General features: G+C 67.7%; 47 protein-coding genes and 1 other RNA gene (2 of these 48 cut by a window edge). 27 read left to right on the top strand and 21 right to left on the bottom strand.

The genetic code is table 11. The features are described from left to right. From H7U32_RS04100 to H7U32_RS04065, 8 genes are all read right to left on the bottom strand, one after another. On the bottom strand, positions 1 to 2 hold a 2-nt sliver of the coding sequence (locus H7U32_RS04100) for a hypothetical protein (RefSeq protein WP_204468324.1). It extends 610 nt beyond the left edge of the window; only 2 of the gene's 612 nt are visible here; only part of the start codon is in view: it crosses the left edge, with 2 bases visible at positions 1 to 2; its stop codon lies off the left edge, out of view. Positions 3 to 60: 58 nt separating this feature from the next. Next, a complete protein-coding gene (locus H7U32_RS04095) occupies positions 61 to 264 on the bottom strand; it encodes a hypothetical protein (RefSeq protein WP_204468323.1) in 204 nt (67 codons plus the stop codon). A 66-nt stretch (positions 265 to 330) separates the two neighbouring features. Next, positions 331 to 594, bottom strand: a complete 264-nt coding sequence (locus tag H7U32_RS04090; RefSeq protein WP_204468321.1) for a hypothetical protein — start codon at positions 592 to 594, stop codon at positions 331 to 333. Positions 595 to 655: 61 nt separating this feature from the next. Then, positions 656 to 1,225 (bottom strand): hypothetical protein, encoded by a 570-nt coding sequence (locus H7U32_RS04085; protein ID WP_204468319.1) that lies wholly within the window; start codon positions 1,223 to 1,225, stop codon positions 656 to 658. Beyond that, on the bottom strand, positions 1,212 to 4,184 hold the full coding sequence (locus H7U32_RS04080; protein ID WP_204468317.1) for an FtsK/SpoIIIE domain-containing protein: 2,973 nt from the start codon (positions 4,182 to 4,184) through the stop codon (positions 1,212 to 1,214). The genes H7U32_RS04085 and H7U32_RS04080 overlap by 14 nt, the downstream gene beginning before the upstream one ends. Positions 4,185 to 4,196: 12 nt before the next feature. Next, positions 4,197 to 4,649 (bottom strand): nucleotide exchange factor GrpE, encoded by a 453-nt coding sequence (locus H7U32_RS04075; RefSeq protein WP_204468315.1) that lies wholly within the window; start codon positions 4,647 to 4,649, stop codon positions 4,197 to 4,199. Next, on the bottom strand, positions 4,646 to 5,779 hold the full coding sequence (locus H7U32_RS04070; protein WP_204468313.1) for a tetratricopeptide repeat protein: 1,134 nt from the start codon (positions 5,777 to 5,779) through the stop codon (positions 4,646 to 4,648). Before H7U32_RS04070 ends, H7U32_RS04075 begins: the two co-directional genes overlap by 4 nt. Positions 5,780 to 5,852: 73 nt before the next feature. After that, the gene (locus H7U32_RS04065; RefSeq protein ID WP_204468312.1) at positions 5,853 to 7,409 is read right to left on the bottom strand and encodes an Hsp70 family protein; all 1,557 of its coding nucleotides are present in this window, start codon (positions 7,407 to 7,409) and stop codon (positions 5,853 to 5,855) included. A gap of 133 nt (positions 7,410 to 7,542) precedes the next feature. Here H7U32_RS04065 and H7U32_RS04060 point away from each other — a divergent pair, with 133 nt between their 5' ends. The 3 genes from H7U32_RS04060 (at position 7,543) to H7U32_RS04050 (ending at position 11,598) form a co-directional block, all read left to right on the top strand. Then, positions 7,543 to 8,775, top strand: coding sequence for an ISL3 family transposase (locus H7U32_RS04060; protein ID WP_204468310.1), 1,233 nt, complete (start codon positions 7,543 to 7,545; stop codon positions 8,773 to 8,775). 119 nt (positions 8,776 to 8,894) lie between these two features. Then, entirely contained in the window at positions 8,895 to 9,377 is a 483-nt protein-coding gene (locus H7U32_RS04055; RefSeq protein ID WP_204468308.1) for a GNAT family N-acetyltransferase, read from the top strand. 94 nt (positions 9,378 to 9,471) lie between these two features. Further along, a complete protein-coding gene (locus H7U32_RS04050) occupies positions 9,472 to 11,598 on the top strand; it encodes a GmrSD restriction endonuclease domain-containing protein (protein WP_204468306.1) in 2,127 nt (708 codons plus the stop codon). A gap of 13 nt (positions 11,599 to 11,611) precedes the next feature. Here H7U32_RS04050 and H7U32_RS04045 read toward each other — a convergent pair whose 3' ends face one another. Continuing rightward, positions 11,612 to 12,547 (bottom strand): DMT family transporter, encoded by a 936-nt coding sequence (locus H7U32_RS04045; RefSeq protein WP_204468304.1) that lies wholly within the window; start codon positions 12,545 to 12,547, stop codon positions 11,612 to 11,614. 98 nt (positions 12,548 to 12,645) lie between these two features. Here H7U32_RS04045 and H7U32_RS04040 point away from each other — a divergent pair, with 98 nt between their 5' ends. Then, positions 12,646 to 13,530, top strand: a complete 885-nt coding sequence (locus H7U32_RS04040; RefSeq protein WP_204468302.1) for a Bax inhibitor-1/YccA family protein — start codon at positions 12,646 to 12,648, stop codon at positions 13,528 to 13,530. A 23-nt stretch (positions 13,531 to 13,553) separates the two neighbouring features. Here H7U32_RS04040 and H7U32_RS04035 read toward each other — a convergent pair whose 3' ends face one another. Next, positions 13,554 to 14,294: a GTP pyrophosphokinase gene (locus H7U32_RS04035; protein ID WP_204468301.1), complete on the bottom strand. Its 741-nt coding sequence runs from the start codon at positions 14,292 to 14,294 to the stop codon at positions 13,554 to 13,556. Positions 14,295 to 14,399: 105 nt separating this feature from the next. Between H7U32_RS04035 and miaB the strand changes: the two genes are divergently transcribed. After that, on the top strand, positions 14,400 to 15,851 hold the full coding sequence (gene miaB, locus H7U32_RS04030) for a tRNA (N6-isopentenyl adenosine(37)-C2)-methylthiotransferase MiaB (RefSeq protein ID WP_204468299.1): 1,452 nt from the start codon (positions 14,400 to 14,402) through the stop codon (positions 15,849 to 15,851). Further along, a complete protein-coding gene (gene miaA, locus H7U32_RS04025) occupies positions 15,838 to 16,890 on the top strand; it encodes a tRNA (adenosine(37)-N6)-dimethylallyltransferase MiaA (RefSeq protein ID WP_204468297.1) in 1,053 nt (350 codons plus the stop codon). The genes miaB and miaA overlap by 14 nt, the downstream gene beginning before the upstream one ends. Before the next feature lie 24 nt (positions 16,891 to 16,914). Here the strand turns inward: miaA and H7U32_RS04020 are convergent, their stop codons facing one another. Further along, on the bottom strand, positions 16,915 to 17,700 hold the full coding sequence (locus H7U32_RS04020) for a Fic family protein (RefSeq protein ID WP_204468295.1): 786 nt from the start codon (positions 17,698 to 17,700) through the stop codon (positions 16,915 to 16,917). 92 nt (positions 17,701 to 17,792) lie between these two features. On the opposite strand from H7U32_RS04020, the gene H7U32_RS04015 reads away from it, so the two are divergent. The 7 genes from H7U32_RS04015 to H7U32_RS03985 all read left to right on the top strand — a co-directional run bounded on the left by H7U32_RS04015 (position 17,793) and on the right by H7U32_RS03985 (position 24,948). Next, positions 17,793 to 20,657 carry an FtsK/SpoIIIE family DNA translocase gene (locus H7U32_RS04015; RefSeq protein ID WP_204468294.1) on the top strand — a complete coding sequence of 955 codons (2,865 nt, stop codon included), beginning with the start codon at positions 17,793 to 17,795 and terminating at the stop codon, positions 20,655 to 20,657. Positions 20,658 to 20,750: 93 nt separating this feature from the next. Continuing rightward, positions 20,751 to 21,416 (top strand): CDP-diacylglycerol--glycerol-3-phosphate 3-phosphatidyltransferase, encoded by a 666-nt coding sequence (gene pgsA / locus H7U32_RS04010; protein WP_204468292.1) that lies wholly within the window; start codon positions 20,751 to 20,753, stop codon positions 21,414 to 21,416. Between the two features lie 28 nt (positions 21,417 to 21,444). Then, on the top strand, positions 21,445 to 22,104 hold the full coding sequence (locus H7U32_RS04005) for a CinA family protein (protein WP_204468290.1): 660 nt from the start codon (positions 21,445 to 21,447) through the stop codon (positions 22,102 to 22,104). A gap of 67 nt (positions 22,105 to 22,171) precedes the next feature. Beyond that, a complete protein-coding gene (locus tag H7U32_RS04000; protein ID WP_204468288.1) occupies positions 22,172 to 22,684 on the top strand; it encodes a helix-turn-helix domain-containing protein in 513 nt (170 codons plus the stop codon). A gap of 25 nt (positions 22,685 to 22,709) precedes the next feature. Further along, positions 22,710 to 22,946, top strand: a complete 237-nt coding sequence (locus tag H7U32_RS03995) for a DUF3046 domain-containing protein (RefSeq protein ID WP_204468286.1) — start codon at positions 22,710 to 22,712, stop codon at positions 22,944 to 22,946. Between the two features lie 182 nt (positions 22,947 to 23,128). Then, positions 23,129 to 24,292, top strand: coding sequence for a recombinase RecA (gene recA, locus H7U32_RS03990; protein ID WP_204468284.1), 1,164 nt, complete (start codon positions 23,129 to 23,131; stop codon positions 24,290 to 24,292). Continuing rightward, complete coding sequence (locus H7U32_RS03985; protein WP_323804571.1) at positions 24,289 to 24,948, top strand: regulatory protein RecX; 660 nt, start codon at positions 24,289 to 24,291, stop codon at positions 24,946 to 24,948. The genes recA and H7U32_RS03985 overlap by 4 nt, the downstream gene beginning before the upstream one ends. A gap of 88 nt (positions 24,949 to 25,036) precedes the next feature. Here H7U32_RS03985 and rnpB read toward each other — a convergent pair. Next, positions 25,037 to 25,406, bottom strand: an RNA gene (gene rnpB / locus H7U32_RS03980) — RNase P RNA component class A. Positions 25,407 to 25,586: 180 nt separating this feature from the next. Here rnpB and hpf point away from each other — a divergent pair. The 3 genes from hpf to trpD all read left to right on the top strand — a co-directional run bounded on the left by hpf (position 25,587) and on the right by trpD (position 30,604). After that, the gene (hpf, locus tag H7U32_RS03975) at positions 25,587 to 26,255 is read left to right on the top strand and encodes a ribosome hibernation-promoting factor, HPF/YfiA family (protein WP_204468283.1); all 669 of its coding nucleotides are present in this window, start codon (positions 25,587 to 25,589) and stop codon (positions 26,253 to 26,255) included. Positions 26,256 to 26,456: 201 nt separating this feature from the next. Beyond that, positions 26,457 to 29,393: a preprotein translocase subunit SecA gene (gene secA, locus H7U32_RS03970; protein WP_204468281.1), complete on the top strand. Its 2,937-nt coding sequence runs from the start codon at positions 26,457 to 26,459 to the stop codon at positions 29,391 to 29,393. Positions 29,394 to 29,554: 161 nt separating this feature from the next. Further along, positions 29,555 to 30,604: an anthranilate phosphoribosyltransferase gene (gene trpD / locus H7U32_RS03965; RefSeq protein ID WP_204468279.1), complete on the top strand. Its 1,050-nt coding sequence runs from the start codon at positions 29,555 to 29,557 to the stop codon at positions 30,602 to 30,604. Between the two features lie 4 nt (positions 30,605 to 30,608). Here the strand turns inward: trpD and H7U32_RS03960 are convergent, their stop codons facing one another. Continuing rightward, complete coding sequence (locus H7U32_RS03960) at positions 30,609 to 31,163, bottom strand: hypothetical protein (RefSeq protein WP_204468277.1); 555 nt, start codon at positions 31,161 to 31,163, stop codon at positions 30,609 to 30,611. A gap of 72 nt (positions 31,164 to 31,235) precedes the next feature. Between H7U32_RS03960 and H7U32_RS03955 the strand changes: the two genes are divergently transcribed. Continuing rightward, positions 31,236 to 31,955 (top strand): lysophospholipid acyltransferase family protein, encoded by a 720-nt coding sequence (locus tag H7U32_RS03955; protein WP_204468276.1) that lies wholly within the window; start codon positions 31,236 to 31,238, stop codon positions 31,953 to 31,955. A 47-nt stretch (positions 31,956 to 32,002) separates the two neighbouring features. On the opposite strand, the gene H7U32_RS03950 is transcribed toward H7U32_RS03955, so the two are convergent. Then, positions 32,003 to 34,135 carry a Stk1 family PASTA domain-containing Ser/Thr kinase gene (locus H7U32_RS03950; protein WP_204468274.1) on the bottom strand — a complete coding sequence of 711 codons (2,133 nt, stop codon included), beginning with the start codon at positions 34,133 to 34,135 and terminating at the stop codon, positions 32,003 to 32,005. Between the two features lie 165 nt (positions 34,136 to 34,300). After that, on the bottom strand, positions 34,301 to 35,374 hold the full coding sequence (locus tag H7U32_RS03945; RefSeq protein ID WP_204468272.1) for a polyprenyl synthetase family protein: 1,074 nt from the start codon (positions 35,372 to 35,374) through the stop codon (positions 34,301 to 34,303). A gap of 232 nt (positions 35,375 to 35,606) precedes the next feature. Between H7U32_RS03945 and H7U32_RS03940 the strand changes: the two genes are divergently transcribed. From H7U32_RS03940 to H7U32_RS03920, 5 genes are all read left to right on the top strand, one after another. Beyond that, positions 35,607 to 36,320, top strand: coding sequence for a DUF4192 domain-containing protein (locus tag H7U32_RS03940; RefSeq protein WP_204468271.1), 714 nt, complete (start codon positions 35,607 to 35,609; stop codon positions 36,318 to 36,320). Between the two features lie 71 nt (positions 36,321 to 36,391). Then, positions 36,392 to 37,825: an RNA polymerase sigma factor gene (locus tag H7U32_RS03935; protein WP_440201430.1), complete on the top strand. Its 1,434-nt coding sequence runs from the start codon at positions 36,392 to 36,394 to the stop codon at positions 37,823 to 37,825. 62 nt (positions 37,826 to 37,887) lie between these two features. Continuing rightward, the gene (locus H7U32_RS03930) at positions 37,888 to 40,128 is read left to right on the top strand and encodes a DNA gyrase/topoisomerase IV subunit B (protein ID WP_204468269.1); all 2,241 of its coding nucleotides are present in this window, start codon (positions 37,888 to 37,890) and stop codon (positions 40,126 to 40,128) included. 128 nt (positions 40,129 to 40,256) lie between these two features. Then, positions 40,257 to 41,519: an MFS transporter gene (locus H7U32_RS03925; RefSeq protein ID WP_204468267.1), complete on the top strand. Its 1,263-nt coding sequence runs from the start codon at positions 40,257 to 40,259 to the stop codon at positions 41,517 to 41,519. A gap of 60 nt (positions 41,520 to 41,579) precedes the next feature. Further along, positions 41,580 to 46,277, top strand: coding sequence for a DEAD/DEAH box helicase (locus H7U32_RS03920; protein ID WP_204468266.1), 4,698 nt, complete (start codon positions 41,580 to 41,582; stop codon positions 46,275 to 46,277). Between the two features lie 32 nt (positions 46,278 to 46,309). Here the strand turns inward: H7U32_RS03920 and H7U32_RS03915 are convergent, their stop codons facing one another. From H7U32_RS03915 to glgB, 3 genes are read right to left on the bottom strand one after another with little or no spacing between them, the layout of a single operon-like run. After that, entirely contained in the window at positions 46,310 to 47,410 is a 1,101-nt protein-coding gene (locus H7U32_RS03915; RefSeq protein ID WP_204468264.1) for a sensor histidine kinase, read from the bottom strand. Next, entirely contained in the window at positions 47,407 to 48,156 is a 750-nt protein-coding gene (locus H7U32_RS03910) for a response regulator transcription factor (RefSeq protein ID WP_204468262.1), read from the bottom strand. The genes H7U32_RS03915 and H7U32_RS03910 overlap by 4 nt, the downstream gene beginning before the upstream one ends. 12 nt (positions 48,157 to 48,168) lie before the next feature. Further along, a complete protein-coding gene (gene glgB, locus H7U32_RS03905) occupies positions 48,169 to 50,427 on the bottom strand; it encodes a 1,4-alpha-glucan branching protein GlgB (protein WP_204468260.1) in 2,259 nt (752 codons plus the stop codon). Positions 50,428 to 50,586: 159 nt separating this feature from the next. Here glgB and H7U32_RS03900 point away from each other — a divergent pair, with 159 nt between their 5' ends. Both H7U32_RS03900 and H7U32_RS03895 read left to right on the top strand, forming a co-directional pair. Next, complete coding sequence (locus tag H7U32_RS03900) at positions 50,587 to 51,180, top strand: CarD family transcriptional regulator (protein WP_204468258.1); 594 nt, start codon at positions 50,587 to 50,589, stop codon at positions 51,178 to 51,180. Beyond that, positions 51,177 to 51,668, top strand: coding sequence for a 2-C-methyl-D-erythritol 2,4-cyclodiphosphate synthase (locus tag H7U32_RS03895; RefSeq protein ID WP_204468257.1), 492 nt, complete (start codon positions 51,177 to 51,179; stop codon positions 51,666 to 51,668). The genes H7U32_RS03900 and H7U32_RS03895 overlap by 4 nt, the downstream gene beginning before the upstream one ends. Before the next feature lie 15 nt (positions 51,669 to 51,683). Here H7U32_RS03895 and H7U32_RS03890 read toward each other — a convergent pair whose 3' ends face one another. From H7U32_RS03890 to H7U32_RS03880, 3 genes are all read right to left on the bottom strand, one after another. Beyond that, complete coding sequence (locus H7U32_RS03890) at positions 51,684 to 52,520, bottom strand: metal ABC transporter permease (protein ID WP_204468255.1); 837 nt, start codon at positions 52,518 to 52,520, stop codon at positions 51,684 to 51,686. Between the two features lies 1 nt (position 52,521). Further along, positions 52,522 to 53,406, bottom strand: coding sequence for an ABC transporter ATP-binding protein (locus H7U32_RS03885; protein WP_204468253.1), 885 nt, complete (start codon positions 53,404 to 53,406; stop codon positions 52,522 to 52,524). 69 nt (positions 53,407 to 53,475) lie between these two features. Then, on the bottom strand, positions 53,476 to 54,621 hold the full coding sequence (locus H7U32_RS03880; RefSeq protein ID WP_275051217.1) for a metal ABC transporter solute-binding protein, Zn/Mn family: 1,146 nt from the start codon (positions 54,619 to 54,621) through the stop codon (positions 53,476 to 53,478). A gap of 126 nt (positions 54,622 to 54,747) precedes the next feature. Here H7U32_RS03880 and H7U32_RS03875 point away from each other — a divergent pair, with 126 nt between their 5' ends. The 3 genes from H7U32_RS03875 to coaE all read left to right on the top strand — a co-directional run. Then, complete coding sequence (locus tag H7U32_RS03875; protein ID WP_204468251.1) at positions 54,748 to 55,629, top strand: bifunctional methylenetetrahydrofolate dehydrogenase/methenyltetrahydrofolate cyclohydrolase; 882 nt, start codon at positions 54,748 to 54,750, stop codon at positions 55,627 to 55,629. Positions 55,630 to 55,779: 150 nt separating this feature from the next. Next, a complete protein-coding gene (gene rpsA, locus H7U32_RS03870) occupies positions 55,780 to 57,252 on the top strand; it encodes a 30S ribosomal protein S1 (RefSeq protein ID WP_204468249.1) in 1,473 nt (490 codons plus the stop codon). Positions 57,253 to 57,340: 88 nt separating this feature from the next. Beyond that, positions 57,341 to 57,671, top strand: the 5' portion of a protein-coding gene (gene coaE, locus H7U32_RS03865) for a dephospho-CoA kinase (protein ID WP_204468248.1). The gene runs 296 nt beyond the window's last position; the window shows 331 of its 627 coding nt (coding positions 1-331); it begins with the start codon at positions 57,341 to 57,343; its stop codon lies beyond the right edge, outside the window.

The following is a 57,671-nucleotide window of genomic DNA, read 5'->3' as shown; positions in this document are numbered from 1 at the left end:
ATATAGAATCGCCTCCATCATGTTCGCTCCCCCTACAAATCATACAAACATGAAAGATGTCTATATCCTGATTTGCTGCAGCAAGCAAGCTGTCAATCCGAGTTCGTCAGATGCCGCTCTAAGCCTTTGCACTATCTGTATATCCTTCAATGTCGCAGTATTGCCAATGACATCAGATACGCGATTTTGCAACCCCACGATATCCTTTTGCAGTGCAATCAGCTCCGCGGCTATTCTGAGCGCCTCATTCGAACCGCTGCTCATAACAATCACTCCATCCTTTGTTGGTTGGCATTCCGTATAGGATGCCAACCAACAAAAATGCCAATATCAGGCCCTTCCAACCCACTGATCGCCGGCCTGCTTCACCTGCTTCAATGCAGCAACCGTCTGCTGCAGCGATTGGGATGCGGCTTGCAGGATATTCGCGATCTGCTTATCGGTGCCCTGCGCGGTATCGCCGATGGCCGCAATCACCTTCTGAGACTCCTGCGCAAACTTCTGAGTAAACGGCGCAAGCTGATTTCCGATCTTATCGGAATTGTTAGCCAATACCCTTACGCTCTGCTTTACCTGATCAAGCTGAGATGCCATATCGTGCTCCTTTTTTAATAGTTGTTGGTGATAAAGGACAATCGTTATTCTCTGGCTAGCTTTATATCTGCAATACGGCCGCAACCGCAATGCCGATTACTACAGCCACACCAATGGCAATACCCACAATCAATGCGATATTCGGTTTTTTCTTGGGCGTAGGCACCGGTTTGTTCATCGTTGCACGACGGCGCGCCAATGCCTCGGCTGCTGCCGCTCTCGCTCGAGCTGCGGCAACGGCCTGCGCTGCAGCTGCTTCTGCCTCGGCTTTTTGCTGGCGAACAAATGCCGACAATAGCGAGACGATTTGCCCAGAAATATTGCGCTGCTTAGCTGCCAACACCGAAATATCCGTACTCGTTTTTATGGGCCGGACCATTGGAGGAATACGCACGTTGACCGACTGATACGCATCAGATGCCAGCATGTCCGCTATCTTGCGATATTCGGATTGCGCTTCCTGACGCTGCGCCACCGCCTGTTTACGTTGTGATTGTGCATCGGCATCGATTTTTTTCAATGTCGCGTCCATTTGCCGTTCGGCATCGGTGTTGACACGCGCCGCACTGTTGAGCTTGACGTTGATGTCCTCAACCAACCGCTGGTATGAGGCGATCTTATTCGTTGCCATGGCGCATCTCCTTCACCAGCTCCTGCAACTGTTGTGGGTTAAGCGGCTGATAGGGAATAATCTTGACCGATGCAGTCATGCTTTCGACATCCTTGAATTCGGCTCGGTTATCTTCGCCGTTCCAAGAAGTCATAGGACCATCAAAGGAAGTGTCCTTGGCCAATTCGCTAGTGCCAAAAAGCAGTACTTTACCATCGAAAACACCTTGCGGAGCCAAGCCCGGCTGCATCAACGAGGTATAGCCGCTGAAGCTCGACCACCAGATGAACATGTGGATGTTCTCCATCGATCCAGCGGAGAACAACCGGAACAATTTCTCCTTTGGCGTTGCAGGGGAATCAGACGACGGCGAATTCCACGAAGTAACCGAAAGGTCCAAGGAACCCCACGCATCATTCGAATCGTCTTTGGTGCCCCAATCCTCATCTGCAGAATTGGTCGTGGAATTCCAGGCATTGCTGTCAGTTGATCCACTACTCATCGATGGAGCAGCCGCAGCCGGTACCACAGGAGCCTGATCCAAATTCCCGCATCGTTCAAGCGCAAACACCAGCACATACACCGGAGGATCGGTTTCCTGATGCAGGCTAAGCAACTGATCGGATTTATCGATCCAATCAATAGCGGCGCGCCGCTTGACCAGTTCCACATCATGGCCGAGTGCCTTCATGGTCTGCAGCCATGCATCAACATGGTTGGCTTCGCGATCCCGGTCAATCAGACAGTCGATGACCACGAATCGTGCCTTGCCGGCAGGAGTCGAAGCGGCCAGCGACAAGCCCATCGATTCAACCAAACCAATACCAAGATTGTTGTCCTGATCCTCATCCAAAGCGTTGGGCGATACGCCGCCACCGATGATTGCGATATTGCGTCCCATGCCGTCATCGATTTTGAACGAAACCGGCCGTGGGTCGACCGCAACCGGCCGCCCAAGATATGCACGTGTAACGGGGCCCTCAAGTATCCGTTTACGCTTAAGCTCAGCCAAATCACGTACAAGATTTGCCGGCCTGGTCCCGTCGAACACCATCGGCTCATTGACGGTGCTTTTGATACGCTCATACCATTGCTGCTGCAGATTCGCCAGCTGATCGTCCTTGGCCATGGCGACCATGATCGTTCGGTTGGAATCCGGTGCGCCATAATCCAAGTTGACGATGGCCTGACCACGGTAGTGCAGGCGCGATGCTGCCAGATTATTCTGGCCAAACGTGGCCTGGGCTTCAGCAGGAGAGTTCTTCAGACCGATGCGAATCGGGAACTGAGCGAACAGCCCCTGTGCCGACGTGGCAAGAGCCTGAATGCCGGAAATCGTTTGTGAAGCGAGAATGACATGAATGCCATAGGCTCGTCCGAGTCGTACATCTTCTTCCAGTTTCTTCGCCGCGTCTTGGTCAAGGATGTCGTTGCCACCGTTAAGCAGCATCTGGAATTCGTCAATGATGACCACGATGCGCGGCAACTTCTCATTCGGGCATTTTGCGCGGTACTTCGCGATGTTGTCCACATCATACTGTTTGAACAATCGCGAACGACGTTCAATCTCCTTGCGCATGTAGTCCAATACCGCGAAACCGAAGTTCTGGTCGGCCTGCAAACCCAGAATTCTCGCATGCGGCAGGAACGCGGGAGAGTTCACACTTGGCGCCATTGGTGCCAGCGTAACGCCGTCCTTGAAATCAAGTAGATACAGTTCCAGTTCATCCGGTGAATACCGAGAACACATGCTATAAATCATGACCTTGAGCAGGTTCGATTTACCCTGTCCTACGGCACCGGTGACGAGAATGTTGTGTTTCTGTGATCGTTCATCACCTATGGTGATTTCAGCATTGGCGATGCCCTCACGACCCAGCACGAAGGTAATGCCCTTCGCCGTAGACATGCCCCAATCATGCCGAGGCTGCACCTCATTGAAGTCCACAATCGGCAGTTTAAGGCTATGTGCTTTTTCAGCGATCTCAGCCACGGCCTTCAAAGCGTCGGCAGCCGACATCTTTTCTAGTTCAATGGGGAACGTATCACTGACGTTCCACGTCGGTGTATGTTTGGTGAGGTCAAAACTGGTACCTATTGACTTGATCTCATCCAAAGAGCACCATTCAGGCAGATTCCTTGGATCAAGTACACGAATAATAAAACTAATGCCGTATCGCGGCGCCTCAGATACCAGCGTCATGATTCGCCGGTAATCTTCTTCTCGTATATCCTTATTGGCAATGTCGCATAACGTCACCAGCGTGTACTGCTCAACGGGCATGCCTACCTTTTTTCGGTAGTTCACCAGCGTGCTTTCCACACCCATCATGATATTGCCGACGCGCTGTACCGTCTCCCGGCATTCATCCAAAATTCCATCGAAACTATTGCCCAGACCGTTTGATGCCTGCACGGTACGGACCATGTTCTGATCTTCTTCCGCAAGAGCGGAAAAAGGTGCCAGCGGATTCTGCAACAGAGGATCGTATGCGATGAGCTGCAGCTGATTTGGCTCGGTGTTCTGCAACGCTTTGGCGATAATCGCACGCACAAAACCGTCCGCAGAGGCATTGTTGCCGATGACTACGATATTGCCATGGCCGAGCAATGGGGCGATGAGCGGCATATTAATGTCGTCATTGATGTCGGCTTTACGACCATCAATAAGGAATCGCCCCAATTGCACATATTCGGCCACACGCAATGCGGAATTGTCTAGTTTAGGACTAATTAGGGTCTTGGCCCTAGACGAGGCATCGGCGACGGCGGCGGTTATCGCATCAGAAGCACGTATCTTTGCCACCATGAGCTGCTTCTTCGCATCCGCTTTCGCTTTGCGAATACGCGCTTCCTGAGTGAACGTCATCTGTGCATCACGAGTATCGATAGCGCCCAGATACTGGGCATGGACCTGCTTGAGCTCCTCGCACTGCCGTGCAATTCGATCACGCAGAGTAGCCAACGTTACCGCCGCCATGTCGAAACCTCTTTACTTATTTCTTGCCACAATCACTTGAGCCGGTCGTAGCACGCTGCCGGACAGCAAATATCCTGTGCGTACCACCTTGACGATGGTGTCGGGCTGTACACCATCCGTCAAAGGGTCCAATCCGACGATCTCATGGACCTTGGGATCCACGATTCCGTCTGTGTCGATCTGCTCCACGCCGTAGCGGGAGAGCACAGTAACCAGCTCATCAGCCACGGACTGGTTGAGATCCGCGCTGGGGTCATTGGACTTCAAACGGTCCACCGCGAGCAGCAGCTCCTTGATCATCGGCGCAAATACCTTATATTGATCAATGGCATCGCGTCTGGTCAGACTAGCATTCACGGACTGGACGAGTTGTTTAGTGGTTTTGTCATCTGCGAGGCGACGCAGGAACAGGTCACGCAGACCTGCCACTTCCTGCGTCAGCTCTTTAAGCTGGTCGTCGCTCATTGCAGACCAGTCTTCGTGGAAGCTTCACCGCCGAGTTCCTTATTAACCATCCAGCCATAGGGGAACATCTTGATGTAAGCGAAGTAGCCGATAACACCAGTTTCGACAAGGATGCCAAGCATTGCGACACCCTCGCTCCCGCTGAAGACCAGGCCAATAATGAAGAAGATCACAAACCACAGCACCACACGACCGGCCAGATAACCCACACCGGGCCAACGGAACTTGCGAGCGGCAGCAGCCATCACGGATGCACGTTCCTTCTCCACATTGGCCTTCAGCTCAGGATCATTGATAGCACCGAGAGAGTCAATCTCAAGCAGACGGTCCTTACCGAGCTGCACCTGCTTCGGATTCGAGTAGAAGAACACCGTGGCATCAGCGTTATTGCTCTGATTCCATGAAATATCCGTGAGCAGCAGATTGATGTGGGTTCGCTTCACATACTCATCGCCCGGGAAGGACTTGCTGGCCTGACGAATGAGGTTGAGGGAATCATCATTCTTCCGCTGGTCCATCAATGCCCAAGCGATTCGGCCCACATAGTAGCCATTCTGCGGATCAAGGTCAGCGGCCTTGCGGAAGGACTGTTCTGCATCCCCGTAGCGTTTCTCAGCATCGGCGATCTCACCCAGCAGACCATACAGCTTCGGTGCGTCGGGAGCGAACTTCAGCGCCTGATTCACCGAGAAATTAGCATCGCCATAATCGCCTGCTTCGACATCGATGTTGGCCCGCAAGTACCATGCATCCGGATCTTCACGGTGAACCTGAGTGGCTTCCTTGGCTGCATACATAGCATTACGAATATCACCATTGCGGTAATACTGGCGTGCGTCATCCAGCAAATCACCGGTAGTGGCCTGCTGAGCAGCAGCGGCCTGCTGAGCAGCAGCGGCCTGCTGAGAGAATCCCGCGTCATACTGCTGACGTGCTGCGGCATCAAGCAGGGTCTTCTCCGCTTCAGCGATTTGGGCGATCTTCTTTTCAGCCATGCTGCGCTGGTCAAGATCCGGAGAGCCCTCCAGCTGGCGGAAACGCTTTCGAGTGGTGCGGATCGCCTGTCGGATAGTTTCTTCATCGGCGGTCTGCTGGATATTCAGCAGCTCATAATAATTCACGAAAGCCACAATGGCCCCCCTCTTGTTCTATTACTCTAATAATGAATGGACAGTCTATTGACTGTTCGGATGAATAACCGCGCTATTCGACCGTCATATTGCCAATCTTGTCGGTGGCGGCGGCAACCTGCTCCTCGTTCAGGTTGGCGGCTCGATCGATTTCGAATGTACCGAGCGACTGATTGCTCACCAGATCGGTCACCTCAATCTGCACCGTCTGATCAATGTCGTAATGGTAGGTGACACGAATCGGCGAATGCTTGGGATACGGGGGAATACGCAACGTGCTTTCGCCCAAAATGACCACGAACTGCGGATCAGGATCATCACCCTGAGTGACCTGAACACGGATCTCAGTCTGGTTGTCCGATACCGTCGAGAATTCCTCTGAATACGATCCCGGAATTTTAGCATTACGCGGAATAACCACCGTGTTACGTTCGGTATCAGTCTCAGGATTGTAGGTCAACGTACCCAAGGCCTGAGACGTGACATCCTGAATAACGATGTCCTTGCCTGCAGCCGGCACCACGGGGGTGTTACTGTCGTCAACATCTACGGAACCGGAGCCATTCGCAACTTCAAGAGCCGCCTGGATGGATGCGCCCAAGGCAACTGCCTCATCCGGGTTGACATTGGTCTCCGGGGTTTTGCCTGATATTTTCTCAACCATTTCCCGCACCATAGGCATACGGGTGGAGCCACCGATCAGCAGCACATAGTCGATACCATCCCACGTCAGATTGGTCTCGTCAAGAACATCCTCAACCAATTCGCGTGTGCGATTCAGCAACGATCCGGTGGCCTTTTCGAAGTCTTTTCGACTGACAGAGACTTTGTAGTTCTTGCCTTGGAAGGTAATGAACACATTGGTTTTAGCAACATTGCTCAGCGAGCGCTTAGCCATCTCAGCTTTTTCTCGCAGATCGGCGGTCGCCTCATAATCATTGAGCAGGCCTTCGCCACCCTGCTTAGCAACGTCATCGGCGATCAGCTTCATCAACGCATTGTCGAAATCAAAGCCGCCCAGATTACGATCACCATCGGTGCCAAGCACCTCGAAGTTCAGATCCTTGACACGCAGCGCCGTCACATCAAATGTGCCGCCGCCCAGATCATAGACAAGAATGGTACCGTTTTTCTCGTCGTCCAATCCATAGGAGATAGCGGCTGCCGTGGGCTCGTTCAGCACACGCATGACATTGAAGCCGGCCATCTTACCTGCCTGCTTCGTCGCAGTACGCCGCGCATCATCGAAATAGGCAGGAACAGTGATAACGGCATCAGTAACCGGCTCGCCCAATGCAAGCTCGGCATCCTGCTTCAGTCGCTTAAGAATGATTGCGGAGACTTCCTCCGCCGTGTATGACTGACCTGATGAGGAATCAAATCGCCAGTTCGGGTCACCCATGTGCCTCTTGACGAACTGAACCACATCGTCTGGAGACGTAGCAGCCATATGCTTTGCCATAGTTCCGACTACGGGCTCGTCCTTGCCATCCGAAGTCGAGAAGAATACTACTGAAGGAGTCGTGTTCTCTCCCTCAGAATTCTGTAATACGACACCCCCCCCCGCGGCATCTAGTACTGCAACCACGGAGTAGGTAGTACCGAGGTCAATGCCGACTGCACGTCCCACGGGAACCCCTTTCATTTGTTCACTGACAGTCGAAATATTACACGCAAACTTATTACATACAAAAAGGCCTTTCGCTGTTTGGTGTGGGTGAGTGGGTCGGGGGGTGGTGGTGCTGGTCGGGTAGTTTGGGGGTATGGATACCACGTCGTTGTTCACCGCCGCCCTGCAACTGCCTGACCCGTGGAGGGTGTCGGGCGTGGAGTTCCGTGACGAGGAGGACGGCAGACGGGAACTGCATATCGCGATCGGGTTCGCGGCGGGTTCGCGGTTCCCCTGCCCGGAACCGGGGTGCGGCGAGGCCGCGTGTCCGGTGCATGACGCGAGGGAGCGCGTGTGGCGGCATCTGAACTTCTTCCAGTACAAGGCGTTCATTCACGCGGGCGTGCCGCGCGTGACGTGCCCCGCCCACGGCGTGCACGCGGTCCCGGTGCCGTGGGCGAGGCCGGGAAGCGGGTTCACGCTCCTGTTCGAGGCGATGGTCGTGGAGCTGGCCAAAAGCCAGCCGGTCGCGGACATCGCCGAGCAGGTCGGCGAACATGACACCCGCCTGTGGCGGTTCATCCGCCATTACGTGGACGAGGCGAGGCTTTACGAGGACTACACGGGCGTGGAGGCCATAGGCATCGACGAGACCAGCCGGAAGGGCCACCGGTACATCACCGTGGTCGCCGACCTGGTGGAGCGCAACGTAATCTGCGTGGTCCCGGGCAAGGACTCGACCACGATCAAACGGTTCGCGCGGGATTTCATGGACCACAACGGCGATCCCGACCGGGTGCGTCTGGTTACCTGCGACATGAGCCTGGGGTTCGCCAAGGGCATCCGCGAGCGGCTGCCCAACGCGGCGAGAATCATCGACAAGTTCCACGTGATCAAACACGCCAACGAGGCCGTCGACAAGGTCCGCAAACAGGAGGCCCGCGGCAACGCGCTGCTCAAGCGGACCAAGTACCTGTGGTCGAGGAACGAATCGAACCTGACCAGCCTGCAATTGGAAACCAAGCGCAGCCCGCAACGGCGACGATTGAAAACCGGACGCGCCTGTCAGATGCGCGAGACCCTCCAGGACATCTACGACACCAGCGCCGATCGAGCCGAGGCCGAGACGGCCCTCAAGCGTCTGTGCTCGTGGATGACGCGCCCCCGACTCGAACCCATGAAAGAGTTCGCCCGCCAGATACGCCGCCACTGGCGGGACATCCTCGCCTACTTCGACCACCCCTACACCAACGCGATCCTCGAAGGACTCAACAGCGTCATCCAGAACGTCAAGACCCGAGCCCGCGGATTCAAGAACATGGGCTACTTCAGCACCATGATCTACCTGACCTGCGGCAAACTCGACCTCAGCACCGTCACCACCTGACAGACCCACCCACACCAAACAGCGAAAGGCCATTTTTTGAATACGTTGGCGGTCCCGAGGATGGGGGTCCGCCCAAGGTCGGCAGAGGCCAACGACGCCGTTGGAAAGGAGAGACGACCATGATTATCGTTCCCATCGAACCGAGGTGGTTCGACCAGAAGGTACGCATCCACGCGCACGCCACGAAGCAAACGATTGCACACCATGGCGCGGCCACCCCCGAACTCACCCATGAGCGGGCGGTGCACATGGCCCGCCGCCAGTACGAGCAGCCCGACCGCCTGACGATGGTGGCGCTCGACGGCGACGGCGCGGACGGGCGCGTCATCGGCTACAGCGAGCTGCGCCTGAGCCCTTCCCATGACGGCGGTCCCGGCTCCGCGGAGCTCACCGACCTGGTGGTGGACGAGGACTACCGCCGCAGGGGCGTGGGCCGCGCGCTGTTCGACGCCTGCTCCGGCATGCTCGGCGACGGACGGCTCGCCACCCGCGTGCACCATGCCAACACCAGCGCCATCGCGTTCTGCCAGCGCCTGGGCTTCCGTGACAGCGGCCGCTGCCACGACGCCACTTCGCGGGAGTTCGAGATGACGCTCGCCTGACGGCGCCCGCCCGCCGAAGGCGGCGGACCCGTCGGCGCCTCCCGCGCCTGGGCCGGCTAGAATCGTCGCAGGCCCACAGACGAAGGAGACGCGCATGGCGATCACCGCGACGGAGAAACCGCTCGAGAAGATTTTCACCTCGGATTACCGCTTCGTCATCCCCTCGTTCCAGCGCGCCTACACCTGGCGCCAGGACAACATCCGCCAGCTGGTGGAGGATGTGGACGACGCCTGCGCGGCCGATCCGCACGGCGCGTATTTCCTCGGCAGCCTGATCCTGGTGCGCGGGCACGGCTCGCAGTATCAGGTGATCGACGGCCAGCAGCGTCTCGTCTCCCTGTCCATCGTCTTCGCCGCGCTGCGCGACCTCGAGGACGACCCCGAGCTGGCGGCCGGACTCAACGCCCTGCTGCTGGAGCAGGGGGACAAGCTGCGCGGCATCGTCGCCGAGCCGCGGCTCACCCTGCGCGACCGGGACGCCGCGTTCTTCCGCTCCTCGGTGCAGGAAGGCAGCCTGGAGGCGCTGTTCGACCTTCGCGAGGAGGACTTCGACTCCAACGCGCAGCGCAACATCGCACGCAACGCGCGCGAGGCGTACGACCTGCTCGCGGCCATGGACGCGGCGCACCGGCATGACTTCGCCGCCTATCTGGTGCGGCGCGTGATGGTGGTGATCGTCACCACCGACGACCTGGCCGGCGCGCACCGCATCTTCGACGTGATGAACATGCGCGGCGTGCCCCTGACCGCCTCGGACGTGTTCAAGGCGAAAACCGTGGCGGCGCTGCCCGAGCAGACGCGCGACCTCTACGCGGCGCGGTGGGACGCCATCATGGATCCGCTCGGCGACGACCCGCAGCGCCTCGAGGAGTTCTTCGAGAGCCTGCATCTGATCCTGGCGTACAAGCCGATGTGCCTGCAGGTGCTCGCCGATTTCCTCGGCGACGTGCTGGAACCCCGCCTGGCCGCGGGGCAGGCGGCGGCGTTCGTCGATGATGTGCTGGCGCCCTACGCCCGCGCATGGCAGATGATCGCGGCGCCCACGCAGACCACGCTGCCGGACGACGTGGTCGGCTGGCTGGTCGCGTTGGATGACTATCAGTCCACCGAATGGAAGCCGGTGGCCATGTGGGCGCTGGTGCATTCGATCCGCAACCTCGGTTCGCCGGAGGCGATGGTCTTCGCACGCTCCGGCTCCCACGCCGCGGGCGCGCCGGCCCAGGATTCGGCGGCTCCCGCTGCGGCGGGCGAGCCGCTGGAACTGCATGATGTGGCCAGGCTGCTCGAGCTGCTCAGGGCGCTCGAACGCGCGGTCGGCGTGGACAGCCTCAACCGACAGGGCACGCAGCCGCGCCGCCGCCGTGCCTCCCGCGAGATCCGCGGGCTCGACAAGGGCCTGACGGTCGCGCAGGCGGGCGGATTGTCGATCACCGACGAGGACCGGCGCGCCGCGCTCATGCACCTGCGCGGCGAGCTGCAGACGAACCCGGCATTGAAACGGGCGCTGCTCATCCGTGCGAACGAGCAGCGCGAAGGCGCGCGCATCATCCGGCCGCGCAGCCTCAACGCGCTGCCGCTGCTGCCGGAACGGGTGAAGGCCGGCAGCCCGTTCGCCGCCTGGCCCGAGGCGGAGCGCGACCGGTGGACCGACCGCATCGGCAACCTGGTGCTCACCCAGGCCAACGAGAGCCAGCTCGCCCAGCTCACCACCTACGCCGCGCGGCGCGACCGGCTGCTCATGTCCGCCAGCTCGCGCCGGTTCCCGCTGACCGCCCGGCTCAAGGACATCGCCGAACTCACGCCGGCCACGCTCGAGGCGCGCCAGGAGGAGACCGTGCGCCTGCTGGCCGACTTCTGGGACATCCGCTATGACGCCGACCGCGTGGACCTCGCCGCGCTGAGCGAGGAGCATCTGTCACAGCGCACCACGGCGCGGCGCCCGACCTCCGGACGCGTGACGATCGCGCAGGTGATCGCCGCCGGACTGCTCATCCCCGGGGAGACACTGGTGTGGGAACGGCCGCGCAAGGGCGAACGCTGGACGGTGACCGTGACGCCGGAGGGCAGGCTGCGCCTGGAGGACGGCAGCGAATACGGCACGCCCACGGCGGCCGCCCGCGCCGTGGGCGGCCGCAGCGCCGGCCTCGACGTGTGGAAGCGCACCAGCGACGGGCGCAGCCTGTCCGACATCTGGAAGGCGTACCGCCTCAGGCTGCGCTGACGCGCCGGAAACCTCAGGCCTGGGGCGCGCCGTGCCGGCGGCGCAAAGGCCAAGGGATCCGGTTCGGCGCCTGGGCGAGCAGCGTGCCGGCGAAGATGAGCGCGCAGCCGGCATAGCCGCGCGGCGTCATCGTCTCGCCCAGCAGCAGCGCGCCGCCCACCGCCGAGAAGAACGACTCCAACGACAGCAGCATGGCCGCGCGCGTGGGCGGCACGAAGCGCTGACCGACCGTCTGCAACGTGTAGGCGACGCCCACCGACCCCACGCCGGCGTACACCACCGCGGGCCAGGCCGCGGCCGCGCCGGACCAGTCCACCGACCCCTCCAGCAGCGTCCCCGCCCAACTCAGCGCCGCCGTGACCGCGAACTGCACGAACGACAGCCGCACCGGGTCGACGCGCGCGCCCAAGGTGTCGATGACCAGGATGTGCACGGCGAACAGCACCGACGAGGCCAGCACGGTCAGGTCGCCCCGGTCGATGGCGCCGAAGCCGTCGGTGACGCACAGCAGATAGAAGCCGGTGAGCGCGACGGCCACGCTCACCACGGTTAGCGCCCCGACGCGCCGGTGCAGGAACAATCCCAGCAGCGGCACGATCACGATGTACAGCGCGGTGATGAAACCGGCCCGCCCCGCCGAACGCCCCCACAGGATGCCCACCTGCTGCAGCGTGGCCGCAGAGAACAGCAGCACCCCGCACAGCGCGCCCACGGCGAGCGTGCGCGCCCGACCCGCGGCCGGCGCCCCGGGACGGCCATGGGCGCGCCCGGCCCGGCGCATCACGAGGAGGACCGGCACCAGCGAGACCGCGCCCAGCGTGAAGCGCAGCGCATTGAAGAACAACGGCGACACGGCGTCCATGCCCGTCACCTGCGAGACGAACGCGAAACCCCAGATCCCGGCGGTCAGCAGCAGGCACAACGAGCCGGTGAGCGCTCTTCCCTTCATGTGCCTCACGCTAGCCGGGGCCGCTGACGGCGCAATTCCTAGCGTTCCTTCAGTCTGTCCCGTACGATGGAAGGCAGGCTCCGACGAAAGGACACGCCATGACATTCGGTCAGCAACCTCGCGGCAACGGCCAGTACGAGCCCCAGGGGGCGCCCGGCCTGAACACCGGATACCCCGGGCAGGACGGTTCCCGCCAGCCGCAGTACCAATGGAACGCCGCCCCGACGCAGGGGCAGCCGTACGCCTACGCCGGCCAGGGCGGCGCGGCGGGCGCCTACGCCACGACCGCCGCCTACTCCTACGAGCAGGTCGCCCGCGCCCGCCACACCTCCGTGACCAAGGCCTATGGCGAGATGACCATCGGCCTGCTCGTCACCGCCGGCGTCGCCCTGTTCACCCAGGCCACCGGCCTGCTCTACCGCTTCATCCTCGCCACCGGCGGCCTGGGCGTGATCGGCCTGTGCGTGGCGCAGGTGGCGCTCGCCGTCGTCCTCGGCGTGCGCGTGATGAAGATGCGCCCGGCCACCGCCCGCATCATGTTCTATGTGTACGCGGCGCTCATGGGCTTCACGCTGAGCACCATCTTCATGACGTACACGATGACCAGCATCGTGGGCGTGCTCGCCATCTGCGCGGTGTTCTTCCTCGCCCTGACCATGCTTTCCCTGACCACCAAGCTTGACATGACCAAGTTCGGGCCCGTGCTCATGGTGGGCCTGGTCGTGCTCATCGTCTCCCAGGTTGTGCTCATGTTCGTCGCGCCCTCCGACACGACGCTGCGCCTCATCGCCGGCGCCGGCGTGGTGCTGTTCGCCGGCATGACGATGTACGACGCCCAGCAGACCCGGCGGATCTTCGCCGCCTACGAGCAGGCGGGCCCCGAGATGATCCAGCGCGTCTCCATCCTGTGCGCGCTCAACCTCTACCTCGACTTCGTGAACATGTTCCTCTACCTGCTCCAGCTCTTCGGAAACCGGGAGTGACCCGGGGCGGGGAGCCCCGGGCTTCAGGCCGAGGTCTTCGGCGCGTCGCCCACCTGCGGCGCGCCGTTGATGTCGCGGTGGATGTTCTGCATCTGCACCTCGATGTTCTGCAGCGAACGGGCGCAGTCGAGCAGCGTCTGCGAATGCTCGGCCAGCTTCGCGTCCGGCAGATCCGACTTGTAGCGCAGCGCATGCTCCAGCGACGCCCAGTAGTCCATCGCGATGGTGCGGAACTGCACCTCCACCGGCGTGTAGTGCGCGCCCGAGGAGAGGAACACCGGCACCGCGTAGATGACGTGCAACGAACGGTAGCCGTTCTGCTTGGGGTTCTTGATGTAATCCTTGACGCGCAGCACCTGGATGTCCGACTGGGCGGACAGGTAGTTGGCCACCGAGTACACGTCGTCCCGGTAGTTGCAGATCACGCGGATGCCCGCCACATCGAACAGGTTGTCCCTGATGGCGCGCGTGTTGAGCGGCAGGTCGCGCCTCCGCAGCTTGCCGATGATCGAATCCACCGACTTGAGCCGGCGCTCCATGTGGTGGATCGGGTCGTGGCTGAACCGCACCTGGAACTCGTCGTCCAGGATCTCCAGCTTCGTGGAGATTTCGTACATCGCCCCCTCGTACACCTGCATGAGGTCGATGAACTCGCTCACCTCGTCGAGGTCGAAGCGCGCCCCGTTGTAGTCCACGGAGCTGAGTCTGGCCTTGATGCCGGAGGCGTTCACCCGGCTGTGTCGGTCTAGTATCACGAAGCCCATGATACCCACCATCGCGCGGCCAAGCTGGGCGAACCATGGGAAACGGGGGTGCGCCGCGTGACGGCGGCGGGGCCGCATCCCGCCCCGCGGTTACCATGGGGTGCCATGAACGAAGACATGATGACCGGGGCGGAGCGCGCCTCAGCCACCGCCGCCACCCTCCCCGCGCCGGGGGAGCGCGGCAAGGGCGTGTACTACATTCATACCCTCGGCTGCCAGATGAACGTGCATGACTCCGAACGCATCGCCGGCATCCTGGAGGCCGACGGCTATGTGCCCGCCACCGGCGAGCAGGTCGAGGCCCATGACCTCGACCTCATCGTGCTCAACACCTGCGCGGTGCGCGAGAACGCCGCCGAACGCATGTACGGTACCGTGGGCCTGTGGCATCAGATGACGCGCGAACGCCCGGGCCTGCAGATCGCCGTCGGCGGGTGCATGGCCCAGCTCGATCGTGAGAAGATCGCCAGGCGCGCCCCGTGGGTGTCCGCCGTGTTCGGCACGAAGAACCTCGACGTGCTGCCCCGGCTCCTGGATCGCAACCGGGCCACCGGCGAGCCGCAGGTCGAGGTCGCCGACGACCTGCAGTGCTTCCCGAGCGACCTGCCCGCCCACCGTGCCTCCGCCGTCAGCTCGTGGGTGGCCATCTCCGTGGGCTGCAACAACACCTGCACGTTCTGCATCGTGCCGACCACGCGCGGCAAGGAACGCGACCGCCGCCCCGGCGACATCCTCGCCGAGGTGCGCGGCTGCGTCGCCGGCGGCGCCAAGGAGGTCACGCTGCTCGGTCAGAACGTCAACTCCTTCGGCTACGGCATCGGTGACCGCTACGCCTTCTCCAAGCTGCTTCGGGCCTGCGGCGAGGTCGAGGGCCTGGAGCGCGTGCGCTTCACCTCGCCCCACCCGGCTGCCTTCACCGACGACGTGATTGCCGCGATGGCCGAGACCCCGAACGTCATGCATCAGCTGCACATGCCCCTGCAGTCCGGCTCCGACCGGATCCTGAGGGCCATGCGCCGCTCCTACCGCACCAGCCGCTTCATGGATATCCTGGGCAAGGTGCGCGAGGCGATGCCCGACGCGCAGATCTCCACCGACATCATCGTCGGCTTCCCCGGCGAGACCGAGGAGGACTTCCAGGCCACGCTCGACCTGGTGGAGCGGGCCCGCTTCTCCTCCGCCTTCACGTTCATCTACTCGCCGCGCCCCGGCACGCCCGCCGCCACGATGGAGCAGGTGCCGCACGAGGTGGCCCAGGAGCGCCTTGAACGTCTCATCGCCCTGCAGGAGCGGATCACCGAGGAGAACCTGAGGTCCTTCGAAGGCCGCGACGTCGAGGTCATGGTCACCGGCGCGGCCGGTAGGAAGGACGGCGACACGCACCGCGTCACCGGCCGCGAACGCACCGGCGTGCTCGTGCACATCGGCGTGCCCGAGGGCATGCCCGCGCCCCGGGTCGGCGACTTCGTCACCGCCACCGTCACCCATGCCGGCCGGCACAACCTCATCGCCGACCCCGATCCGAAGGCGGGGCAGACCTACCATGTGCGCCACTGAGCATACGGCCGCGGCCGCGCCCTGCGCCGGCGAGCCGCAGGCGGGGGAGCGCGGCCCGCGCGTCGTCTCCATCGTCGGGCCGACCGCCTCCGGCAAAACCGGGCTCGGCATCGCCATCGCCAAGCGTCTCGCCGCGCGCGGCGAACGCGCCGAGATCGTCAACGCGGACGCCTACCAGATGTACCGCGGCATGGACATCGGCACCGCCAAGCCCACGCCCGCCGAACAGGCCGAAGTGCCCCACCATCTCATCGACATCATCGACCCCGACGAGGCGATGACCGTCGCCCGCTTCCAGCGCCTCGCCCGCGCCACCATCGCCGACCTCAGGTCGCGTGGCATCCGGCCGATCCTGGTCGGCGGGTCGGGACTCTACGCGCGCGCCGCCATCGACGACATCACCTTCCCCGGCACCGACCCCGCGGTGCGCGCGCGCCTGGAGGAGCGCGAACGCGCCGAAGGCGCCACCGCCCTGTTCGAGGAGCTCAAGGCGAAGGATCCCGAGGCCGCCTCGCGCATGGACCCGCGCAACCCCCGGCGCACCATCCGCGCCCTCGAAGTCATCGAACTGACCGGCCGGCCCTACTCGGCCAGCCTGCCGCGGTACCGCTACGTCATCCCCACCGTGCAGATCGGACTCGACCTCGACCGCGCCGAGCTCGACCGGCGCATCTGGGCGCGCACGCAGCGCATGCGCGAGGACGGTTTCCTCGACGAGGTGCGTCGCCTGCGCCCGCATCTGGGCTTCACCGCCGGCCGCGCCCTGGGCTACCAGCAGATGATTGACCTGCTGGACGGCATGTGGGACGAGGAGGACGACGCCTGGGCCGACATCGCGCAGAAAACCAGCCGCCTGGCCCGCAAGCAGATGGGCTGGTTCGGCCGCGACCCACGTATCCACTGGCTGGCCGCGCTCAACCCCCGCCTCGTGGACAACGCGATGGCCGTCATCGGCCACGCCGACGCCGGCGACTACGACGCCATCGGCGCCCAGGCCGACGCCTACGTCCAGCACCACCTGGGCGACCTCACCGCCTGAGCCGGCCCCGGCCGGGGCGGCCGGTCAGTGGGCCGGGCCCTGGTCCCAGCCGGCGATCAGGCAGATGCGCGTCGGATTCGCCGGCCGGCAGATCCGGTCGAACATCCGCTCGAAGCCGGTGGTGTCGCCGCGGTAGGCCGCGTGCTTGGCCTCCTTGTACTCGCTGCGCGTCACCGTGCCCCAGTCGAGGTCCCAGCCGGCGTCATGCGCCAGGCGGGAGACGAAGATGCGCAGCGTCATCGCGTTGCCGCCGCGGAACGGATGCAGGTAGCCCAGCTCGTCGAGGATATGCGCCAGCTCGCGCACGAACTCCACGCGGTCCATGACCGTCAGGTTGCGCTTCTCCGCCAGCTCCATCGCGATGTTATGCGCGCCGGTCTCGATGAGAACCGCAGGGAAGAACGCCTCGGGATTGCGCGCGCGCCTCGTGTCGTCCGTTTTGCCGCGCGCCACGTCCGAGCCGCGCAGCCGGCCCGCGTCGTCGAACACGCCGTCGAACAGCCCCCGGTGGATCGCCACCAGCTCCGCCAGGTCGCCGGAGGGCTCCCAGCCGCGCTGGGCGAGCAGCACGGTGCGGGCGAACACCGAATCCGCCCGGTCGCGCGCCGTCTCGTCGAGGCTGCCGTCCGCCAGCCGCTTGCGCATCGCGTCCGTGGACTGGTCGGCCGCGTCGATGAGCCCGTCCACGTCGATGTCGCCATGCTGGTACCGCGCCGCGGCGCGCATCGTCGCATCGCCCGGCTCCATCGCTTCCAACGCGCAGTTCCGCAATGCGAAGGCGACTGCGCTCGCCCGTTCCGCTGGAGTCATGCCTCGATGGTACCCCCTCGGCGCCGCCGGCCGAAACCGGCCGGCCGGGCCCGCCTTCCGAGGTACGCGCGGTTCGCTAGATTGGAACCGCTATGGTTGACACGACACGAAGCCCCAGGAAGAACGGCACGTCCAGCGCACGCGGCGGCTCGTCCGGCGCCAGATCCTCCCGCCCGGCCGCAGGAGGCGCCCGCGGCGAGGCGGGCGCGGACCTGCCCGAGCCGCTCTGGAAGCGCGCCCTTCTGGCCATCCCGCGCGCGGTCGGCTCCGGCGTGCGCGCCGTCACCGGCGTGGGGGAGTACGACCCCGCCTACCGGCGCGACGGCCTGTGCTTCCTGCTCATGGTGCTGGCCGTGTTCTTCTGCGCCTCCGAATGGTTCCGCGTCACCGGGCCGCTCGGCGTGTTCCTCCACGCCGTCGCCTCCGGCGTGTTCGGCCTGATGAGCGTCGTGCTGCCGGTGCTGCTCGCCATCGTCGCCATCCGCCTCATGCGCAACTCCGGCAAGGCCTCCGACAATCCGCGCGTCGTCACCGGCTGGGTGCTGCTGCTGTGGTCCATCTGCTCGATCATCGACGTCGTCCTCGCCTCCGACGTGCCCGGCTTCTCCCTCGCCGCCCTGCAGCAGGCGGGCGGCCTCGTCGGCTTCGTGCTCGGCTCCCCGCTGGCCTGGGGCCTGTCGAAGGCCTTCGCGATCGTCGTGTTCGTCGTCGTCGGCCTGTTCTCCCTGCTCATGATCACCCGCACCCACGTCACCGACCTGCCGCAGGACCTCCGCCGGCTGCGCGAGCGCTTCGCGGGCCGGTCCGCCGGCAAGGCTGCGGACGCCGGCGAAGACGAGGCGGACGCCTTCCCCAACGAGGTGCGCGTCGGCGACGCCACGCTGCCCCTCGCCGACGGCGTGCCCACCCACGACGACGGCGACGACGGCGACGACGGGCCCGCGGCCCGTCCCGGCCTGTTCTCCCGGCTGACCGGCCTGTTCTCCCGCCGCCGCAAGGACGGCGGCGACCCGAGCCTCGAGCGCTACGAAGGCGACGACCCCTTCGCCCGCGCCGCCAGCAGCCACGGCGCGACCGCCGAAACCCCCATCGTCGACGACGCCACGCTCGCCGTGCCCGCCGCCGGCATCGCCCCCGCCGGCGCCCGCTCCGTCGCCTCCGCGCTCGCCCGCGCCGCCGAGGCCACCGAAGCCCTCGACGCGGCCCCCGCCGTCCGCACCGTCGTCTCCTCGGCGGCCGGACCGGGCGCGGCCGACCCCTGGGCCGCGCTCGCCGACGACACGCAGGCCGGCCCGGCCGAGGTCGCCGACGCGACCGCCGCGGCCGGCACCGGCGCCTACGGGGCCGACGAAGGCGCCAACGCCGACAACCGCGGCGCCGGAACGGCCGGGGACGCCGCGGGCGGAGCCCCCGGCGCGGACGTCCCCTCGGCGGACGACGCCGAGCATCCTTACCAGCTGCCCAGCCTCGACCTGCTCGCCAAGGGCCAGCCGCATGCGGCCCGCACCCCCGCCAACGACCGGGTCATCGCCGCCCTGACCTCCACCTTCCAGCAGTTCAAGGTCGACGCACGCGTCGTCGGCTTCCTGCGCGGCCCGTCCGTCACCCAGTACGAGGTCGAGCTCGGCGCCGGCGTCAAAGTGGAGAAGGTCACCAACCTGCAGAAGAACATCGCCTACGCGGTGGCCAGTTCCGACGTGCGCATCCTCTCGCCGATCCCCGGCAAATCCGCGATCGGCATCGAGATCCCCAACGCCGACCGCGAGATCGTGCACCTGGGCGACGTGCTGCGCTCGGACAAGGCGAGGAACGACCCCAATCCGATGCTCACAGGCGTGGGCAAGGACGTCGAGGGCCATTTCGTGACCGCCGACCTCGCCAAGATGCCCCATCTGCTCGTCGCCGGCGCCACCGGAAGCGGCAAGTCGAGCTTCATCAACTCGATGCTCACCTCGATCATCATGCGTGCCACGCCCGAGCAGGTGCGCCTGATCATGGTCGACCCCAAGCGCGTGGAACTGTCCGCCTACGCCGGCATCCCGCACCTGCTCACGCCCATCATCACCGACCCGAAGAAGGCCGCCCAATCCCTGGAATGGGTGGTCAAGGAGATGGACGCCCGCTACTCCGACCTGGAGTTCTTCGGCTTCCGCCACATCAAGGACTTCAACGAGGCCGTGCGCGCCGGCAAGGTGCACGCCCCGGCCGGCTCCAACCGCAAGGTGGCGCCCTACCCGTACATCCTCGTCGTCGTCGACGAGATGGCCGACCTCATGATGGTGGCCAAGAACGACGTCGAATCCTCGATCCAGCGCATCACCCAGCTGGCCCGCGCCGCCGGCGTACACCTCGTGCTCGCCACGCAGCGGCCGAGCGTGGACGTGGTCACCGGCCTCATCAAGGCCAACATCCCCTCCCGCCTCGCCTTCGCCACCTCCTCGGCCACCGATTCGCGCGTCATCCTCGACACCACCGGCGCCGAGACGCTGATCGGCCAGGGCGACGCGCTGTTCCTGCCGATGGGCACCGCCAAGCCCATCCGCGTGCAGGGCGCGTGGGTGAGCGAATCCGAGATCCGCAAGGCCGTCGAGTTCACGCGCACCCAGCGCAAGCCCCGCTACCGCGAGGACATCGAGCAGATGGCCGCCGAGGCGGAGCACAAGGCCGTGGAACCGGACGAGGAGATCGGCGACGACATGGACCTGCTGCTGCAGGCCGCCGAACTCGTGGTCACCACGCAGTTCGGCTCCACCTCGATGCTGCAGCGCAAGCTGCGCGTCGGCTTCGCGAAGGCCGGCAGGCTCATGGACCTGCTGGAGTCGCGCGGCGTGGTCGGCCCGTCCGAGGGATCCAAGGCGCGCCAGGTGCTCGTCCAGCCGCCGGACCTGCCGCAGGTGCTCGCGTTCATCCGCGGCGAGACCGACGCGATCGTGCCCTCCGCCGCGGCCGGCCAGTGACGGCCTGAGCCCGGCGGTTCGCAGCGTTCCCTGCGCCCGCTGCCAGCTCATTGCCAGCGGCGAGGTAGGCCAGCGGGCGTACAGTGTGGAGACATGACTGACGAACGGAACAAAGCCGCACTTGCCGCAAGCGCCGCCAAGCCGTCCCTGCTGGACGGCTGGAACGCCCCGCCGAACCTGGTCACCTACGCGCGCATCGTGCTGGTCGTGGTGCTGCTCGTGCTCATGTGCCTGGCCGGCCCGTGGGGCGAGGACAACCTGCCGATGCGGTGGGCGGCCGCCGTGCTGTTCATCATCGCCGCCTCCACCGATAAGATCGACGGCTGGATGGCGCGCAAATACGATCAGGTCACCGAGATGGGCAAGCTCATGGACCCCATCGCCGACAAGCTGCTCACCTGCGGCACGATGGTCGTTGCCTCCGTGTTCGGCGAACTGGCGTGGTGGGTCACCGTGCTGTTCCTCGTGCGCGAGATCGGCATCACCGTCATGCGCTTCTTCGTGATGGAACGCCCCGGCGGCAAGGTCATCGCCGCCGCCTGGCCCGGCAAGCTCAAGACAGTGTTCCAGTGCATCGGCCTGTCCATGCTGCTGTTGCCGATGTGGTCGCTCGACCTGCGCGTGCCCACGCCCGCCTGGCTCACCGCCTACACCTGGGCCACCCAAGTGCTGATCTATGTGGCGCTGGTGCTGTGCCTGTACTCCGGCGTGGTGTACCTGGTCAACACCTTCGGCGGCAGGAAGGGCGCCGACGCCTGAGCGCGGGCCCGTGTCCCAGGAGGTTGCGATGAGCGACAGTGCGACGATGGCACGGTGGCAGCGGCGGTGCGACGCGCTCGCCGCGCCGGTGCTCGCATGGTGCGTGCGGCGCGGCCTGAAGCTCGCCTGCGCCGAATCCCTGACCGGCGGCCTGCTCGCCGACGCCTTCGTGCGCATCCCCGGCGCCTCCGACTCCTTCCTCGGCTCCGCCGTCACCTACGACATCCGCGCCAAGGCCAGCATCCTCGGCATCGACCGCGCCCTGCTGGAGCGCGAGGGCGCCGTCCACCCCGAGGTGGCGCGGCAGATGGCCGCCGCCACCGCCCGCCTCTACGACCAGCCCGGCTACCACGGGGTCGTGGGATTGTCCACGACCGGCGTCGCCGGCCCCGGCCCCGACGGGGACAAGCCCGCCGGCCTCGTGTACGTCGGCCTGTCACTGCCCGGGGCGGAGGCCGACGCCCTTGCGCAGACGCTGCCGGCCCTGGCGGCGGAACCCACCGCGCCCGGCGCGGTCCCCATCATCGGCGGCGCCGGAGCCTGGGCGGGGGAGCGGCACGACGCCGACGGCCGGCGCACCATCGCCGCCGAACTGCGGCTCGGCGGCGACCGTCCCGCGGTGCGGCGGCTCGCCGTCCTCGATATTCTGGCGATCGTAAGCGCACTGTCAGGATGTTCACAGGAATAAACGGGCATCGTGGGGGATTGACAGTACTGGAAGGCATCACATCAAACGACAACCAAGGGGGACGAGCATGGAGACGATGACGCGCACCGCAGCACAGACCGAGGTCCCGGCCATGGCGCCGGAGATCGTCCGGCCCGGCACCGCACGGACCCAGGAACTCACGCCGGCCCAGCGCCGCGCCGTGATATTCGCCCAGCAGCAGGTGATCCGCGCCCGCGCCGCGCGCAAGGCCAAGGACGAGCGCCAGGCGGCGCTGAACCGCCTGTGGCATGAGGAGGACGCCGCCGAGGCGCCCCGCCGCGAGGACCACCGGCCCGCCAAGGAGACCGGCGAACCGAAGACCATCTCCCTGCGCGGCGCCATCGGACGGGTGCTGCGCGACCTGCGCACCCGCGACCACAAGACCCTGCGCGAGGTCTCCGAGAAGGCCGGCGTCTCGCTCGGCTACCTGTCCGAGGTGGAGCGCGGGCAGAAGGAGGCCAGCTCGGAGCTGCTGTGCTCCATCGCCCAGGCGCTGGGCGTCAGCTGCGCGCAGATGCTGCGCCTCGTCGCCGACTACCTCGACTCCGTCGAGGAGTGAGCGGCGACTCAACGGAGGCGTCGCCATGAGGGAACGGGAATTCTGGGAACTGCTCGAAGAGGTCTTCGGCCGTGGCTACGGCCGTTCGCTCGCCCATGACCAGGCGCTGGCCAAGCTCGGCGGCATGAGCGTGGTCGAGGCCCTCGAGGCGGGGGAGGAGCCCCGCTTGGTCTGGAATGTGCTGTGCGACCAGATGGATGTGCCCGATTCCAGGCGCTGGGGACGCGACCACAACGCGCCGCCGATGCCCCACGGCCGCTGACGGCGCGTTGTTCGAACATTTGTTCGCCTCGCTCGCTATAGTGGGCGCAGTACGGCGGATGGCGTGCGCGACACGCCCGGAGCGGAGGATCCGACCACAATGCCCTGGCGGGATTGCGCCCGCTCGGACGGGGCCCGTACCGTGGACGCGAACGAACCGCCAGCGACGCAAAGGAGAACATCATGGCACAGCAGGCGAAGGCCGCGGCCAAGGCGGGCGAGGCGCCGGCCAAGCACGAGATCGACCCCAAGCGCAAGGCCGCGCTCGACACCGCGCTCGCGCAGGTGGAGAAAAGCTTCGGCAAGGGCTCGGCGATGCGCCTGGGCGACCGGCCCGAGCAGGACGTGGAGGTCATCCCCACCGGCTCCCTGGCCCTCGACATGGCCCTCGGCATCGGCGGCCTGCCCAAGGGGCGCGTCGTGGAGATCTACGGCCCCGAATCCTCCGGCAAGACGACGCTTGCGCTCCACGTCGTCGCCAACGCGCAGCGCGAGGGCGGCGTGGCCGCGTTCATCGACGCCGAGCACGCCCTCGACCCGGTGTACGCGCGCAAACTCGGCGTCGACACCGACTCCCTCATTGTCTCCCAACCCGACAACGGCGAGCAGGCCCTGGAGATCGCCGATATGCTCATCCGTTCCGGGGCACTCGACGTCATCGTCATCGACTCGGTGGCCGCCCTGGTGCCCAAGGCCGAGATCGAAGGCGAGATGGGCGACAGCCACGTGGGCCTGCAGGCCCGCCTCATGAGCCAGGCGCTGCGCAAGATGACCGGCGCGCTCGCCCAGGCCGGCACCACCGCCATCTTCATCAACCAGCTGCGCGAGAAGATCGGCGTGATGTTCGGCAACCCCGAGACCACCACCGGTGGCAAGGCCTTGAAGTTCTACTCCTCCGTGCGCCTCGACATCCGCCGCATCGCCGCCCTGAAGAACGGCGAGGACGTGGTCGGCAACCGCACGCGCGTCAAGGTGGTCAAGAACAAGATGGCCCCGCCGTTCAAATCCGCCGAATTCGACGTGCTCTACGGCGAGGGCATCTCCCGCGAGGGCTCCGTGCTCGACATGGCCCTGCAGGTCGGCGTCGTGCGCAAATCCGGCTCCTGGTTCACCTACGGCGACGGCCAGCTCGGCCAGGGCCGCGAGAACGTGCGCCGCTTCCTCAAGGAGCACCAGGACATCACCAAGCAGATCGAGGACAAGGTCAAGGTCGAGTTCGGCCTGCTGGAGCCCACCGACCAGTTCGCCGAGGACGAGGCCGCCGAGGCCGCCGACGGCGCCGCGCCGGCCGGCAAGACTCCCGCCAAGTCCGCCGACGCCGCCGGCAAGGCGGCTGACGCCAAGTGATCGGCGCCGAGGCCTTCCTCGCCGCCCACGGCGTCGCCATCCCCGCCGGGGCCGCGGACGCGGCGGCGGGGCGGACCTGCGTGCCGCCGGCTCGCTCGAGGCGCGGCGGCGCCGGCCGGCCGGCTACGGGCGGCCGCGGCCGTTGGGGCGGTGGCGCGGCCGCCGCGCCGGACGATCCGGACGACTACGAGGCCTGCCGCGAGGCGGCGCTGCGCCTGCTCGACGCGGCGCCGCGCTCCTCCGGCGCCCTGCGCGAGCGGCTGGTCGCCAAAGGCTATACGGAGGCAACCGCGGCAGCCGTCGTGGACAGGCTCGCCGAGGTGAGCCTGCTGGACGACCGCGCCTACGCCGAATCCGTCGTGCGCCAATGCGCCGCGCGGATGCTCGGACGCCGCGCCACCATGGTGGAGCTGACGCGCAAGGGCGTCGCCCGCACGCTGGCGGAGGAGGTGGCCGAGGAGGCCGCCCAGGCCGGCGTGTTCGAGGATGCGGCATGGGAACTCGGACGCAAGGTCGCCGCGCGCACCCGCGGCCTGGATTCCGCCGTGCGCAAACGCCGTCTCTGGTCGGCCGGCGCGCGCAAGGGGCATGGTCCCGATGTGCTGCGCGAGGTCGCCCAGGTCCTCATCGACGGGGACGGCACCTTCGACGACTGACCGCGGGCGGCGGGCCGGGACGTGACCCGCGGCCGATATGCGAAGGCGGGGGCGTGCGGTCCATGGACCGCACGCCCCCGCCATAACGAGGACGAGACCCCTTGTACCCCGGGTTCTGTCACGCCGCGCGAAGCGGCGCGGATGGCCATCCATCTCGACCTGACGTCGCCGCCAGGCTCTAGCGGCCTACCCGATGACACGGACGAGCAGCCCTTGCCGTCATCTGCTTGGCCTTGCTCCCGATGAGGCTTGCCATGCGGCCCGCTGTTACCAGGGGCCCGGTGGTCTCTTACACCGCCGTTTCACCCTTGCCTCCCGAGGGGAGGCGGTCTGTTCTCTGTTGCGCTAGCTCTCAGGTCGCCCTGGGCGGACGTTATCCGCCATCGTGCTCTGCGGAGCCCGGAAGTTCCTCAGCCCGTCCCAATGAAGGTCGGGGCCGCGGCCATCGGGGGGTCTCGGAGGCACCATCATACACGCCGTCCGGACCGCGGAGGAGCCGGCGGAATTTTCACGCCGTTGGGCGCGTCTGCGCGAAAGCGCGGTCCGTTCGTCTACAATGGGACTCACCTCGCCGGTAATGTTGCCGACGGGGACAGATATAGCGGCGGACAGCCGCTTGAATGCAAAGGGAGGTCACCATGGAAATCGTCGTTACCGGACGCCACACGCAGATCAAGCAGAGGTTCCGTGATGTCGTCGAAAGCAAGATGAATCGTGTGACCGCCATCGCCCCGGACGCCCAGCGCGCGCAGATCGTGGTGACCCACGAGGGCAACCCGAGCCGGGCCGACAGCGCCAAGCGCGTGGAGATCACCGTCATCGCCGGCCGCACCGTGGTGCGCGCCGAGGCTTCGAGCGCCGACGAGTACAGCGCCCTCGACCTGGCCCTCGACAAGCTGACCCTGCGTCTGCGCCGCACCCGTGACCGCCGCAAGGACCACCGCCGTGGCTATACGACGATGGAACCTGTGGACCTGGGTGCCGTGGAGCCGGAGACCGCCGAGGAGGAGGCCGCCGCCGAGGAGCCGAACAACAGCCCGCAGGCCGCCGTCGCCTCCGACCTGGGACCCGGCGAGTCGGTGGAGGTGCAGGTGGGCGACACCCCGATCGTCATCCGCCGCAAGCTGCACATCGCCGAGCCGATGACCATCGACGAGGCCCTGTACGAGATGGAGCTCATCGGCCACGACTTCTTCCTGTTCGTGAACAAGGAGACGAACCGTCCGTCCGTCGTCTACCACCGCCACGGCTGGAGCTATGGCGTCTTCGAGATCGACACCCCGGAGAACGTCGCCAAGACGAAGTGAGCCAAGCCGCCTGACGCGGCGCCGATGGAACCGGGCCCGCCGGAGGGATTCCCCCTCCGGCGGGCCCGGCCGTATGCTCCGGGATATGGCGTGTTCCCACCGTTCATCGAGGTTGTCGCGTACACTGGTCGGCAGTGTGCCCGAGGTCTGACGTCGCAGGAGGACCGTGGGCGATCCGTGTACACGACACAGGAGCGAACAGTGGTAGACATCGTTGACAAGGCCCTGCGCATGGGCGAAGGCCACCAGATCAAGAAACTCGAGGGCGTGGCCAAGGCCGTGAACGCCCTGGAGGACGAGATCTCGGCCCTTTCCGACGAGGAGCTCAAGGCGCAGACGCCGAAGTTCAAGCAGCAGCTCGAGAACGGCAAGAGCCTGGACGACATCATGCCCGAGGCCTTCGCCACGGTGCGCGAGGTCTCCAAGCGCACACTCGGCCAGCGCCACTTCGATGTGCAGCTCATGGGCGGCGCCGCCCTGCACTGGGGCAACATCGCCGAGATGAAGACCGGCGAAGGCAAGACGCTCGTCGCCACGCTGCCCAGCTACCTCAACGCGCTGGAGGGCAAGGGCGTGCACGTGGTCACCGTCAACGACTACCTGGCCAGCTACCAGAGCGAGCTCATGGGCCGCATCTACCGCTTCCTGGGCATGAGCGTCGGCTGCATCATCACCGAGCAGAAGCCGGCCGAGCGCCGTAAGCAGTACAGCGCGGACATCACCTACGGCACGAACAACGAGTTCGGCTTCGACTATCTGCGCGACAACATGGCGTGGGAGAAGAACGAGCTCGTGCAGCGCGGCCACCACTATGCGATCGTCGACGAGGTGGACTCGATCCTCATCGACGAGGCCCGCACCCCGCTCATCATCTCCGGACCGGCCGAGGGCGACGTGACCCGCTGGTACCGCCAGTTCGCACGCCTGGCGCCCAAGCTGGTGCGCGGCGAGGACTACGAGGTCGACGAGAAGAAGAAGACCATCGGCATCCTCGACCCGGGCATCACCAAGGTCGAGGACTTCCTCGGCATCGACAACCTGTACGAGCCGTCTAACACCGCGCTCATCGGCTACCTCAACAACGCGATCAAGGCCAAGGAGCTCTTCCTGCGCGACCGTGACTACGTGGTCACCGGCGGCGAGGTGCTCATCGTCGACGAGCACACCGGCCGCATCCTGCCCGGCCGCCGCTACAACGAAGGCCTGCACCAGGCCATCGAGGCCAAGGAAGGCGTGGAGGTCAAGGCCGAGAACCAGACCTTCGCCACGATCACCCTGCAGAACTACTTCCGCATGTACGACAAGCTCGCCGGCATGACCGGCACCGCCGAGACCGAGGCGGCCGAGTTCATGAGCACGTACAAGCTGGGCGTGCTGCCGATCCCGACGAACAAGCCGATGATCCGCGAGGACAAGGACGACCTCATCTTCCGCACGAAGAAGGAGAAGCTCGCCGCGATCGTGCGCGACGTGGCCGCCCGCCACGCCAAGGGACAGCCGGTGCTGCTGGGCACCGCCTCCGTGGAAAGCTCGGAGATCGTCTCCACCCTGCTCGACGTGGCCAAGATCCCGCATCAGGTGCTCAACGCCAAGCAGCATGAGAAGGAGGCCGCGGTCGTCGCGGTCGCCGGCCGCAAGGGCGCCGTCACCGTGGCCACCAACATGGCCGGCCGCGGCACCGACATCATGCTCGGCGGCAACGTCGAGTTCCTCGCCGACTCCAAGCTCAAGTCCGAGGGCTACTCCCCGGAGGACACCCCGGACGAGTATGAGAAGCGCTGGCCCGGCACCCTCAACGAGATCAAGGCCCAGGTCAAGGACGAGCACGAGGAGGTCGTCGAGCTCGGCGGCCTGTACGTGCTCGGCACCGAGCGCCACGAGTCCCGCCGCATCGACAACCAGCTGCGCGGCCGCTCCGGCCGCCAGGGCGACCCGGGCGAATCCCGCTTCTACCTGTCGCTCGAGGACGACCTCATGCGCCTGTTCAACACGCAGCTTGTGGCCCGTGTGATGGCCAAGGGTCTGCCGGAGGGCGAACCAATCGAGTCGAAGGCCGTGTCCAAGGGCGTGCGCAACGCGCAGAAGGCCCGTGAGTCGCAGAACTTCGAGATCCGCAAGAACGTGCTCAAGTACGACGATGTGATGAACAAGCAGCGCACCGTCATCTACTCCGAGCGTCAGAAGGTGCTCAAGGGCGACGACATCCACGAGGACATCGAGCGCTTCATCGTCGACACCGTCGCCTCCTACGTCAAGGGCGCCAACAACGGCTCCGACAAGCCGAAGGATTGGGATTGGGAGGGCCTGTTCAAGGCCCTGGCCGCTGTCGTGCCCACCACGGTGACGGTGGAGGACGCCCAGGCCGCCGCCGAAGGCAAGAAGGGCGAGAAGGCGGCCGCGGCCGTCGTCGACGTCATCGTCGCCGACGCCAAGGAATCCTACGCGCGGATGGAGTCCGTGCTCGGAGCCGAAGGTCTGCGCCAGCTGGAACGCCGCGTCGTGCTCGCCGTGCTCGACCGCAAGTGGCGCGAGCACCTCTACGAGATGGACTACCTCAAGGACGGCATCGGACTGCGCGGCATGGGCCAGCGTGATCCGCTGGTCGAATACCAGCGCGAGGGCTACCAGATGTACAACTCCATGATCGAGGCGATCAAGGAGGAGTCCATCCAGCTGCTGTTCCACATCGACATCCAGCAGGTCGCCAAAACCGAGGACCTGAGCACCGAGCGCGACGAGGACGCGGCCGTGGACGCCGCGGAGGCCGCCGTCGGCATCGAGGGCGCATCCGAGGATTCCTCCGCATCCGAGGACGCCACGGTCATGGCCGCCGGGCCCGACGAGGACGGCGAGACCGCCGACGAGGCCGCCGAAGGCGAGGTCGAGCAGGAGGCCGACGAGACCGAGGACAACGCGGTGGTGACCCACGACGAGAACGGCAACCCGGTGATCGTCGGCCCGGCACCGGTCAGCCACGCCGAGGGCAAGGTCCCGGCCAGCAAGCGTCCGAAGAGCGAGGAGCTCAAGACGCCGTGGGCCGACGGCCGCACTTTCCCCGGCACCGGCAAGAACCAGCCGTGCCCGTGCGGCTCCGGCCGCAAGTACAAGATGTGCCACGGCCAGAACGAGAAGGCCTGACGGCCTGTAGGCATCGCATATGACGGAAAGCGCCGCCCTCCATGGAGGGTGGCGCTTTCCGTCATACGGACGCGCGAATCCCATGCAACGGGACGTCGTTACAATAAGCCGCAACCAAGCACAGGGGACGTGCCTCCACGCCCTCGACGGAAAGGGGCATCATGGCCGACGTCACATGGAAATCGATCCTGACCAAGCTTGTGGGCGGCTCCCACCTGACGGCGGGGGAGACCGAGTGGTATGTCGACGACCTGATGGAAGGCAACGCCGCCCCCGCCGCCGTCGGCGCGGTGCTCGCCACCCAGCAGCAGCTCGGCCTGACCGCCGAGGAGGTCGCCGGCGCCGCCAAGGCGATGGTCGCGCACGCGGTGCCGCTCAAGGTCACGGGGGAGTGCACCGACATCGTCGGCACCGGCGGCGACGGCGCGGCCACGGTGAACCTTTCGACGATGGGCATGGTCGCGGCCGCGGCCGCCGGCGTGAAGATCGTCAAGCACGGCAACCGCGCCGCCTCCTCGAAATGCGGCGCCGCCGACTGCCTGGAGGCGCTCGGTCTGCCGCTCGGCCTGACGCCCGAGGCCGTGGGTGAGGTGGCCGACGAAGTGGGCGTCACCTTCGCCTTCGCGAAGACCTTCCACCCGGCCATGCGTTTCGTGGGACCGATCCGCGCCGCCCTCGGCGTGCCCTGCGTGTTCAACGTGCTCGGCCCGTTGACCAACCCCGCCAATCCGCAGCATGTGGCCATCGGCTGCGCCGACCGCCGTCTGAGCCCGATCATGGCCGAGGTGTACGCCGGACGCGGCCAGACCGGCATGGTGTACACCTCGCACGAGGGACTCGATGAGCTCGCACCCACCGGGCCGGTCTCCGTCTGGGAGTTCCGTGGCGAAGGCGTCGTCGAAACCGAATTCGACCCCACCGTGGAGCTGGGGCTCGCCCCCGTCTCGAGCGCGGACCTCAAGGGCGGGGAGCCGGACTTCAATGCGCAGGCGATGCGCGACTTCCTCGCCGGGCGCGACGTGCCGTTCCGCACCACCGCGTTGCTCAACGCCGCCTCCGCCATCGTCGCCGATGGACATCTGGTCCCCGCCGACGGCACGCTGGCCGGGCGTTTCCAGACCGCCTACGCGCTGGCCCAGGACGCGGTGGACAACGGCTCCGCCATGGCGCTGCTCGAGCGTTGGATCGAGGTCGCCAAGGCCAAGGCCTGAGCGGTCAGACCCGCGCCCCGTCGTCGAACTCGTCGGTGCGGGTCTGCCGGTGGCCCCGGTGGCGGATGATGAGTCCGGCCGCGCCCAGCAGCGCGCACAGGCCGAACACCGATCCGAGGAAACCGGTGAGCGCCGGCACGAACACCGAGGCGATGATGCCCGCGATGCCCACGACCAGCAGAATCCAGAACAGGGCCTTCGCCTTGTTCACCGGGCCGATCGAGGGGTTCGGCGGCACGAAGTCCTCGCCGTAACGGTCCATCACCTCATCCGTGTCCAACCAGCTGGACCCGGAGAAGTCGCGCGGTCCGCGCGAGCGCGCGCCCGCGTTGCCATGCGCGAAGGAATCGGCGGTCAGGTCGTCCACGTTGAGCAGCGCCTCCTTCTCCTTGCGCTGCGCATGCCGCTCGAACTTCCTGGCGCTGGAGGAGCCGGCCACATCCTTGAGCTCATCGCGATGCTCCGCCTCGAACGCCGCCCACGCGGCATCCAGGTCGTTGCCGCCGGAGGCGGCGTTTTCGCGTTCGTCGTCGACGTTGCTATTGTTGAGGTCAGTCATGGACACCACTCTAATCAGGCGTGGGGGCAAACCGCGCCCCGCCTGGCCAAGGCAAGAGGGAAGGGACCCATCGTGCTGTACTGGTTCTTCGTCAAGGGATTCGGCTGGATCGCCCGTCTGAGGCTCGGCCCCACCGTCACGGGGCTTGAGAACGTGCCGCGCGAGGGCGGCGCGATCATCGCGGCGAACCATCTGGCTGTCATCGACGACGCGCTCATCCCGATCACCTGCCCGCGCATGGTCCATTTCATGGGCAAGGCCGAGTACTTCGAAGGCAAGGGGTTTAAGGGCCGGTTCAAGAAGTGGTGGTTCACCTCCGTGGGCGTGTTCCCGGTCGACCGTTCCGGCGGCAGCAAATCCCTCGGCGCGCTGGAGCATGCGCGGCAGATTATCGAGGAGGGCCACCTCTTCGGCATTCACATTGAGGGCACGCGCAGCCCCGACGGGCGCCTGTACAAGGGCCACACCGGCATGGCCAAGCTCGCGTTGGAGACCGGCTGCCCGATCGTGCCCACCGCGATCATCGGCTCGGACAAGCTCCAGCCCGTCGGCACCGTGGTGCCGAAGAAGGGCAAGACCCAGGTCATCTACGGCAAGCCGATCGAGGTGGAGCGCAAGGCCGCCGCCGACATCACCCACGACGATCTGCGCGGGCTCACGGACCGGGTGTCCGCCGCCATCGTCGCGATGAGCGGCCAGGAATACGTGCCCGAATACGCCCAGGCCGTCAAGAAGCGGCTCAAGGAGCAGGCCGCGGCCGCGCAGGCCGCACAGTCCGGGCCGAGGGCCTGAAACCGATTCGCAGCCGGCCTGCCGGGCCCAAGGCACGGCAGGCCGGATCACACGACGGTGAGTGTGACGACGGTGGGCTTGCCGTTCGCGTCGCGCACGCGCACCTGCTGGCCGGGGCCGGGGTCCTGCAGCCGCACCGTGTGTGTGAGGTCGCCCAGCGGCGCCGACTTCTGCACCTTGAGTCCCAATGCCTCGAGGGTTTTGGCCGCGTCGTCATACTGCTGGCCGCGCACATCCGGCACCGTCGCCATCTGTGGGCCCTTCGAGACGACCACGTCCACCGAGTCGCCCCAGTGCAGTTGGGTGTCCTTGTCCACCGAGGCGGAGAGCACCTGCCCGGCCGGGGCGGTGTCGCTGAACTCCTCGGTGAAGTTCGCGGTGAGCCTGAGGTCGTCGAGCGCCTGCTGAGCCTCGGCCTTGGTGCGGCCGACGATATCCGGCATGCTCACCGGCATCGGTCCCTTGGACAGCGTGACGGTCACCTCGTCGTTGTGTTTGACGGTGGCGCCGGGGTCGGGCGACACCGCGATCGCCGCGCCCTCGGGAAGGGTCTGGGACCATTGGTCGTTCGCCTCGTCGTGGCGCACGTTGTCGAATCCCGCGTCCTTGAGCGCGGCGAGCGGATCCTTGCCGGCTTGGGAATTTGGGTCGAGGATGTCGGCGGGGATCGTGGCCATGCGCACGCCCTTGGAGACGACGACGTCCAGCCGCTGCGGCTGACGCTTGCCCACATGCGAGCCGACGGCGGCCTCGTCGCGTCCGATCTTCGCGGTGACGACGTCGCCTTCGGCCACGTCGTCGCTGTACTCCTCGGTCACGTGGTAGGGCACGCCCATGACCTTGAGCGTGCTTTCGTACGCGTGCCAGTCCGCGTCGGTCAGGCGGCAGGTCTGGCCTTCGGCGCAGGTCACGTCGTCGGGCTTGGGCAGCTCCCAATAGCTGCCAGGGCCCAGGTAATACCACCAGGCGCCTGCGCCGCCGCCGGCCGCGAGCACCAGCGCCACGACCAAGCCGATGACCAGGGCCTTGCCGCCGCGCCGCCGCTTCGCCGCGCCGTGCCCGTCGCCCTCGCCGGTCCCGCCCGCCGCGCCGGCACCGTCCTTGAAGGCGGCCAGCCCGTCCACGCCGAGGGCTTGCGTGGCCTGTCCGTCGGCATGTGGCACGGCCAGCGTCGCCGCGGGATCGGCCGTCGTGACGGAGTCGGCCGGGGCGACGGGTGCCGTCGCACCGGCCGTCATCGGCGTCGTCGGCGCCACGGCGGGGGCCGGCGGCACGGGCGGTGCGACGGGGGTGTCGCCCGTCTGCAGACGGTACTGCCAGTCCTCCAACGACAGACCAGAGGCGACGCGGCGCAGCTCGTCGAGCGCGACGGAGGCGTCGGCCGGGCGCGCCTCGACCGCCCGCGCCGTCAGATGCGCGACGAACGCGGCCACGGCCGGCGCGATCCCCGGGCACACGCTCGAGACGACGGGCACGTCCTCATGCACATGCTTGAACACCAGCGTGACCGGATTGTCGGAGACGAACGGCACATGCCCGGCCAGCATCTCCCACGCCATGACGCCCACCGAATACAGGTCGCCCTGCGGCGTCGCCTCGTTGCGCTCGATCATCTCCGGCGCCAGGTAGGCCGCGGTGCCCAGCAGCATGCCGGTGGAGCTCAGCGTCGCCTGCGAGGCGGCCTTCGCCAGGCCGAAGTCGGTGATCTGCACATGCCCGCGGTCGTTGACGAGGATGTTCTCCGGCTTGATGTCGCGGTGCACCACGCCGGCGCGGTGCGCGGCGGCAAGCCCGTCGAGCGTCTCCATGAGGATGCGCACGGTCTCGCGCACATCGAAGGTGCCGCGCTGGTTCATCTCATGGCGCAGATTCACGCCATGCACATACTCCATGACCAGATAGTCGAGCCCGTCGAACTCGCCGGTGTCGTACACCTGCACGATGTGCGGGTTCGCGATCGCGGCGGCGGACCGGGCCTCGCGGCGGAAACGTTCGACGAACTGCTCGCGGTGCGGTCCCTGCGCCAGCTGCGTGTGCATCACCTTGATCGCCACGTCGCGGCCGAGCCGTTCGTCCACGGCCTTGTAGACAGTGGCCATGCCGCCTTCGGCGATCCTGGAGACGACGCGGTATCGTCCCTCGATGGTCCGCCCGGTCAGGGCGTTTGCGTCTTCGTTCATGTTCTCCAAGGCTGGCCTTCGCAGGGGTTGATGTGACTCACCGCCCCGCCGCCATGCCGGCGCATGACGCTCCGGGTCCTGGGGGCGGGGCCTGACATCCAGTCTACACAGGACGTCGGGAGGTTCCGTGGAGCCCGCGAGGCCGGCCGCTGCCTGCGCGGCCGGCTAGCGCAGATCGGCGGGCACGAAGCGCGAGCAGGCGTCCGCCAGCGCCGCCGCGGCGTCCGGGGTCAGGCCAAGGGCGTCGATGGCCTGCCGCGCCTGCCGCCACAGACCGGCGATGCGTTCCCGGGAGCGGTCGATGGCGCCGGTGGAGGCGAACAGGTCGATGACTCGGCGCACGGTGGCCGCGTCGCGCTCCGGCGCCGCATAGGCCGCGATGAGCTCGGCGCGGCCGTCCGGGCCGGCCTCGCGCAACGCGTCGGCCAGCAGCACCGTGCGTTTGCCTTCGCGCACATCGCCGCCGACCGGTTTGCCGGTGGCCCGGGAGGAGCCGATGACGTCGAGCAGGTCGTCGGCCAGTTGGAAGGCGACGCCCAGCGGATGGCCGACGGCCAGCGCCCGCTCGCGGGCCGGCCCGGGGTGCGTGCCGGCGGCCAGCATCGCCAGTTCCAACGGCGCGATCGTGGTGTAGCTGGCGGTTTTCCAACGGAACACGTCGAGCGAGGCGGCGGCCAGATGGCCCGGGTCGTCCAGGCCGGCGGTCTCCACCGCCAAGTCGAGCATCTGGCCGTACTCCACCTCGTGGTGCATGCCGAGGAACGCGCCGACGAGCGCGTCCCGGTTCGGCAGGCCGCGGGCCGCGCGGTCCACGATGGCGACGGAGGCGGTGGCCAGCACATCGCCGAGCATGATGCCCAGCCCCGTGCCCACCGCGTCGTCATGGGCGGCCGTGGCGAGCGCCCGGTGCGCGCTCGGCCTGCCGCGGCGCATATCCGAGTCGTCGATGATGTCGTCATGGACGAGCGCGGCCGTCTGGAACACCTCGATGCCGCAGGCCAGATCGAGCATCGCGTCGCGCGCGGGGGAGGGGACGTCGCCGGCGAAGACGCCGTAGGCGTCGAGCGCCAGCAACGCGCGCAGGCGCTTGCCGCCCTCGCTGGAGGCCACGGCCTGCCGCGCGGCCGCGTCGACCAGCGCCTGGCAGCAGCCGGGGGCCTCCCGCCGCCCGGGGGCGCCGGCGAACTCGGCCACCAGGGCCGCGATGCGTGTCTCGATGGGTTCCCTGTCCATGCTCATGCGCCCCAGCGTATCCGGCGGCGGAGCCAAACGGCGCCTCCCCGCGCCATGCCGGGGCGTCTGGGCCGGCGGATTGTGGACAACCCGTTTTCCTCCACAACGCCGGCATGGCGGCGTTCCAACGATTCCGGGGATCCGACCACAATGCCCGTGCGGGCTGGTGCGCGGCTCCGGCGCCGCGCACCATGGAAGGCAGCGGTGACGGAGGGCATGGCAACGCAAAGGAGCGACGATGGAACGGAACACACGGCGGCGGCAGCGGCCTCCCGCGGGATGGCCCGACGACTGGTCCCAGGGGACGCCGGGGCAGGAGGATGCGGACGGGCTCGCCACACGGCTGCGCGAGGAACGGCGCCGGCTCGGCCCCGGCCAGGCCTGCCGGTGCTGGCTGGACGGACCGTTGGACGACTGGCTCGACTGCCTCGCCCAGGGCACCTGGCCCGACGGCAGGACCCTGGCGTATCTGACGGTCGGGGCGAGCCAGGTGCTGGCCATCCGCGACGCGATCATCCTCTCCCTGGTCGTCTCGCCCGGCCTGACCGGCAGGGACGAGCTCCTGGACTTCGCGTCCAGGCCCGCAGAGCGGCGCGTCGCCCGGCGCATGGCCGACCTGCTCACCCAGGCTTTGTACGAGCCGCAGGCCCGCGCCTGCGCCGCGCGGCTCGAACATGGGGTGGCGGCGCTGGAACGCGCCGCCGACCTGCTGCCGCCGCAGCTGGCCGCGCAGACGCTGGCCGCCTGCGCCTATGCGCTGTGGTGGGCGGACGACGCGGACGCGGACGCCGAGGCCCGCCGCTGCCTGGAGGCCGACCCGGACTGTTCGCTGGCTGCGATGGTGCTCGCCGCCATCGGCCACGGCATCACGCCGGCCCGTCTCGCCGCGCGCCGCCGTGCCGGCGCCGGCGGGAATAATCGTCCGCGCGCGATGGTTAACTCCAATAGTTGACGATGTGCCCCTGCCCGCAGTGCGCCTGTCCGGCAGTCGGCGCGGACGGCAGGAACCCGAGGAGGAACAGTTTGGCTACCAAGGACACGACGGCTGAAGTGACCGAGGCTGAACAGGGCGCGCAGGCCGACGCCAAGACGGCGACGGCCTCCGCGCGCGGCGCCGGGAAGACCACGGCGCGGAAACCCGCCGCGAAGAAGGCGGCCTCGGCGAAGAAGAGCGCCGCCAAGGCCGGGGCGAAGGCCACGGGCAAGCGTTCCGCCGCCAAGTCCAAGGTCCAGCCCAAGGACGAGGAACGGCTCGACGAGACCGCCGAGGACGAGGAGCTGGACGAGGACCTCGAGGAGGACCTTGACGAGGAGGACCTCGACGAGGACGAGTCCACGGACGACGAGGACGACGACGAGAGCCTCAACGACGCCGCCGCCGCGTTGGACGACGACGAGGACGACGAGGACGACGAGCCGGCCGAGCCCGAGGCGCCCAAGGAGAAGGGCGCGTTCGTCGTGCGCGACGACGAGGATGACGACGAGCCGCGTCCGCGCCGCACCAAGGCCGGCAATCCGCGCCGCCGCGTCATCAACGCCGGCGCCACCGCCGACCCGGTCAAGGATTACCTCAAGCAGATCGGACGCGTGAGCCTGCTCAACGCCGAACAGGAAGTCGACCTTTCCGAGCGCATCGAGGCGGGCCTGTACGCCCAGCATCTGCTCGACACCGAGGGCGACACCATGGACTTCAAGCGCCGCCGCGAGCTCAAATGGGCCGCCAACGACGGCAAGAAGGCCAAGGACCACCTCCTGGAGGCCAACCTGCGCCTGGTCGTCTCCCTGGCCAAGCGGTACACGGGCCGCGGCATGCTGTTCCTCGACCTCATCCAGGAGGGTAACCTGGGCCTGATCCGCGCGGTCGAGAAGTTCGACTGGCAGAAGGGCTTCAAGTTCTCCACCTACGCCACGTGGTGGATCCGCCAGGCGATCACCCGCGCCATGGCCGACCAGGCGCGCACGATCCGCGTGCCCGTGCACATGGTCGAGGTCATCAACAAGCTGTCGCGCGTGCAGCGCCAGATGCTGCAGGACCTGGGCCGCGAGCCCACGCCCGACGAGCTGGCCCGCGAGCTCGACATGCCGGTCGAGAAGGTGCAGGAGGTGCAGAAGTACGGCCGCGAGCCGATCTCCCTGCACACCCCGCTCGGCGAGGACGGCGACTCCGAGTTCGGCGACCTCATCGAGGACACCGACGCCATCGCCCCCTCCGACGCCGTGGCGTTCAGCCTGCTGCAGGAGCAGTTCAAGCAGGTGCTCGAGACCCTGTCCCCGCGCGAGGCCGGCGTCATCAAGATGCGCTACGGCCTGGAGGACGGCCAGCCCAAGACCCTCGACGACATCGGCCGCGTCTACGGCGTGACCCGCGAACGCATCCGCCAGATCGAGTCGAAGACCATGTCCAAGCTGCGTCACCCGTCGCGCTCGCAGACCCTGCGCGACTTCCTCGACCAATGACCGGGCCGCGGCCGCGCGGCGGCCGCGCCACCGGACAACCCACCCACGACAGACAGGACGATATGGCGACAGCCGAACACTACGGCGCGAAGGACCTCGCCGTCCTCGAAGGACTTGACGCGGTGCGCAAGCGCCCCGGCATGTACATCGGCACCACCGACTCCCAGGGCCTTATGCACTGCCTGTGGGAGATCATCGATAACGCGGTGGACGAGGCGCTGGCCGGGTTCTGCGACGACATCGTCGTCACCCTGCACACGGACGGCTCCATCACCGTGGCCGACAACGGCCGCGGCATCCCGGTGGACGTCGAGCCGAAGACCAAGCTCACCGGCGTCGAGGTCGTCATGACCAAACTGCACGCCGGCGCCAAGTTCGGCAACTCCTCGTACAACGCGGTCGGCGGCCTGCACGGCGTCGGCTCCTCCGTCGTCAACGCGCTGAGCGCGCGCCTCGACGTGGAGGTCGACCGCGGCGGCAAGACCTACCACATGGCCTTCCATCAGGGCCATCCCGGCGTCTACCAGGACGGGACGGCGGAGGACGGCACGCCGCTGCGCTCGCCGGACCACCCGTTCAAGCGCACCCGCAAGAACCGGCCCACCGAGCTCGAGGTCATCGGCACGGTGCCGGCCAGACGCACCGGCACCCGCGTGCGCTACTGGCTCGACCCGGAGATCTTCAACCAGACCGCCCGCTTCTCCTACGAGCAGCTCGTGGACCGCGTGCGCCAGACCAGCTTCCTCGTGCCGGGGCTGAAGATCACCGTCGTCGACGAGAACGTGGACTCCGCGCCCGCGGACGGGACCGCGGAGGCTGTCCCGCAGGGCGCGCAGGAGACGGCGGTCGAATCCGACTCCGCCGTGGACGAAGGCTCCGTGGTGGCCGACGGCGCCTTCGGCGAACAGCCGGAACATCCCCGCGTCGCCACCTTCCGCCACACCGGCGGCGTCAAGGACTTCGTCGACTACCTCTCCCACGGCGAGCCCATCTGCGACATCTGGCGCATCCAGGGCGAGGCCACCTACGAGGAGGAGACGCAGGCCGTCGGCGAGAACGGCGAGCTGCACGCCCGCAACGTCACACGCACCTGCGGCGTCGACATCGCCCTGCGCTGGGTCAACGGCTATGACACGGTGATGCGCAGCTTCGTCAACATCATCGAGACGCCGGGCGGCGGCATGCACGTCGACGGACTTATGAACGCGGTCACCCGGCAGGTGCGCAAGGCCGTCGAAGCCAACGCCCGCAAGCTCAAGGTCAACCTCAAGGACGCGGGCACGCGCATCGAGCGCGACGACATCATGGCCGGACTGGTGGCCGTGGTCACCGTGCGCATCGCCGAGCCGCAGTTCCAGGGGCAGACCAAGGATGTGCTCGGCACCGCGCAGGTCAAGCCGATCGTCACCAAGATGGCCGACCGGCAGTTCGGCGAGATGATCTCCGGCGCCAAGCGCGGCTACAAGGAGCAGTCCGGCCGCGTGCTGGAGAAGATCGTCGGCGAGATGCACGCCCGCATCCAGTCGCGCAAGGCCAAGGAGGTCACGCGCCGCAAGAACGCGCTCGAATCCGCCTCCATGCCCGCCAAGCTCTCCGACTGCCAGCCGGGCAACGACGACGTGGCCGAGCTGTTCATCGTCGAGGGCGACTCCGCCCTGGGCACCGCCAAGGCCGCGCGCAACGCCGGCTTCCAGGCGCTGCTGCCGATCCGCGGCAAGATCCTCAACGTGCAGAAGGCCTCGATCACGCAGATGCTCGGCAACAAGGAATGCGCGGCCATCATCCAGGTGGTCGGCGCCGGCAGCGGCGCGAGCTTCGACATCGAACAGTCGCGCTACCACAAGATCATCATGATGACCGATGCCGACGTGGACGGCGCGCATATCCGCATCCTGCTGCTCACCCTGTTCTACCGGTACATGCGGCCGCTCATCGAACACGGCTACGTGTACGCGGCCGTGCCGCCCCTGCACCGCATCGCCCTGACGGGCCCGCGCAAGGGCCAGTACCTGTACACGTACTCCGACGACGAGCTGGCCGACCGTCTCGCCGAGCTCGACGCGCAGGGCATCGGCTACGCCGACGACATCCAGCGTTACAAGGGCCTGGGCGAGATGGACGCCGACCAGCTGGCGGACACCACCATGAACCCGCGCACGCGCATGCTGCGCCGCATCCGCATGGAGGACGCCGAACAAGCCGCCGGCATCTTCGACCTGCTCATGGGCGACGACGTGCCGCCGCGCAAGGCGTTCATCGTGGACAACGCCGACGACTTCGACCGCTCCAAGATCGACACCTGACCGTCCGCGCCCCGCCAGGGGCGCCGGGACAGTCCGGAACACGTCGCCTACCGTTCGGTCGGTCATCCGTGTTGTAATGATGGCGTCCGACAACGCCGACGTGAGTCCCGCACAAGGAGCGTGCGCCCATGGCCAACCTGCTGCTCGCCGTGATCTACCTCGCCTTCGTCAGCCTCGGCCTGCCCGACGCCCTGCTGGGCGCCGCATGGCCGGTGATGACCCGCGAGTTCGACGTGCCGGTCTCCTGGCAGGCCGGCATCTCCATGGTGATCTCCGCGGGCACCATCGTCTCCGCGCTGCTGAGCGACCGGATGACGTTGCGCTTCGGCGCCGGGCGGGTCACCGCCGTGTCCGTGGCGATGACCGCGCTGGCGCTCGCCGGATTCTCCTTCGCCCCGGGCTTCCCGGTCCTCGTGCTGCTGGCCATCCCGTACGGTCTTGGCGCGGGCGGTGTGGACGCGGCGCTCAACAATTACGTGGCCGTCCACTACGAGAGTCGGCATATGAGCTGGCTGCACTGCATGTGGGGCCTGGGCGCCTCGCTCGGCCCGTACATCATGGGCTACGCGCTTTCCGGCGGCCACGGCTGGCATTGGGGGTACCGGTGCGTGGCCGGCATCCAGGCCGCGCTCACCTGCCTGCTGATCCTTTCGCTGCCCCTGTGGAAGCGGCGCCGGGTGCAGGCCGGCGACCGCGAGGCCGGCCCGCAGGCCGGCGACCGCGAGGCCGGCCCGCAGGCCGGCGACCGCGAGGCCGGCCCGCAGGCCGACGGGCCGGAGGCCGGGCGCAAGCCACTTGGCATCCGCGGCGTGCTTGCGATTCGCGGCGCCAAGGAGATCCTCGTGATGTTCTTCTGCTACTGCGCGCTCGAACAGACGGCCATGCTCTGGTCCAGCAGCTACATGGCCATGGGCCGCGGCATCGGGAACACGGTCGCCGCCAGTTGGGCCGCCCTGTTCCTCATCGGCGTGACCGCCGGCAGGTTCCTCTCCGGATTCATGACCATGCGCTTCGACGACGCCACGATGATCCGCATCGGCCAGGCCCTGATCCTCGCCGGCATCGTGACGCTGGTGCTGCCGCTGCCGGCGCATCTGGACCTCATCGGCGGCCTTATGCTCATCGGCCTGGGTTGCGCCCCCATCTACCCCTGCGTGATCCACGCGACGCCGGCCTACTTCGGCGAGGACAAGTCGCAGGCGATCGTCGGCGTGCAGATGGCCTGTGCCTATGTGGGCACGCTGGTCATGCCGCCGCTGTTCGGCCTGCTCGCACAATACGTGTCCATCCGCCTGTTCCCCGGTTACCTGCTCGCGATCCTGGCCCTCATGACCGTGATGCACGAGCGGCTGCGCCGCCTCCGCGGCGACGCGCTGGCCGCGCGTCCATAACCGCGGGGCCGCGCCGTCCACCCGCGCCAGCCGAGGTGCACGCCGGCTACAATCGAACATATGTGCGACAGTCTGGGCTTCCTCTCCGCGCCCGCCAAGGCGTGGTTCGCCCATGCCTTCGGCCGGCCCACCGCCGTGCAGGAGCAGGCCTGGCACGCCATCCACGACGGCAGGGACGTGCTGGCCATCGCCCCCACCGGCTCCGGCAAAACGCTCGCCGCCTTCCTCGCGGCGATCGACCGGCTCATGGCCATGCCGGCCCGCGAACGCGCCAGGCGCGGCGTGCGCGTGCTGTACGTCTCGCCGCTCAAGGCACTGGCCGTCGACGTCGCGCGGAACCTCACGGCGCCGCTGGACGGCATCGCGGCCGCCTACCGGGCGCAGGGCCTGGCGGCGCCGGCCATCGAGGTCGCCATACGCTCCGGCGACACCACGGCGAAGGAACGCCGCCACATCGCCGCGCACCCGCCGCATATCCTCGTCACCACGCCGGAGTCGCTGTACCTCATGCTCACCTCCAAGGCACGCGACACGCTGCGCACGGTCGACACGGTCATCCTCGACGAGGTCCATGCGGTGGCGGGCTCCAAACGCGGCGCCCATCTGGCGTTGAGCCTCGAGCGGCTCGATGCGCTGGCCGGCCGCCACGCGCAGCGCATCGGCCTGTCCGCCACCGTGCGCCCCGTCGACGAGGCCGCGCGCTTCCTCGCCGGAGGCTGTCCGGTGACGGTCGTGAACCCGGGCGGCGCCCCCGCCATGGACCTCAGGATCGTCGAACCGTTGGCGGATATGCGCGACCTCGACGCCGCGAACGTGCCCCGGCGGGCCGGCGGCGTCGACGCCGAGGAGGCCGGCCGGCCCATCTCCGGCGTCACCCCCGCGATGCGCCGCCTTGCCCGGCGCAAGGGACTGGCGGGGTCGGACGCCGACGGTACTGGCCACCCGGCCATCGTCGGCGCGGCCGGCGACGGCATGGACGGCATGGGGACGGCGCCGCGCGACGCCGTCGGCTCGATCTGGCCGGTCGTCGAACGCAGCGTGCTCGACGCGGTGCTCGCGCACCACACCACCCTGGTCTTCGTCAACTCGCGCGGCCTGGCGGAGAAACTCACCGCACGGCTCAACGACCTGGCCGCCGGCCGGCCCACGGGACCGGGCGGCGAGGCGCCCGCCTCTCCGGAGGGGCGCGAAGGGCACGCGCGCCACTACGACGCCGTCGTCGGCTCCACCACGATGCTCGTCGGCCCCCGGTCCGCCGACCCGGACGCGGTCATCGCGATGGCCCACCACGGCTCCGTGTCCAAGGACCGGCGCGCACGCATCGAACAGGAGCTCAAGCATGGCCGGCTGCGCTGCGTGGTCGCCACGAGCAGCCTCGAGCTCGGCATCGACATGGGTTCGGTGGATCTGGTCATCCAGATTGCGCCGCCATTGTCCGTGGCCTCGGGCCTGCAGCGCGTCGGCCGCGCCGACCACCATGTCGGCGGCGTCTCCCACGCGCTCGTCTACCCGCTCACCCGCCAGCAGATCATCGGCGCCGCCGCCAGCGTGGAGGCGATGCGCGCCGGCGCCATCGAACCGCTCGCCATCCCGCGCAACCCCCTCGACATCCTCGCCCAGCAGACCGTGGCCGCCGCCGCGATGGAGGACCTCGACGCCGACGCCTGGTACGCCGAGGTGCGCCGCGCCGCCCCTTTTGCCACGCTGACGCGAGCCGACTACGACGCCACGATCGGCATGCTCACCGGCGCCTACGATGCGGAGGAGTTCTCCGCCTTCCGTCCGCCGCTGATGCGCAACGAGTCCACCGGCGCCATCGCGGCGCGCCCCGGCGCCCAACGGCTCGCCGTCACCAGCGGCGGCACCATCCCCGACCGCGGCCTGTACACCGTCGTCCTGCCCGAATCCGATGCCGGCAGGGGACCGCGGCGCGTCGGCGAACTCGACGAGGAGATGGTGTACGAGTCCCGCGTCGGCGACGTCATCACCCTCGGCACCTCCACCTGGAAGATCCAGGAGATCACCCGCGACCGCGTGGTCGTCGTGCCCGCGCCCGGGCGGACCGCGCGCCTACCGTTCTGGCATGGGGACGGCGCCGGCCGCGACGCCGGCTTCGGCCGCGCCATCGGCCGCTTCCTCGCCGACATGGACGCAGGGCTACGCCCCGCCGCCCCCAAGCCGGCCGCCGGCGGAGAAGCCGGCGAACAGGCCCGGCCCCGCCCGCGCTTCGACGGGCCCACCGCCGCACGCCTGGCCGCCGACGGCCTCGACGCCAACGCCATCGGCAACCTCGCCGGCCTGCTCGCCGAACAACGCGCCGCCACCGGTGCCATCCCCACCGACCGGCGCCTCGTGGTCGAACGCTGCCCCGACGAGGAAGGCGACTGGCGTGTCATCCTCCATTCGCCCTACGGCCGGCGCGTCCACGAGCCCTGGGCCATGGCCCTCGACCATCGGCTCAAGCAGCGCTATGGCTTCGACGGCCAGACCTACGCGGCCGACGACGGCATCGTCATCCGCCTGCCCGACGGCGTCATCCCCACCGACGCCGCGCTGCGCGACCTGTTCCTCTTCGACCCCGACGACCTCATGCGTGACGTCCAGGCCCAGGTCGGGCAGACCGTGCTCTTCGCCGCGCGCTTCCGCGAATGCGCCGCCCGCTCCCTGTTCATGCCCCGCGTCCAGCCCGGCCGGCGCGTGCCCCTGTGGCAGCAGCGCCTGCGCGCCGCCCAGTTGCTGGCCGCCGCCCGCACTTGGCGCAACTTCCCGCTGCTGCTGGAGACCGCCCGCGAATGCCTCCAGGACGTCTACGACCTGGAGGCGCTGCGCCGCCTCATGGCCGACCTCGACGCCGGGACCACGGCCCTCGACGTGGCCGCCACCGATGTTCCCTCGCCCCTGGCCGAGAACCTGCTCTTCGGCTACGTCGGCCAGGTCATGTACCAGTACGACGTGCCGCAGGCCGAACGCAACGCCCAGCTGCTCGCCATCGACCCCGAGGTGCTCGGCCGTCTGCTCGGCACCGCCGACATGGCCGGCGTGCTCGACCCCGCCGCCATCGCCGAGGTCGAGCGGGAGCTCGCCGGCCGCACCTTCTGGAACGCGCTCGCCGACGATGACGTGACCGGCCGCCTCGCCCGCTACGCGAAAACCCACGGCCCGTTCACCGCCGACCAGGCGATGCGCGAGCTGGGCCTCGACGCGGCCGTCACCGTGCGCACGCTCGAGGAGCTCGCCGCCCGCGGTGACCTCCTGCACGGCCACTTCGCCGACCTGCCCGGCGCCACGGAGGACCAATGGCTTCACCGCGACGTGTTCCGCCGCATCCGCAGCCGTTCCCTGGCCCGGGCGCGCGCCGCGATCCGGCCGGTGGACCCCGGCGACTACCAGCGGTTCCTGCTGCGACGCCAGGGCGTCGGATCCGGCGGCGCCGGGGGCCACGAGGGCACGGACGGCCTGCTGCGCGTCATCGAACAGCTCGAGGGCGTGGCCCTGCCACCCACAGTCTGGGAGCATGGCGTGTTCCCGGCGCGCGTGCGCGGCTATGCGCCCGCCCTGCTCGACGAGCTCCTCGCCTCCGGCGACGTGGTCTGGGTCGGCTCGGGCGGCGCCAAGACGGGCGAGCCGGGACTCGTCGCCTTCCATCCCGCCGACTCCGCCCTGCTCGGCGCCATGGCCGCCCACGCCGACCGCAGCCGGCACGAGGCGGCGCGCCAGGCGGCCGCCGGCACGGCGACCCTGCCCGACGCAATCCTCGGCGTCTTGGGACAGGGCGGCGCCTGGCGCTTCGACCAGCTCGCCGCGCTGGTGCGCCGCCGCCTGGAGACGGCCGGCGGAGGCGACGGCGACGTCGACCCGGACACCGGCGAGATCCTGCCCCGCGGCTTCTCGCCGCGGCAATGCGAGGAAGCGCTCTGGTCCCTGGTGTGGCGGGGCCTGGTCACCAACGCCAGCTTCGCGCCGGTGCGCGCGCTGGGGGAGGGGCCGCGCCGGCGCGGCCCCGCGCGCACGCCGCGCCGCCGCATCCGCATGCCCCTGCCCGCCCCCGCCACGACCGGCGGCCTGTGGACGGCTGTCGCCGCCTCCACGGAGCCGGGCGGGCGCGACGCCGGGACGGCCGCCGTCACGCCGGAGGAGGCGCTGCTGGCCCGCGTGGAGGCGTTGCTCGACCGCTACGGCGTCATCGCCAAGCCCCTGGTCGAGCAGGAGGGCGTGCCCGGCGGATTCGCCGGGCTATACCCGGCCTTGAGGCGCATGGAGGAGCACGGCACACTGGTGCGCGGCATGTTCGTGCGCGGCTTCGGCGCCGCGCAGTTCGCCGCCAAGGACACCGTGGACGCCCTGCGCCGCATCGCCTCGGACAAGGCTGCCTCGGACGGGTCTCCGGCCGTCGCCCTGGACGCGCTGGATCCGGCGGACCTGGCCGGCGCCGCCATGCCCTGGCCTGCCGTGCCCCGGGGCGCGGCCAAACCGTCGCGGCGCGCCGGCGCCATCGTCGCGCTCGTCGACGGCAGGCCCGTGCTGGCCGCCTCCGCCACCGGCCGCCATCTCACCGTGTTCGACGCCGACGCGCATCCGGATCCGCGCCTGGAGGCGGCCTGCGCGGCGTTGGCGCAGGCGCTGCGCCGCATGCGCCCTGGCAGCGTCTCCATCGCCGACGTCAACGGCGTGCCGGCCACGGCGCGTGAACCGCATGCGGCGGCATTGCGCGCGGCCGGCTTCACCCCCACGCCCCAAGGCATGACCCTGTACCGTTGAGCCGTGGCCTGCGGCGCCATGCCCGCCGCGACTCACTGCCCGGAGACGTGATGCTTGGGCAGCGTGATCTCGAAGTCGGCGCCGCGCTCGTCGTCCACCACGCGCACGGTGCCCCCGTGCAGCTGCGCGGCCCACCGGGCGATGGACAGGCCCAGTCCGGTGCCGCCGGACTCGGTGCCGGGACCGTGCTTGCCCTGCACGAAGCGGCGGAAGATGGCGGAACGGTCCTCGGGTGCAATCTGCGAGCCGAAGTTGACGACGTTGGTGACGATGGTGCCCCTCGCCTCGTCCTCATGCGCTTCGATGAGCACGGCGGTGCCATCGGGGGAGTGCTTGAGCGCGTTGGCGATGACATTCGTGAACAGTTGGCGCAGCCGGTCCCGGTCTCCCTCCAACGTCACTTCTCGCGGCACATCGAGGCGGATGTCGTGCGCATGGCCGCCGTCGGCCAGCTCCAGCGGCTCGACCGTGTCATCCAGGAACTCGGCGAGGTCGAAGCGTTCGATCTGCAGCGAGGCGGCACCGGCCTCCATGCGGCTCAGGTCGAGCAGGAAGGCGATGAGGTCGCCCAGATGCTGCGTCTGGTCCAGGATCGACTCGAGGTTGGCGGGCGTCGGATCGGTGACGCCGTCGGCCATGTTCTCCACCATCGCCTGCAGCGCGGAGACCGGCGTGCGCAGCTCATGGCTCACATTGGCCACCATGTCGCGGCGCATCTGGTCGGCGTGCTCCAATTCCCCGGCCATCTGGTTGAAGGCGCGGGCGAGCTGGCCGATCTCGTCGGCGCGGCCCGGGTCCACCTCCACGCGCACCGAATAGTCGCCCTCGGCCATCGCCTCGGAGGCGTCGCGCATCTGGCGCAGCGGCGTGGTCAGCCCCCGGGAGAACCAGTAGGTGATGCCCAGGGCCACCACCAGCGTCAGCGGCATCGCGATCCAGCCGCTCCAACCGTATTTGAGCAGGAACCAGCACATCGCGAACGCGATGGCGCTGGACAGCACGATGATGACCGCCAGCTCGCGTTTGAGCGAGGCGAACGAATCGAGCGGACGCGTGCGCCGGCGCACACGCCGCTGCGGATGCCGGCGCCTTCCCCCGGCGCCGGCATGGGTTGTGGTGGTGTTACGGGTCATCGCTCGTCCGAACCCGTGGCCGGGTCGGCCTCGGGCGGTTCGAAGGCGTAGCCGACGCCATGCACGGTGCGGATGATCGCGGAACCGAGCTTATGGCGCAGCGCCTTGACATGGCTGTCCACCGTGCGGGTGCCGGAGGCGTCCACCCAGTCCCACACCTCCTCGAGCAGCTTCTCACGCGTGAGCACCGACTTGGGCTTGCGCGCCAGCGTGGCGAGCAGGTCGAACTCGGTGGGGGTCAGGTGCACGCCCTGCCCGTCCAGCGTGACCAGACGCTGCGCCGGGTCGATGACCAGACGGCCGAAGTCGAGCAGCTTCTCGTTCTCCGCGTTCTTCGCGATGACCTTGGCCCGCTCCACCCGGCGCAGCAGCGCCTTGCAGCGGGCGATGAGCTCGCGCATCGAGAACGGCTTGGTCATGTAATCGTCCGCGCCGGCCCCCAGTCCGGTCACCTTGTCCGCCTCGTCGTCGCGGGCGGTGAGGATGAGCACCGGCACCGGACGGGCGGCCACGATGCGCTTGGTCGCCTCCAGGCCATCCATGATCGGCAGCATGATGTCCATGATGACCAGGTCCGGCTTGAGCTGGGCGGCCGCCTGCACCGCCGAGGCGCCGTCGCCCGCCACGCGGGCGGTCCACCCTTCGGCGCTGATGCGCTGGGCGATGGCCGTGGCGAGCGTCGGCTCGTCCTCGACCACGAGCACGGTGCGCGGAGTCGAGGACGAGCGTGAGGAAGCGGTGAGCATGGGGTGTCCCTTTCAGTCGATCGACTTCAAGAATACCGCTCCCAGGGCCGGAATGGTCAGCTTGGCGGAGGCGGGGCGGGAATGGTACTCGCCCGCGTCGGCCTCGAAGACGCCGTTGTGGATGCCCGAGCCGCCGTACCGCTCGTCGTCGGTGGTGAACACCTCCTGCCAGCGTCCGCCCTTCGGCAGGGCCACCTGGTAGTCGGGCCAGGCCTCGCCGGAGAAGTTGACGACCACCGCCACCTGGCTGCCGTCCGTGCCGATGCGCAGGAAGGACAGCGTGTTGTGGTCGGCGTCGTCGCTGGTGAGCCACTGGAAGCCCGCCGGGTCGAAGTCCTGGCTCCAGATGGCCGGCTCGGCCTTGTAGAAGGCGTTGAGATCGGCGACCATCCGCTGCACGCCGCTGTGCTCGACCCAGTTCAGGCAATCCCAGTCGAGGGAGGTGTCGTGGTTCCACTCGCCCCACTGGGCCAGCTCGTTGCCCATGAACGTGAGCTTCTTGCCCGGGTGCGCCCACTGGTAGGCGAACAGCGCGCGCACGCCGGCGTAGCGCTGCCAGTCGTCGCCGGGCATCTTGCCGAACAGCGAGCCCTTGCCGTACACGACCTCGTCGTGGCTGATCGGCAGCACATAGTGCTCCGAATAGGCGTACACCATCGAGAAGGTGATCTCGTTGTGGTGCCATTTGCGGTTGATCGGCTGCTCGTGCAGATACTCCAGCGTGTCGTGCATCCAGCCCATGTTCCACTTGAGTCCGAAGCCGATGCCGCCGGCGTTCGTGGGGGCGGTGATGCCCGGGTAGGCGGTGGACTCCTCGGCGATCATCATGATGCCGGGGTTGTTCTTGTACGTGGTGGCGTTCGCCTCCTTGAGGAAGTCGATGGCCTCCAGGTTCTCGCGGCCGCCGAACTTGTTCGGATGCCACTGGCCGGGCTTGCGGCTGTAGTCGAGGTAGAGCATGGAGCTGACGGCGTCCACGCGCAGCGCGTCGATGTGGTATTCGGAGCACCAGAAGCCGGCGTTGGCCACGAGGAAGTTGCGCACCTCGCGCCGGCCGAAGTTGAACACGTAGGTGCCCCAGTCCGGATGCTCGCCGCGGGTGGGGTCCGGATCCTCGTACAGCGGCGTGCCGTCGAAGCGGCCGAGCGCGAACGCGTCCTTCGGGAAGTGCGCGGGCACCCAGTCCATGATCACGCCGATGCCGGCCTCGTGCAGCTGGTCCACCAGATACTTGAAGTCATCCGGGCCGCCCAGGCGCGAGTCCACCGCATAGTAGCCGGTGACCTGGTAGCCCCAGGAGCCGACGAACGGATACTCGGCCAGCGGCATGAACTCCACATGCGTGAAGTTCATCTTCTCGATGTACGGCACCAGCTTGTCCGCCAGCTCGCGGTAGTCCTTGACGTCCTTGCGCCAGCTCAGCGCGTTGAGCTCGTAGATGGCCACCGGGCCCGCGTGCGGGTCCTTGGCGGCGCGTTCGGCCATCCAGTCGGCGTCGCCCCATTCGTAGGTGGAGTCGACGACCACGGAGCCGTTGGCCGGCGGCACCTCGTGCGAACGTTCCATCGGGTCGGCCTTCATGACCCACTCGTAGTTGGCGTTGAGGATCTCGTACTTGTACACCTCGCCGGCGCCCACGCCCGGGATGAAGATCTCCCAGATGCCGGAGGAGCCGATCGAGCGCATCGCATGGCGGCGGCCGTCCCAGGAGTTGAAGTTGCCGACCACGCGCACCGCGTGCGCGTTCGGCGCCCACACCGCGAAGGCGGTGCCCGTCACGGGCTTGCCCGGCTCGCCGTTCTCGTTGCCCATCGGGTCGTCGAAGCGCATCACATGCGCGCCCAGCGCCTCCCAGAGGCGCTCGTGGCGGCCCTCGCCGAACAGATAGGCGTCCATCTCGCCGACGGTGGGCAGGTAGCGGTACGGCTCGTCCTCGGTGGGCACGAAGTCCCAGCCCTCGTATTCGGTCTTCACCCGGTAGTCGGGCACCGACCAGCCGTCCTCGCCGTGCGCGGAGGGGACGACGGCCATGAACACGCCGTTGAATTCATGGCGGGCCGGGTACTCGCCGTCCTGGGTGACGATGGTCACGGCCTTGGCCATCGGGCGCAGCGTGCGGATCGTCGTCCACCTGGCCGCGTCGCCGGTGGGCAGATGGCCGCCGAGGATGGCGTGCGGATTGTAGAACTCGCCGTTGCTCACGCGTTCCAGGGCGTCCTGGTTCACCGGCACGGCGACAGTGTCGTCATTGAACTGTGCATGAGTAGTCATGTCCCCATAGTGTAGACGGCCTTGGCGCGCCCGCGCGCCCGCCCCGCGCGTTTTGGCGCCGCGGGAGTGTCGTGAGCGCTCACGGCCCGTGCACGGCGCGCTGTCCGCGCCGCTTGGCATAATCCTTGAGGCTCGTTATCTCTACCTATCGGAGGATCCATGACTTACAAGGTCGGCGACATGGTTGTCTATCCGCGCCACGGCGCCGCGAAGGTGGAGGCCGTCACCGAGCGCACGGTCAGGGGCGTCACCCGCCAGTACCTGCAGCTGTCCGTCCTGTCCTCCGACGGTCTGGTCATCAACGTGCCCGTCGACAACGTGAAGAAGGTCGGCGTGCGTGACATCGTCGACGCCGGCGAGGTGGCGAAGGTCTTCGAGATCCTGCGCACCCCGGTTGTAGAGAAGGAGATGAACTGGTCGCGCCGCTACAAGCTCAACGTGGAGAAGATCGCCACCGGCGACGTCAACAAGATCGCCGAGGTGGTGCGCGACCTCGCCCAGCGTAACGTGGACGAGCACGGCCTGTCCGCCGGCGAGAAGCGCATGCTCACCAAGGCGCGCTCCATCCTCACCTCGGAGATCGCGCTGTCCGAGCATATGGAGGAATCCGAGGCGCAGCGCCTGCTCGACGTCAACCTCGGCTACGCCGAACCGCAGCCGGGCGACGAGAAGCACCACACCCAGGCCCCCGAGGAGCCGGCCAGCGAGACGATGGCCCGCCTCGAGGCCGAGAAGAAGGCCCGCAAGAAGTGAGCGCGCCGGCCGTCGGCCAGGGCTTCGACGCCCACCGGTTCGCCGAGCCGGGCAGTGGGCGCGAGCTGTGGCTCGCCGGCCTCAGATGGCAGGAGCCGCTCGCCGGAGGCGAGGGCATCGAGGGGGATTCCGACGGCGACGTGGCCGTGCACGCCCTCATCGACGCGTTCCTGTCCGCGGCACGCCTGGGCGACATCGGCGGCCTGTTCGGCGTCGGTTCCGGCGCGCATGGCGCCGGCATGCACGGCTTGGCGATGCTGCGCGAGACCGTCGCCCATCTCAACGCCCATGGACGCACGCCGCTGTCCGCCTCGGTGACGGTGATCGGCAACCGTCCGCGCATGGCCACGCGCCGCGCCGAGGCCGAGGCGGCGCTGTCCTGCGCCGCCGGCTGCCCGGTCTCGCTGACCGCCACGACCACCGACGGCCTCGGCTTCGCCGGCGAGGGGCGGGGGCTGGCCGCCATCGCCACCGCCCTGGTCGACTGAGCCGGCGCTGGCCGGTCAGCGCCGCAGGTGCTGCACGCCCCGCGCGATCGCCCAGAACAGCGTGGACAGCGTCACGATGATGAAGCTCGGGGGAGCGGGGAACATCGCCGACAGCACCAGGCCGCCCCAGATGGACACCAGGCACAGCACGGAGGCGACCAGCATCGCCTTGAACGGCGAGCGGGCCACGATGTTGCCGGTGGCGGCCGGCGTGATGACCAGCGCGAAGATGAGCAGCGTGCCCACCGCCGGCACGGCGATGGTGATGACGCCGGCCATGATGGCCATGAACGCGACGTTCATCAGCCCCACCGGCACGCCCTTGGCCCGCGCCACCTGCTCGTCGAGCGAGCTGAACAGCAGCGGCCGGTAGATGACGGCCAGCACGAGCAGCAGCAGCACGTCGAACACCGCGAAGCCGAGCACCTGCCCGTCGCTGATGGTCAGGATGGAGCCGAAGAGGATGGACTGCATCTGCGAGCTGGCCGAGGAGGACAGCCGCGCGAAGAACAGGCCCAGGCCGGTGGCGAAGGCGAGCACGGTGCCGGTGGCGATGTCACGCTCCGAGACCTTGCGCCCCAGCGCGCCGATGACCAGCGCCCCGCCCAGCGCGAACACGCCCATGCCCAGGGAGACCGGCAGCCCCAGCAGCACCGCGCCGGTGGCGCCGGGCAGCCCGATGTGCGCCAGCGCGTGCGCCGCGAACGTGGATTTGCGCGCGATCGTGAAATACCCCATGGCGCCGGCCGCGACCGCGATGCACAGCCCCGCCGCGAAGGCGTTGGCCATGAACGGCGCGGTGAGCACGTCCATCCAGTCCGGGTCGAATGCGAATCCGATGCCCTTGCCCATGTCAGTCCTCCCTGCCGGCGCCGGCCTCGGCGCCATGGTGATGGAAGGCGACCACCTCGGCCGCCGTATGCGTGTCCACGGGCGCGTCGCCCGTCTGGTCGGGGGAGGGCGTGACGAACATGTCGCCCTGCGGCGTGGTGACGACCTGCACCCTGGTGCCGTACAGGTGGGTGAGCAGATCCGAGTCCAGCACCTCGTTCATTGCCGAATAATGTGGGTGCCCGTCGAGCAGGTACACGGCGCCGGTGAGGATCGGCAGCAGCATGTTGAGGTCGTGGGCCACCATCTGGATCGTCATCCCGTATTCCCGGTTGAGCCGGGCGAGCACATGCACCAGCGCGTGCTGGGAGGCGAGGTCGAGGTTCGCCAGCGGCTCGTCGAGCATGAGCAGGCGGGGCCGGCACACCAGCGCCTGGGCGATGGCCACGCGCTGGCGCATGCCGCCGCTCATCTCCGACAGCCGGTAGCGCTCCTTGCCCTCCAGGCCCACGAAGCGCATCGCCTGGGCCGCCTCCTGGCGCTGGGTCTTGGTGACCGGCCGGATGCCGAAGCGCGTGCCCGTCAGTCCCAGCAGCACCGACTGCTCGGCGGTGAGGTTCGCGTCGATGTCGGCGGCGTAGCTCTGAGGCACGTAGCCGATCTGCCGGTTCATCGCGCCGGCCGGCTTGCCCAGCACCGTCACCGAGCCGTGGCTCAGCGGCACCAGGCCGAGCTCGGCCATCATCATCGTGGTCTTGCCGGTGCCGTTCGTGCCGACGATGGCGGTGACCGAGCCTTGAGGAATCGCGAAGTCGCCGTGCTGCCAGATGAGACGGCCTCCGCGGGTGACGGCCGCGTCGCGGAACACGATGCAGTCGTCGGATCGTTGTGTGGAATGGATGGTCATGGCGCCCATCCTCTCAAGCGGTACTGACAACCATTCTCAGTAAGCGATGACCGGGCGTTCCCTCCCGGCTCATTCGTCCTGGTCGCTCCGCTGGTCCGGCTGGCCCTGCGCGTCGGCGCCGTCCGCCGGGCAGACGCGTCCGATGGCCTCCTGGTCCTTCCCGTCCGCGCCGTCGGCCGACTCGGCGTGGTCGGACCCGCCGGCCTCGCCGGACGGGTCGGATTCGCCGGCGCCGTCGGTCCCGTCGGATTCGTCGGCCTGATCACATCCGTAGGAGGGATCGACCTTGTCGATGATCTGGTTGACCAGTGCGTTGATCCAGCCGACAAGCGTCGCATGGTCGCCGGGCATCTGCTCGCTGACGTCCATCACCGGCACCTGCGCCTGCCCGGCCGCGTCGACGATCATGCCCGCCGCGTCGGAGGCTTCCTGCGGGTTGTCGATGAGCAGCGACGCCTCGTGCCGTTTGAGCACCTCCTGGAAGTCCTTGAGGTCGGCGGGCGCCGGCTCGCCCTCGGAGGCGACCGCCTGCGCGTAGCCGGTGGGGGTGACGTCCTCGAAGCCCAGGTCGGCCATGAGATAATGGGCCACGGCCTCGGTGGCCGCGTAGGAGGCGCCCTTGTCCGCCTTCGCGAAGCCGTCGGTGAGCTCGTCCAACCGATTCTCGCGGCCCTGCCACGCCTCGAGCCGTCGCTGGAAGTCCTTCGCCTTGCCCGGCCGCTCCTTGGCGAACGCATCCGCCAGCTCCTTGGCCATCGCGGCGCGCGCATCCTTGGAGAACCACAGATGGGGGTTGTCGCCCTCCATGGCGCCCACCATATCCGCCGCGGAGACGAGCAGGACGTCCTGGCGCAGCGACTTCGTGGCCCAGGCGTCATAGCCGGCGCCGTTGGCCACCACCACGTCCGCGCGCGAGAGCGCGGCCCGGTCGGCGGCCTTCGGTTCGAAGCCGTGCGCGTCCACGCCGGTGGAGGAGAGCACGGAGGTGACCTGCACGTCCTCGCCGCCGATCTCCTCGGCCAGCGAGCCCCACTGGTTGACCGAGGCGACCACCACGATCGGTCCGTTCGGCACCGGCACCTGCCCCGATTTCTTGTCCGGGTCCGTCTGACCTCCCTGCCCCGTGGGCGAGCCGCAGGCGGCCAGCGCCGCCACCGCGGCCGCCGCGGCCAGCGCCGCGGCCAGACGCTTCGTCCAATGCGCGTGAATGTCCATGAGTTCCGCCTTCCGGGAACGTCTTTGAGCCGGTCATAAGCACAACCGATGGGGAAGCCAGCCCATCGGCTTCAACGATAGCCTACAATGCACCCAGTCACCTCACATGGAAAGGACCGTGCAAGCATGACGGTGAAGCTCGATGGCAAGGCCGCGGCCGCCGCGATCAAGGCTGACCTGGCCGACCGCGTCGCCCGGCTCAAGGAACACGGCGTGGCTCCCGGGCTGGGCACGCTGCTCGTCGGCGCGGACCCCGGCTCCGTGCGCTACGTGGCCGGCAAACACGCCGACTGCGGGCAGGTGGGCATCCGCTCCATCCGCCGCGACCTGCCCGCCGACGCCTCCGAGGCCGCCATCGCCGACGCCGTCCGCTCCCTCAACGAGGACCCGGCCTGCACCGGCTTCATCGTGCAGCTGCCACTGCCCGCGGACGTCGACCAGGACCGGATCATCGGCCTCATCGACCCCGCCAAGGACGCCGACGGCATGCACCCGGCCAACTTGGGCGAGCTCGTGCTCCACCTCGACGGCTGGCCCGCCACGCCGCTGCCATGCACCCCGCGCGGCGTCATCGCGCTGCTCGAGCGCGGCGGCATCGACCTGGACGGCAAGGAGGTGTGCGTGCTCGGCCGCGGCATCACCATCGGCCGCACCATCGGCCTGATGCTCGCCCGCCGCGACATCAACGCCACGGTCACGCTGTGCCACACCGGCACCCGCGACATCGCCGCCCACACGCGCCGCGCCGACGTCATCGTCGCCGCGGTCGGCTCCGCCGGCTTCGTCACCCCGGACATGGTGGCCGAGGGGGCCGTGCTCGTCGACGTCGGCGTCAGCCGCGTCTGGGACGGGCAGGCCGGCCGCTGGCGCATCAAGGGCGACGTGGACCCCGCCTGCTACCCCAAGTCCTCGGCCTACACGCCCAACCCCGGCGGCGTCGGGCCGATGACCCGCGCGATGCTGCTCGAGAACGTCGTCTCCATCGCCGAGCGCCGGCTGACCGCGTAGCGTCCGCGGCCGGGCGCCCGGCCGCGCGACACGCCCGGATTGCTTGGGCACGCTCCCTAGTATTCTGGGCTTTTGTGTGCCCGGCGCATACGGACCTCATAACTGAATATCGAATCATTATCCATCCACTATTGAGAAACCATTACCTACATGGCAGAGAACAACACTGAGATCACCAAGGTCGCCATCAACGACATCGGCACTGAGGAGGATTTCATCAAGGCAGTCGATTCCACCATCAAGAACTTCGACGATGGTGATCTGGTCGAGGGCACCGTCGTCAAGATCGATCACGACGAGGTCCTCGTGGACATCGGCTACAAGACCGAGGGCGTCATCCCCTCCCGCGAGCTTTCCATCAAGAAGGACGTCGATCCCGACGAGGTCGTCCAGGTCGGCGACCAGATCGAGGCCCTTGTCGTCACCAAGGAGGACAAGGAAGGCCGTCTGATCCTGTCCAAGAAGCGCGCCCAGTACGAGCGCGCCTGGGGCGACATCGAGAAGATCAAGGAAGTCGACGGCGTCGTCGAGGGCACCGTCATCGAAGCCGTCAAGGGCGGCCTCATCGTGGACATCGGCCTGCGTGGCTTCCTGCCGGCCTCGCTCGTCGAGATGCGCCGCGTACGCGACCTCACCCCGTACATCGGCCAGAAGATCCAGGCCAAGATCCTCGAGCTCGACAAGAACCGCAACAACGTGGTCCTGTCCCGCCGCCAGTACCTCGAGGAGACCCAGTCCGAGGTGCGCGAGACCTTCCTCTCGCAGCTCAAGAAGGGCCAGATCCGCGAGGGCGTGGTCTCCTCCATCGTCAACTTCGGCGCATTCGTCGACCTGGGCGGCGTGGACGGCCTGATCCACGTCTCCGAGCTGTCCTGGAAGCACATCGACCACCCGTCCGAGGTCGTCAAGGTCGGCGACAAGGTCACCGTCGAGGTGCTCGACGTCGATCTGGACCGCGAGCGCATCTCCCTGTCGCTCAAGGCCACCCAGGAGGATCCGTGGCAGCGCTTCGCCCGCACCCACGTCCCCGGCCAGATCGTCAAGGGCAAGGTCACCAAGATCGTGCAGTTCGGCGTGTTCGTCTCCGTCGAGGACGGCATCGAGGGCCTGGTGCACATCTCCGAGCTCGCCAACCGTCACGTCGAGAACCCGGAGACCGTGGTCAAGCCGGGCGAGACCGTGTTCGTCAAGGTCATCGACGTCGACCTGGACCGCCGCCGCATCTCCCTGTCCCTCAAGCAGGCCAACGACTCCGTCGACCCGGCCTCCGAGGACTTCGATCCGGCGCTGTACGGCATGCCGGCCGAGTACGACGAGCAGGGCAACTACAAGTACCCCGAGGGCTTCGACCCGGAGACCAACGAGTGGATCCCCGGCTTCGAGAAGCAGCGCGAGGAGTGGGAGGCCCAGTACGCGGCCGCCCACGACCTGTGGGAGCAGCACAAGGCGTTCGTGGCCAACGAGATCGAGCATGCCGCCGAGTCCGCGGCCGCCGATGGCCAGGGCCCCAAGGAGGAGCGCGTCGAGGAGGTCTCCAACTACTCCTCCGAGTCCACCTCCACCGGCACCCTCGCTGACTCCGACCAGCTGGCCGCCCTGCGCGATCAGCTGCTCGGCAAGTGAGCGCATAAGGCATAGCGCCTGACCTCATGCCCGGTCCCCGCCTCGCGGGGGCCGGGCATTCCCATAGGACGGGGGACAAGGGGAAGCGATGATCCGCATCGGCCTGACCGGGGGCATCGCCGCCGGCAAAAGCACGGTGGCCGCCCGGCTGCGCGAACGCGGCTGCCTGCACATCGACTACGACGCGCTGGCACGGCAGGTCGTCGAACCCGGGGGAGCGGCGCTGCCGGCGATCGCCGCCGCGTTCGGCCCGGACGCCATCGGCCCCGACGGCACGCTCGACCGCGCCTGGGTCGCCGAACGCGTGTTCGGTCCCGACGCCGCCCCCGGCGCCAGGGAACGCCTCGACGCCATCGAGCATCCGCTCATCTACCAGGCCGTAGCCCGCGCCGAACGGGCGGACGCCGCCTCGGGCCATC

It is taken from the genome of Bifidobacterium pullorum subsp. saeculare (assembly GCF_016899725.1).
GTDB classification, from domain to species: domain Bacteria; phylum Actinomycetota; class Actinomycetes; order Actinomycetales; family Bifidobacteriaceae; genus Bifidobacterium; species Bifidobacterium pullorum_C.
Note: the sequence above shows the minus strand (reverse complement) of the source record. Positions and strands in the feature narration are given on the sequence as shown.

Bases quoted from the DNA above. Each gene is read 5' to 3' on its own strand.
- H7U32_RS04035 (WP_204468301.1), bottom strand. From the start codon at position 14,294: ATGGGCTTCGTGATACTAGACCGACACAGCCGGGTGAACGCCTCCGGC.
- H7U32_RS03960 (WP_204468277.1), bottom strand. From the start codon at position 31,163: ATGACTGACCTCAACAATAGCAACGTCGACGACGAACGCGAAAACGCC.
- H7U32_RS03880 (WP_275051217.1), bottom strand. From the start codon at position 54,621: ATGGACATTCACGCGCATTGGACGAAGCGTCTGGCCGCGGCGCTGGCC.
- pgsA (WP_204468292.1), top strand. From the start codon at position 20,751: ATGACTGACGAACGGAACAAAGCCGCACTTGCCGCAAGCGCCGCCAAG.
- miaA (WP_204468297.1), top strand. From the start codon at position 15,838: ATGTGCGCCACTGAGCATACGGCCGCGGCCGCGCCCTGCGCCGGCGAG.
- H7U32_RS04055 (WP_204468308.1), top strand. From the start codon at position 8,895: ATGATTATCGTTCCCATCGAACCGAGGTGGTTCGACCAGAAGGTACGC.
- H7U32_RS03925 (WP_204468267.1), top strand. From the start codon at position 40,257: ATGGCCAACCTGCTGCTCGCCGTGATCTACCTCGCCTTCGTCAGCCTC.
- H7U32_RS03920 (WP_204468266.1), top strand. From the start codon at position 41,580: ATGTGCGACAGTCTGGGCTTCCTCTCCGCGCCCGCCAAGGCGTGGTTC.
- recA (WP_204468284.1), top strand. From the start codon at position 23,129: ATGGCACAGCAGGCGAAGGCCGCGGCCAAGGCGGGCGAGGCGCCGGCC.
- H7U32_RS04045 (WP_204468304.1), bottom strand. From the start codon at position 12,547: ATGAAGGGAAGAGCGCTCACCGGCTCGTTGTGCCTGCTGCTGACCGCC.
- H7U32_RS03940 (WP_204468271.1), top strand. From the start codon at position 35,607: ATGGAACGGAACACACGGCGGCGGCAGCGGCCTCCCGCGGGATGGCCC.
- miaB (WP_204468299.1), top strand. From the start codon at position 14,400: ATGAACGAAGACATGATGACCGGGGCGGAGCGCGCCTCAGCCACCGCC.
- hpf (WP_204468283.1), top strand. From the start codon at position 25,587: ATGGAAATCGTCGTTACCGGACGCCACACGCAGATCAAGCAGAGGTTC.
- H7U32_RS03930 (WP_204468269.1), top strand. From the start codon at position 37,888: ATGGCGACAGCCGAACACTACGGCGCGAAGGACCTCGCCGTCCTCGAA.
- H7U32_RS04080 (WP_204468317.1), bottom strand. From the start codon at position 4,184: ATGGCGGCGGTAACGTTGGCTACTCTGCGTGATCGAATTGCACGGCAG.
- H7U32_RS03910 (WP_204468262.1), bottom strand. From the start codon at position 48,156: ATGCTCACCGCTTCCTCACGCTCGTCCTCGACTCCGCGCACCGTGCTC.
- H7U32_RS03945 (WP_204468272.1), bottom strand. From the start codon at position 35,374: ATGAGCATGGACAGGGAACCCATCGAGACACGCATCGCGGCCCTGGTG.
- H7U32_RS04005 (WP_204468290.1), top strand. From the start codon at position 21,445: ATGAGCGACAGTGCGACGATGGCACGGTGGCAGCGGCGGTGCGACGCG.
- H7U32_RS04040 (WP_204468302.1), top strand. From the start codon at position 12,646: ATGACATTCGGTCAGCAACCTCGCGGCAACGGCCAGTACGAGCCCCAG.
- H7U32_RS03995 (WP_204468286.1), top strand. From the start codon at position 22,710: ATGAGGGAACGGGAATTCTGGGAACTGCTCGAAGAGGTCTTCGGCCGT.
- H7U32_RS04075 (WP_204468315.1), bottom strand. From the start codon at position 4,649: ATGAGCGACGACCAGCTTAAAGAGCTGACGCAGGAAGTGGCAGGTCTG.
- H7U32_RS03900 (WP_204468258.1), top strand. From the start codon at position 50,587: ATGACTTACAAGGTCGGCGACATGGTTGTCTATCCGCGCCACGGCGCC.
- H7U32_RS03890 (WP_204468255.1), bottom strand. From the start codon at position 52,520: ATGGGCAAGGGCATCGGATTCGCATTCGACCCGGACTGGATGGACGTG.
- glgB (WP_204468260.1), bottom strand. From the start codon at position 50,427: ATGACTACTCATGCACAGTTCAATGACGACACTGTCGCCGTGCCGGTG.
- H7U32_RS04060 (WP_204468310.1), top strand. From the start codon at position 7,543: ATGGATACCACGTCGTTGTTCACCGCCGCCCTGCAACTGCCTGACCCG.
- H7U32_RS04000 (WP_204468288.1), top strand. From the start codon at position 22,172: ATGGAGACGATGACGCGCACCGCAGCACAGACCGAGGTCCCGGCCATG.
- trpD (WP_204468279.1), top strand. From the start codon at position 29,555: ATGGCCGACGTCACATGGAAATCGATCCTGACCAAGCTTGTGGGCGGC.
- H7U32_RS04095 (WP_204468323.1), bottom strand. From the start codon at position 264: ATGAGCAGCGGTTCGAATGAGGCGCTCAGAATAGCCGCGGAGCTGATT.
- H7U32_RS04090 (WP_204468321.1), bottom strand. From the start codon at position 594: ATGGCATCTCAGCTTGATCAGGTAAAGCAGAGCGTAAGGGTATTGGCT.
- H7U32_RS03875 (WP_204468251.1), top strand. From the start codon at position 54,748: ATGACGGTGAAGCTCGATGGCAAGGCCGCGGCCGCCGCGATCAAGGCT.
- H7U32_RS03885 (WP_204468253.1), bottom strand. From the start codon at position 53,406: ATGACCATCCATTCCACACAACGATCCGACGACTGCATCGTGTTCCGC.
- H7U32_RS04020 (WP_204468295.1), bottom strand. From the start codon at position 17,700: ATGACTCCAGCGGAACGGGCGAGCGCAGTCGCCTTCGCATTGCGGAAC.
- H7U32_RS04050 (WP_204468306.1), top strand. From the start codon at position 9,472: ATGGCGATCACCGCGACGGAGAAACCGCTCGAGAAGATTTTCACCTCG.
- H7U32_RS03915 (WP_204468264.1), bottom strand. From the start codon at position 47,410: ATGACCCGTAACACCACCACAACCCATGCCGGCGCCGGGGGAAGGCGC.
- H7U32_RS03950 (WP_204468274.1), bottom strand. From the start codon at position 34,135: ATGAACGAAGACGCAAACGCCCTGACCGGGCGGACCATCGAGGGACGA.
- H7U32_RS04085 (WP_204468319.1), bottom strand. From the start codon at position 1,225: ATGGCAACGAATAAGATCGCCTCATACCAGCGGTTGGTTGAGGACATC.
- H7U32_RS04015 (WP_204468294.1), top strand. From the start codon at position 17,793: ATGGTTGACACGACACGAAGCCCCAGGAAGAACGGCACGTCCAGCGCA.
- rpsA (WP_204468249.1), top strand. From the start codon at position 55,780: ATGGCAGAGAACAACACTGAGATCACCAAGGTCGCCATCAACGACATC.